The following is a 53,977-nucleotide window of genomic DNA, read 5'->3' on the forward strand; positions in this document are numbered from 1 at the left end:
TTCGCAACGGCCGCTTCGCTCGCCGCAGCATTGCCAAAACCTGCACCCGGCTTGACGAGATTGCCGACGATGAGACCGATGACCAGCGCGAAGGTCGAGACGACCTCGAAATAGACCAGCGCCTTGACGCCGATGCGGCCGACCTTCTTGGCATCCTGAATATGAGCGATGCCGGAGACCACGGTGCAGAAGATGATCGGCGCGATCACCATCTTGATCAGCTTGATGAAGCCGTCACCGAGCGCCTTGATCCATTCGTTGGTTGCGAACTGTGGCCACAGCCAGCCGACAATGGCACCGAGCACGATCGCGATCAGCACCTGGACGTAGAGAACCTTGTACCACGGCTTGGCGACGGGCGGCGCGACCGGCGCCCCCGCCATCGTTGTCGTCGTCATCGTTTCACTCCCCCTCAAAACACTGGGCCAGCCAAGATCAACTTGGCCGGCCCTGTCAATTGGAACCGCTCGCTGTTGCGCGTTTTACCGGCGGCGATTGATCAGCCTGCGCGCCGCCGGCATCAACGCCGCGCCAAGCGCGTTCTTGACCAGCGAGGCCGCAACGAACGGCACGATGCCGACCTGCCAGGCCTTCGCAACGCCCAGCCCCAGGCCGAACGCCAGCCAGCCGAACCCGGCGGCCAGAATGACGATATGGCCGACAGCCATCGCTGCGAACAGCAGCATGACACTGCGATCCCAGTCGCGCTCGGAGAGCCAGCCGGTCACGAAGGCGGCCGCAATGAAACCGAACAGATAGCCCGCAGTCGGGCCAACCAGCGGTGCAATTCCACCCACCGGCCCGGCGAATACCGGCGCGCCAAGCGCGCCTTCGGCGAGGTAGGCGATCATGGTTGCGCTGCCAAGACGCCAGCCATAGGCGGCGCCGATCATCAGCACCACCAGGGTCTGCAACGTCATGGGCACATAAGGCAGCGGCAGGCTGACCTTGGCTGACAGCGCCATCAATGCGGTGCCGAGCGCAATTAGCACGACGGCGCGCACTGCGCCGACGGATTCGCCCGGCCGGGTCGGCCACATCAATGCGGCGAGAGAAGAATGTGGCGCAGCAGCGGTCGAGACAGATCGGTCAGACAAGTTGGACTCCGGTGGTGGTCGAAAACTGGCGGCTATTTAAGCCAGTGAGCGATCCGGTCAACTGCCTCGCGCATCTCCCCGGGCGAGCGTGCATAAGAAAAGCGAATGAACGAGCGGCCGTGAACGGGATCGAAATCGAGCCCAGGCGTGGCCGCGACGCGCGCCTGTTCCAGCATCTGCTTGGCGAACTCGAAACTGTCGGAGGTGAAGTCCGAGACGTCGGCATAGAGATAAAATGCACCATCGGCCGGCAGAAACTTGGCTAGGCCGGCTTTCGGCAATCCCTCGATCAAAATGCGCCGGTTTTCCTGATAGCCGTGCTTGATCGCCTCCATCTCGGCCGCGCCGTCGAAGGCGGCCTCTGCCGCGATCTGCGACAGCGACGGCACCGAAATCGACAGGTTCTGCTGCAGCCGCTCGATCGGCCGCACCAGAATTTCAGGCACGACCATCCAGCCGACGCGCCAGCCCGTCATGCAAAAATACTTCGAGAACGAGTTGATCACGAGTGCGTGCTCGGAGAGCGCGGCCGCGGTGACCGCCGGAAACGCATAATCAAGCCCGTGATAAATCTCGTCCGAGATGAAGCGGATGCCGGCATCTTCGGCGGCCTCCATCAAGCCGGCGAGCGCTTCGCGGGACATCATCGTCCCCGTCGGATTGGCGGGGCTCCCGACCAGCACGCCCTTCAGCGGCGCCTTGCGATGCGCCGCAAGCAACGCCTCGCCGGTGAGCGCATGGCGCGTCTCGTTCGTGGTCTCGATCAGCACCGGCTCGCAACCGAGCGCGGTGAGGATATGGCGATAAGGCGGATAGCCCGGCACCGTCACGGCGACGCGGTCGCCGGGCTCGAACATCGACAGGAAGGCCAGGATGAACCCGCCGGAGGAGCCGGTGGTCACGACGATCCTGTCAGGGCTGACGTCACAGCCATAGGCATCGCGATAATGGCGTGCGATGCGCTCGCGCAGACTGGGAATACCGAGTGCGGAGGTATAATCGATCCGCCCGGCCTCAAGCGCCGCGTGGGCGGCCGCAATCGCGGTGCTGGGCGCCCCGGCCGCGGGCTGGCCGACCTCCATATGGATGACATGGCCGCCGGCGGCCTCGATTCGGGCCGCCGCGGCCATGACGTCCATCACCATGAACGGGGGAACATCGCTGCGGCGGGAGGGCTCGAGCCACTGGCCCAACCGGTTCCTCAATGTCGCATCGTGCATCGATTTCTGCTATTTCGCTGGCGGGCCGGTGCGTCCGGCCCGGGAACGGGGCGCTTGCGCCCCAGACTGGCCGCATTGTACGGCTCATAAGGGTAACGCTCATAAGGGCATATCGCGTATCCGGTCCGCCGCCAATCGCCAAAACCAATCACGAAACTGCTCTCCAGACCGTTTGATGTTTCTCCAGATCGCATTGCGCAAGAAGGCCTCCGCCCTCACCGCCCTCGTCACGGCTGCGGCGATCGCGCTGCTGCCGCTCCCGGCGGCGCGGGCGCAGCAGAAGGGGCCGCCGGTCCTGCGCGACACCGAGACCGAGCAGCTGCTGCGCGAATACACGCGCCCGATCCTGCGCGTCGCCGGACTGGAGAAGCAGAACATCCAGATGGTGATCCTCAACGACGGCTCGTTCAACGCGTTCGTCGCGGATGGCCGCCGCATCTTCGTCAATTACGGTGCGATGCTCCAGTCGGAGACGCCGAACCAGATCATCGGCGTGCTCGCGCACGAGACCGGGCATCTGGCCGGCGGCCATCTGTCAAAGCTGCGCGAGCAGCTCGCCGCCGCCCAGACCCAGATGATCATTGCGATGCTGCTCGGCGCCGGCGCGATCGCCGCGGGCAGCACCCAGCGCAGCAGTGCAGGCAACAACGGGCTTGCCAATGCCGGCGCCGCAGCGATCTCCGCTCCGCAGGAGGTGATCCGCCGGACGCTGCTGTCCTACCAGCGGCAGCAGGAGGAGAACGCCGACCGCGCCGGCGTGAAATTCCTGACCGCAACCCAGCAATCGCCGAAGGGCATGTACGAGACCTTCAAGCGCTTCACCGGTGAGAGCCTGTTCGCCGCGCGCGGCGCCGATCCCTATCTCCAGTCGCATCCGATGCCGGCCGAGCGCGTTGCCGCGCTCCAGGAATTCGCCAGCTCCAGCCCCTACTGGAACAAGAAGGACGATCCCGCACTCCAGCTCCGCCACGACATGGTTCGCGCCAAGATCTCCGCGTTCATGGAGCGCCCGGAGACTGTGTACCGCCGCTATCCTCAGACCAACGACAGCATGCCGGCGCGCTATGCCCGCGCCATCAGTACCTATCTGCACGGCGATCTGCGCAGCGCGCTGACCCAGATCGACGCGCTGATCCAGGTCCAGCCCAACAATCCGTACTTCTACGAGGTGCGCGGCCAGGCCCTGTTGGAGAGCGGCAAGCCGGCCGAAGCGGTCGCTCCGCTGCGCAAGGCCGCACAGCTTTCCAACAACGCGCCCCTCATCGAGATGTTACTTGGGCAGGCTCTGGTTGGAACCGATAATAAGGCCTACACCGACGACGCCGTTCGGATTCTCCGCGCCGCGGTGGCGCGAGAACCCGAGGCGGTGCTCGGTTATACCCAGCTCGCGATGGCCTATGGCCGGAAGGGCGACTATGCCGAAGCGGATCTCGCCTCGGCACAAGCCGCTTACCTGCGCGGCGACAACAAGACCGCCCGCGAGCTCGCCACGCGCGCGAAAACCCGTTTCGCCGTCGGCACGCCCGGATGGGTCAAGGCCGACGACATCGTGGCGGCGAAGCCGCCGCGCAACTGACGCAACTCGAACGACGCCCGATACCACGACGTCACGACACCGAGCTTAAGTCCGCCGGGACGTATTCCGAAACCTGCTTTGGATAAGAGGATTTACCTATGCCTTCGCTGCGCCTGCTTGCTCCCGCGTTGTTTGCGCTCGCCCTGTTCGGCGCAGCCGTGCCCGCGTCGGCCGACAGTTTCTCCGACACCCAGCGCACCGACATCGAGAAGATCATCAAGAACTATCTCATCAGCCATCCCGAGGTGCTCGAGGAGGCCATGGCCGAGCTCAGCAAGCGGCAAGCCGCGGCCGAGACGCAGAAGCACGAGGCCAGCATCGCGCAGAATGCGGACGCGATCTTCAACTCGCCGCGCCAGGTCGTGCTCGGCAACAAGGACGGCGACGTCACCTTCGTCGAGTTCTTCGATTACAATTGCGGCTACTGCAAGCGCGCGATGGACGACATGCTCACCATCATGAAGGGCGATCCGAAGCTGAAGGTGGTGCTGAAGGAATTTCCGGTGCTGAGCCAGGGCTCGGTGGAGGCTGCGCAGGTCGCGGTCGCCGTGCGCATGCAGGATCCCTCCGGCAAAAAATATCTCGACTTCCACCAGAAGCTGCTCGGCGGCCGCGGCGCGGCCGACAAGGCGCGTGCGCTTCAAGCCGCCAAGGAAGCGGGCCTCGACACCGCAAAGATCGAGAAGGACATCGCCAGCCCCGAGGTGCGCGCCACCATCGAGGAGAACTTCAAGCTCGCCGAAGCGATGGGCATGAACGGCACGCCGAGCTATGTCATCGGCAAGCAGATCGTGATCGGCGCCATCGGCGTCGAAGGCCTCAAGGAAAAGATCGGCATTGCCCGCTGCGGCAAGGCAACCTGCTGATCGTACGTTTTACGATCCTGAAAACCCGAAAAGGCCGGCTGACAAGCCGGCCTTTTTCTTGCGCCGAACGTTGGCGACTTCGTGCAAAGTCGTTCATCTGGCGTTCAACAAACAAATGCCGCGGAACAGGCGAAGTTCCGGAACAACTCAAATCTCCTTTCGTTGTCGGCGCGGGCAATGACGCAAAGAAACACGTGAGGAGAATTCGATGTTGAACCGCTTTATGATTTCTGTCGCCGCAGTCGCCCTGGTCGCGGGCGCCGGTCTGGCGAACGCACAAGACAAGGGCCGTGACAGCGGCGCTGGCTCGCAGCAGATGCAGCATTCGCAGCCTTCCGGCGGCGGCGCCGAGCGGGGCGCGACCGGCCGCGATTCCATGAGCCATGACAAGGGCACCGTCGGCCAGGCCGGTGGCGCTGGCACCATGAAGTCCGATCGGGCTTCCGAAGACAAATCCGGTGCGATGAAGGACGAGCGCTCCCCGGGCGGCGCGATGAACAAGAACGCGGCCGAGGACAAGGCCGGCGCCACCAAGGGTCAGCGCACTGACGAACGCGCGCAGGACAAGTCCCAGCAAGACAAGTCGAAGAGCATGAGCTCGGATTCGACGAAGTCTGACCCCGCCAAGTCTGCCAAGGACATGAAGGCCGAGGACAACAAGGCCGGCGGCGCCGCCAAGACCAACAATGCGGCTACCACCGACAAGTCCCAGACCACGACCGGCACCGCCTCCGCGACGGCTTCCGCGCCGCCGGCCGAAAAGCGGACCGAAATCTCGACGGCGATCAAGTCGACCAAGATCGAAGAGACGACGAACGTCAACTTCAACATCTCGGTCGGCACCGCGATCCCGGCCTCCGTCCGAGTCCATCCGCTTCCGCCCCGGATCGTGGAGATCTACCCGGAGTGGCGTGGCTATGAGGTGATCTTCGTCCGCGGTCAGTACGTGATCGTCCGTCCGCAGACGCGCGAGATCGTCTACATCATCGAAGGCTAAGCTGCTTAGCTGAAGCCCAAATGGGCCCTTGCCGAGAGATCGGCAGGGGCCTTTGGCCTATGCTATGCCCTCCCCTGCGAGCCTCCCTCCGGCAGCCACGATTAGAACTGGTTAACAAGCAATTTCCGTAGCTTCCGCACAGGTTTTTGCACCGGGGATGAGCTACCTGAAGCCCCTTGGGAGGCCCTTCAAGGCTTCCCCTAGGCCGCTTTGTTACCTATAACCCCGCCACGCCGAGCACCTCTTCCCCGGGATTGGAATGGCAGAACCTGCAACCGATACGATCCTCGTCCTCAACGGGCCGAACCTCAACATGTTGGGGACGCGCGAGCCCGAGAAGTACGGCCACGCCACGCTGGCCGACGTCGAGGCACTGTGCCGGGAGACCGCGGCAACGTTCGGCCTCAAGGCCGATTGCCGGCAGTCCAACCGCGAGGGCGAGTTGATCGACTTCATCCACGAGGCGCATGCGCGCAGGATGAAGGGCATCATCGTCAATGCAGGCGGCTATTCGCACACCTCGATCGCGCTGCACGACGCGCTGCTCGCGGTGCAGATCCCGACGGTCGAAGTGCATGTGACCAACATCCACGCCCGCGAGAGCTTTCGTCACCACTCCTACACCGCACGCGCGGCCTTCGCCTCGCTCTGCGGTTTCGGCATCGAGGGCTACCGCCTCGCCATCCAGGGCCTTGCCGCCAAGCTTGCCATCAAGCCCAAAGCCTGAAGCCCCCTCATCAAACAGAACATTCGGATCAAAGAACATGGCGCGCCAGCCAGACGACAAAGCAGCCGCAAAGTTTTCCAGCGAGGACTCCGCGCTCGTCCGCGAGCTCGCTCTGCTGCTCGATGAGACCAGCCTCACCGAGATCGAGATCGAACGTGCGGGCCTGCGCCTGCGCGTCGCCCGCAATGTCAGCGTTGCTGCGACCATGCCGATGCAGATGGCAGCCGCTCCCGCCGCCCTGCCGGTCGCCGCCGCCGCGCCTGCCGCCGCCGGTCCCGACCTGTCGAAGCATCCCGGCGCCGTCAGCTCCCCGATGGTCGGCACCGCCTATTGGGCACCGGAGCCCGGCGCCAAGCCATTCATCGAGGTCGGCAGCAAGGTCTCGGTCGGACAGACGCTGCTGATCATCGAAGCCATGAAGACCATGAACCAGATCCCCTCGCCGCGCGCCGGCACGGTGACGCAGATCCTGGTCGAGGACGGCCAGCCGGTCGAGTACGGCGAGCCGCTGGTGATCATTGAGTAGGCGAATGGGGAGTAGCGAATAGCGAATGGTGTCACCGTTCTCTGCTCGCTATTCGCCACTCGCCATTCGCACCTTCCTGTTTGCCTGCTGAGGCACCATGTTCGACAAGATCCTCATAGCCAATCGCGGCGAGATCGCCCTTCGCATCCTCAGGGCCTGCAAGGAGCTCGGCATCGCGACCGTCGCCGTGCACTCCACCGCCGACGCCGATGCCATGCATGTGCGCCTGTCGGACGAGAGCGTCTGCATCGGACCGCCGGCATCCAAGGACAGCTATCTCAACGTGCCCGCGCTGCTCGCGGCCTGCGAGATCACCGGTGCCGATGCCGTGCATCCCGGTTATGGCTTCCTGTCCGAGAATGCCCGCTTCGCGGAGATCCTGGCCGAGCACAATCTTCATTTCATCGGTCCCAAGGCCGAGCACATCCGCCTGATGGGCGACAAGATCGAGGCGAAGAAGACCGCCAAGAAGCTCGGCATCCCCGTGGTGCCCGGCTCCGACGGTGCGGTCGGTCCCGATGACGACGCGCTGGCGATCGCCAGGAAGATCGGCTTTCCGGTACTGGTGAAGGCGGCGGCCGGCGGCGGTGGCCGCGGCATGAAGGTCGCGCAGAGCGAGGCCGACCTGCAGGTGGCGCTGTCGACGGCGGCCAACGAGGCCAAATCCGCCTTCGGCGATGCCTCGGTCTATCTGGAAAAATACCTCCAGAAGCCGCGTCACATCGAGATCCAGATTCTCGGCGACGGCCGCGGCGGCGCGATCCATCTCGGCGAGCGCGACTGCTCGCTGCAACGCCGCCACCAGAAGGTCTGGGAAGAGGGCCCCTCGCCTGTCCTTGCCGCCGCCGCGCGCGCCAAGATCGGCGAGACCTGCGCCAAGGCGATGCGCGAGATGAAATATCTCGGCGTCGGCACCATCGAGTTCCTGTTCGAGGACGGCGAGTTCTACTTTATCGAGATGAACACCCGCATCCAGGTCGAGCATCCCGTCACCGAGAGCATCACCGACATCGACCTCGTGCTGGAGCAGATCCGCATCGCCGCCGGCGGCGATTTGCCGGCAAGGCAGGAAGAGGTCCAGGTCATCGGCCACGCGATCGAGTGCCGCATCAACGCCGAGAATCCCCTGACCTTCCGCCCCTCGCCCGGCCGCATACTGCAATACCATCCGCCCGGCGGACTCGGCGTCCGCATCGATTCCGCGGTCTACCAAGGCTACACGATCCCGCCCTATTACGACTCCCTCGTCGGCAAGCTGATCGTGCACGGCAAGACCCGCGCCGAATGCCTGATGCGGCTACGCCGGGCACTGGACGAGATGGTCGTGGAAGGCATCGAGACCACGCTGCCGCTGTTCCGCGCACTGGTGCGTGAAGACGACATCATCAACGGCGATTATCACATCCACTGGCTGGAACAGTATTTAGCCGGCAAGACGGAACCCGCCCCGCGATAAATCCACTTTCGTCATGGAACCCTTTGGCCCCCATTGCGTTCTCGACGCGGGGACAGTTCCAAGGGGGCGTTTTGACTTCCGCTGAACGTGACAGAGCGAGGCCGTCGTGACGGCCGAGGCCCAACGACGGCGCGCATTTTGGCAGATCCTGCTGATCTCGGCGGGTCTCTTGATTCTGACTGTGATCAGCGCCGGCTCGGTCTACCTCGTCAACAAGACGCGGGACGACAGCAAATGGGTGCTTCACACCATCGAGGCGGAGAGCCAAATCAACGCCCTGCTGCTCGAAATCCGCCGCGCCGAGAGCAGCGCCCGCGGCTATCTCCTGACGCAGGGACCGGATTTCCAGTCGGACCACGAGAAGGCCGTCGCAGCGATCATTCCGGCACTCGATAAGCTCACGCGCCAGATCGGCGACAATCCGGCGCAACGCGACAGCATCGAGAAGCTGAGTGCGGCGATTGCGACCCGGCTCGACCAGTTTTCGCGCGAGATGAAGTTCGTGAAGGAGGGCCAACCGGACAGGGCCACGGCGCTGATCCGCGAGGCCGCGGCCGGCAACACCACGACGACGATCACCAACTTGGCCAACGCGATGATCCGCGAGGAGGAGCGGCTGTTCCGGGTCCGAACGGCAAACTCCGACCGGAGTCAGACCCTGGCCGCATCGATGACCGGCATCGGCTCCGGCCTCGTCGTGCTGCTGGCTCTGATCTCGACCTGGCTGGTGCGGCGCTCGGCCCGCGCCCGTGACGAGGCCGAAGCGCGCATGCGCGATGCCAACGTCAATCTGGAGTCCGTCGTCGACGAGCGCACCGCGGACCTGCGCGAAGCCAACGCAGAGATCCAGCGCTTTGCTTATATCGTCAGCCACGATCTGCGCTCGCCGCTGGTCAACATCATGGGCTTCACCAGCGAGCTCGAAGAGCTCAGCGGCGATGTCTTCCGCCGCCTCGGCAGCCTCACCCAAGTCCCCGCCGGCGGGCCGCCGCTGGCGCCTGGCGCGCCCGGCGAGATCGTGCTCGAAGGCGCCGACAAGCAGCTCTCGGAGGATTTTTCCGAAGCGCTCGGCTTCATCAAGACGTCGATCGCCAAGATGGACCGGCTGATTTCGGCCATCCTCAACCTCACCCGCGAGGGCCGACGCGAATTCCAGCCGGTGAAGATCGACACCAGCGAGCTGATCGAGGCCATCGTGTCGACGCTGGCGCACCAGGCCGCCGAGGCGCAAGCCCAGATCCACCTCGAGCCCCTGCCTGACATCGTCAGCGACCGGCTCGCACTCGAGCAGATCTTCTCCAATCTGATCGACAATGCGATCAAGTACCTGAAGCGCGGGGCGCCCGGCGAGATCAGAATTCGCGGGCGGACCAAGCTCGGCTACGCTATCTTCGAGATCAGCGACAATGGCCGCGGGATCGATCCGAAGGATCATCAGCGGATATTCGACCTGTTCCGCCGCGCGGGAACCCAGGACAAGCCCGGCCAGGGCATTGGTCTTGCGCATGTGCGTGCACTTGTGCGTCGCCTCGGCGGCACCATGTCGGTATCATCGGAACTTGACGCGGGCAGCACCTTCACGATCACGCTGCCGATCGCCTGGAATGTGAGCAACCGGAACGCAGATCGATGACCCAGCCTGTCACCATCATCATGATCGAGGACGATGAGGGCCACGCCCGCCTGATCGAGCGCAACATCCGCCGCTCGGGAGTCAACAACGAGATCGTCTCGTTCCCCAACGGCACGGACGCGATGCAGCATTTGTTCGGTGCCGACGGCAGTGGGCTCGTGCAGAAGGGCAACGCGCTGCTGATCCTGCTCGACCTCAACCTGCCCGACATGACCGGGATCGACATCCTGAGGCAGATCAAGGAAAACAAATATCTGAAGGCTTCGCCCGTGGTGGTGCTGACCACCACCGACGATTCCCAGGAAATCAAGCGTTGCTACGAGCTCGGCTGCAACGTCTACATCACCAAGCCCGTCAACTACGAGAATTTCGCCAATGCCATCCGGCAGCTTGGCCTGTTCTTCTCGGTCATCCAGGTCCCTCCCGCCGCCCCATGAACCAGCGCACGCCAACACTGCTCTACATCGACGACGACAGTGCGCTGGCGCGCCTGGTCGATCGCGGCCTGACGCGGCGCGGCTACAGGGTCGTCCATGCCGCGAGCGGCGAGGAAGGCCTGGAGCGCATCCGCCGCGCCGCGGTCGAGGGCGGCATCGACGTGGTGGCGCTCGACCAGTACATGCCCGGCCTCGACGGGCTGGAGACGCTGGAGCAGATCATGGCGATCCCGGGTGCGCCGCCGGTGGTGTTCGTCACGGCCTCGCAGGATTCCAGCATCGCCGTCACCGCGCTGAAGGCCGGCGCGGCCGATTATCTGGTCAAGGACGTCACGGGCGATTTCATCCCCCTGCTCCACGTGGCAACCGAGGGCGCGCTACGCCAGGCCGAATTGCAGAAGGCACGCGAGGAAGCCGAGGCCGAGATCCATGCCTCGCGCGACCGCTACGCCGCCCTTGCCGCCGAACGCGAGCTGCTGCTGCGCGAAGTCAACCACCGCGTCGGCAACTCGCTCCAGATCATCGCCTCGCTGCTGCACCTCCAGGCAAGCTCCGCCGCGCAGGACGAGGTCAAGGCGGCACTGACCAACGCGATGGGCCGCGTCGCCGCGGTCGCGCAGGTGCACCGCCGCCTCTACACCTCGCAGGATCTGAAGAGCGTGGTCCTGAATCAATATCTGGACTCGCTGCTCGAGGATCTCCGCCGCTCGGCCGAAGGCAACCGGATGTCGCGCCTGACGCTCAAGGCCGAGCCGATCGAGATCGATCCCGACCGCGCGGTCGCCGTCGGCATCATCGTCAACGAGCTGGTGATGAACGCGGTGAAATACGCCTATCCCGACGGCGCCGGCCCGATCCATGTCGAGCTGCACGCGCAGAGCGACGATGTCCTGCTGTCGATCACCGACGACGGCGTCGGCGACAACGTCAAGGCCGATCCGCGCTCCACCGGCATGGGCCAGCGCATCGTCGCGGCCATGGCCTCCAAGCTCGACGCCACGGTCGAGCGCGATCCCGCCCATTCCGGAACCCGGATCGTGCTGAAATTCGCTCGCATGCCCGCAGCCCCCGGCAGGCCCAGCACCGCGGCCGCGAGCTGATCTCGCACGCTGCTGCGCACCCCCATCGCAACCGCGTCGCGATCCTGCTATGATTGCGAACCATGACTTCGCGCGACTCCGCCCCGTCTGAAATCACACCGGCCGTGCTGCTGCGCGCCTATGCCTGCGGCATCTTTCCGATGGCCGAGAGCGCCGAAGATCCGACCCTGTTCTGGGTCGAGCCGGAGCTGCGCGGCGTCATCCCCTTCGATGGATTTCGTGTCGCCTCGCGGCTCGCGCGCACCGTGCGCTCGGATGTGTTTCGCGTAACCGTCAACACCGCGTTCAAGGCGACGATCGCCGGCTGCGCCGCGCCGCAGGCCGGACGCGAGGACACCTGGATCAACAAGCGCATCCGTGACCTCTATGGCGGCCTGTACGAGCTCGGCCATTGCCACAGCGTCGAGGCCTGGCAGGGTGAGGACCTCGTCGGCGGGCTGTACGGCGTCAGCCTCGGACGGGCCTTCTTCGGCGAGAGCATGTTCCACACCGCGCGCGATGCCTCGAAGGTCGCTCTGGTGCATCTGCTCGCGCGGCTCATCCATGGCGGCTTCGAGCTGCTCGACACCCAATATGTCACCGAACATCTGAAGAGCTTTGGCGCGGCCGAGATCTCGCGGCGGCGCTACACCGCGCTGCTCGACAAGGCGCTCGCGGGCGAGCCCGGCGATTTCCTGAAGCTCTCTGCGGGTGAGGCGATCCCGGGCGCACGCGCGCTCGAGATCATCGCCGCGCGGCAATAATCGATAGCAGGCTTGGCGGCCGAAACTCCGGGGGATTTGGCCTAGCGGCCAAACCCCGGGATACCGAACAGACCTGGCCGCTGCTCCGGCGGCGGAGGCGGCGGCGGTGCCGGTTGCTGCTGCTGGATCGGCGGCAAAGGCTGCGGCGGACGCTGCTGCACCTGCTTCGGCGCGGCCTTCTTCTGCGCGGGCGGCGGCGGAGGTGCGGGCTTGGTCGCGGGATCCGGCGCTGCGGTCGCAATGGTCTGCTGCGGCTCTTTGCAGTCGGTGAGCCAGATGTCGTAGATCGGGTGCTCGACGCCGTGCAAGCCCGGGCTTGCCGCGTACATCCAACCCGAGAAGATCCGCTTCACCTCGCCTTGCAAGGTGATCTCGTCGACCTCGACGAAGGCGTCGGTGTTGGTGGCCTCGGTCGCCGGCCGCGTGTAGCAGGCGTTGGTCTTGACCCTGAGCGCGCCGAACTGGACGGTCTCGCCGATCTCCTCGTCGAAATTGATGATGCGTCCGGTGATCTTGTCGAGCCCGGAGAAGGTCGCCTTCTTGTTCACGATCTTCTGGGCCGGCGGCTCGGTGACAACCTCGTCGCCCGGCTGCAGGCTTGCCGGGGTCTGCGGCACGGCGCCACCCGGCCCGCCCTTCTGCTGCGGCTGGCGACCCGGCGCACCCGGCTGGCCGGCGCCCGGCGGCGCGACCGCCACAGGCGGCGGCTGGTTTGGCGGGGCGACGGTGGAGCCCGGCGGCGGCGCCAGAGGCTGGGTCTCAACCGGCCCCGGCATCACATTGCCCTGCCGTCCCGGCGGCGGAGGCATCGGGCGCGACGGCAGCACGCGGCCCTGCGGCGGCAGCTCCGGCACCTCTTCGTCGTCATCGGGTATCTGCTGCGGCTGGGGCTGGCCGCGCGGAATGTTGCCGGGCGGCCGCAGCGGCGGCGGATCGGAAAAGATCGTGCCGATCTGCGCCTGAGCCGGCGTCGCAACCGTCAGTGCGGTGGCGGCCAAAAGCGCCGCAAGACCTGTCAGGGTAATGGTTCGAAACATCTCGCGCGGCTTCAACAGCGAATCGGGCTTGTTGGACATTCTACAGGGGATACCGCCGCTCGCAGGCACTCCGGTTAACACGGGGAATACGGCGGGGGAAGGGCGGCATCCCTGCCCTGCCCGCCGCCCGCTGGCCAGGGCGGCTGGCGGGTGGGATAGTCGAAAGCCCCTCCCAGGGGCGCGAGGCGGGCATCGCCCCGAAAATGACATCCAACGATAACCGGAAACCCCGAGGTGTGCCCTTCCATGCCCGTCGTGCTCGATCCCGATGCCGCCGCCGTCTACGGGGCTTTCCAGGAGGCCGGCCGCCCCGCCTACGAGACCCTGACGGCGCCGGAAGCGCGCGCCTATTATGCTCAGGCCCGCTTTGCCACCAACCCCGAGCCGCCGGAGCTCGCGCGCGTCACATCGCTATCGATCCCGGCACCGCACGGGGTGATCCCCGCCCGCCTCTACGTTCCCAAGGAGCCGCGCCGGCACGACGCCCTGTCGCCGGCGCTGGTGTTCTTCCATGGCGGCGGCTGGGTGATCGGCGATCTCGACTCCCACGACGTCGTCTGCCGCCAGTTGGCCGACGCCGGCGCGCTGATCGTGATCTCGGTCGACTACCGCCTCGCGCCCGAGCACAAATTTCCCGCGGCCATTGAGGATGCCATCGCCGCGACCCAATGGATCGGCGCGAACGCGCGCGAGCTCGGCATCGACGCCTCGCGCCTGTCGATCGGCGGCGACAGCGCCGGCGGCAATCTCGCCGCGGTCGTGGCGCTGGCCGCGCGTGACGCTGGCGGTCCCGCGATCGCGGGCCAGGTGTTGATCTATCCGGCCACCGATTTCGCCATGACGCACGGCTCCCACAGCGAGCCCGAGACCAGCGTGCTGCTGACGCATTCGGTGATCCGCTGGTTTCGCGACCACTACCTCAATGGCGCCGCCGACATCCATGACTGGCGCGCTTCACCGGCACGTGCGCAAAACCTTGCCGGCCTGCCGCCGGCCTATGTGCTGACCGCCGGCGCCGATCCGCTGCGCGACGAAGGCGACGAATATGCCGAGCGCCTCAAGCAGGCCGGCGTATTAGTCACCACCAAGCATTATCCCGGCCAATTCCATGGCTTCTTCACGATGGGCAAGCTGTTGCAGCAGGCCAATGTTGCCGTCAGCGAGATCGGCGCATGGCTGAAGGGATTGGGGTGACAGTCCCGTAGCCCGGATGGAGCGCAGCGCAACCCGGGTCCGCTCTCCCTGTCGAAATACCTGTCCCGGATATCGCTTCGCTCATCCGGGCTAAACGCCAACGCTCACGCTATGCTTTCTCCTCTCCGAACCATCGCCACCTTCCCGCTGCGCGTCCTGACTTGGCTCGGCAGCCAGGGCACGCGCGGAGTCGCCGCTGTCGTATTCATCGCGGCCGCGGTGCCACCGCTCGGCGCGCTGCTGCGTCCCTATCTCACCGAGGCGATCCTCTGCCTGCTCTGCATCTCTTTCATGCGGGTCGATCTGGCCGCCCTCTACAGCCATCTGCGCCGACCGGCGCTGGTTGCAACCGCCACGGCCTGGACCACGATCGGCGTGCCGCTGATCGTCGGATTGATCGCGCACGCAACCGGACTCACGGCTCGCGCCCCCGGGCTTTCGCTCGCACTGATGCTCCAGAGCATGGCCTCGCCGATGATGGCCTCTCCGGCACTGGCCGCGCTGATGGGTCTCGATGCCACGCTCGTGCTGATCACGCTGGTGACCTCGACCGCGCTGGTGCCCTTCACGGCCTCGCTATTCGCCGGCCTCTTCCTCGGCGACATGCTCAGCGTCACGCCGTTGACGCTGGGCCTGAAATTGCTCGGCATCCTCGCAGCATCGCTGCTGGCCGCGACGCTCATCCGATGGATGTTCGGCGCGGCGGCGATCCAGCGTCACAAGACGCCGATCGACGGTCTCAACATCATCATCCTCTTCATCTTCGCGGCCGCGATCATGGGCGATGTCGTCAGCGACCTGCTCGCACAGCCGCTCTTCACCGTCAGCCTCGCAGCTCTCTCGTTCGCGATCTATTTCACCCTGCTCGCGATCACCACGCTGCTATTCCGCCGCATCGGCTATGAACGCGCGCTTGCACTCGGGCTGATGGTGTCACAGCGCAATCTCGGCCTGATGCTGGCGGCTACGGCCGGCGCATTGCCGCCCACCACCTGGCTCTATTTCGCGATGACGCAGTTTCCGATTCACCTTGCGCCTTACATGCTGATGCCGATCGCGCGGCGCCTGACGGTACGCGCGAACACCTCCAGCTCTGCTGCGACAAGCATCCCCTAACCCGCCCTCGCCGCGCGCCGCAGCGCCTGCGGCGGCTGGCCGAAGGCGCGGATGAAGGCGCGCCGCATGCGCTCGGGATCGCCGAAGCCGGTCGCCTCCGCGACCAGCTCGATCGCCTCGCGCGAGGACTGCACGCGCTCGCGCGCGACTTCGAGCCGCAACCGCTCGATCGCTTTCGACGGCGTCGCGCCGGTCTCGGCGGCGAAGGCGCGGGCAAAATGCCGTGCGCTCATGCCGGCGCGATCGGCGAGGTCCTCCACCGTCAGCGGTGCGTCGAGATTTTCGCGCGCCCAGGACAACAGCGCGCCGAAGCGGCCGTTCGGCGTCTTCAGCTCCAGCAGCGATGAAAACTGTGACTGGCCGCCGCTGCGGCGATGGTAGAGCACGAGCTGTCGCGCGGCCTGCTGCGCGATCTCCTCGCCATGGTCCTCGGTGACCATCGCGAGCGCCAGATCGATGCCCGCGGTGATGCCGGCCGACGTCCAGACATTGCCGTCGCGGGTGAATATCTGGTCCGGCTCGAACTTCACCTTCGGATAGCGCGCGACGAAATCGCGCGTCCGTCCCCAATGCGTGGTGGCACGGCGGCCGTCCAGCAGTCCCGCCTCGGCAAGCACATAGGCGCCCGAGCAGACGCTCGCCACGCGCACGCCGCGCCGCGCCAGCCGCTGCACGAAGGCGCGCGTGACGTCGCACCGCGCGGCATCCGCAACGCCCGCGCCGCCCGCGATCACCAGCGTCGTGATCGCATTCGCCGACTTGAAATCACGCGCCATCATCTCGACGCCCGACGAGCTGCGCACCAGTCCCGCGCTCGCGGCCAGCACGCGCAGCGCAAGCGTCCTGCCAGTGCAGCGCGCCGCGACCTCGAACACCGAGATCGGGCCGGCCGCATCGAGCAGCTGGAAATCCGGGAAGATCAGGATGCCGATCATAGCCTGTGTCCGGAATAGAGGGAATTACGCCATTTCAGACACAACCGCACCATGCCAATCTTCGCGCGTCAAGCTCATCCTTGGAGGACCTGCCGATGTCGTCACCGCTCCAGATCGGTCTTCTGGTATTTCCGCGCGTCACCCAGCTCGACTTCACCGGTCCCTTGCAGGTGTTCTCCATGGTGCCCGGCGCGAAGCTGCACCTGATCTGGAAGCGGATCGAGCCGGTGCCGAGCGATTCCGCGCTCATCGTGACGCCGACCACGACATTCGCCGACTGCCCGCAACTCGACGTGATCTGCGTACCCGGCGGCCGCGGCACTGACGACCTGCTCAATGACGAGGAGGTGCTCGACTTCCTGCGCCGGCAGGCCGAGGGCGCCAAATACGTCACCTCGGTCTGCACGGGTTCGCTGGCGCTCGGCGCCGCCGGCCTTTTGAAGGGCTACCGCGCCGCCACCCATTGGAGCGCGATGGAGATGCTCGGTCAGTTCGGCGCGACGCCGACCAAGGCGCGCGTCTGCGTCGATCGCAATCGCATCACGGGCGGCGGCGTCACCGCGGGAATCGATTTCGCGCTGACGCTGGTGTCGACGCTGATCGACCGCACCACGGCGGAGGCGATCCAGCTCGGGATCGAATATAATCCGGCGCCCCCGTTCACTTCCGGCTCGCCCGATACCGCGCCCGCCGAAGTGCTCGCTTCCGTCAAGCAGCGCATTGAGCCTTTGCAGGCCTACCGCCTCGATGCCGTCGAACGCGCGGCGGCGCGTCTGATGTAGGCATTCCACCCTTCGGTGGTGGAACTGAGATTTTGGGGGGCGAGTTAAGCCCGCACGAAACTCACAGCATCCGGAGCGCAATCATGGAGCATCTCCACTACCCCAACGAAAGCACTGAGTATCGTGCCGCACGAAATGCATTGCTGGATGAGGAGATTGCCCTCCGGGCTCAGATTGAGGTCGTTTCTGCCAGGCGTCGCGCGCTGCCATTCGGTGGCGAGGTGCCCCAGGATTACGTCTTCGAACGCATCGGCAAAACGAGCATGCCGGAACAGGTCAGGATGTCGGAGCTGTTCGGCCCGCATGACACGCTGATCCTGTACAGCTTCATGTATGGGCCGGAGCGCGAGCTGCCCTGCCCCGGCTGCACCCATTTGCTTGACGGGCTCGACGGCGCCGCACGGCATGTCGGCGAGCGTGCCGCGCTTCACATTGTTGCAAAATCGCCGATCGCGCGGCTCGCCGCCTGGGCCCACGAACGCGGTTGGGAACATCTGTCGCTGCTGTCCACCGCCGGCAACAGCTTTGACGCGGATTACTTCGGCGACACCTCGAAATTCTCCAAGGGTATGCGCGCGCAGCACCACGTTCCCGAGGGGCAGAACTGGGACGAAACGATCTTCAACGTCTTCAAGAGAGCGAACGGCAAGATCAGGCACTTCTGGGGCTCGGAGATGAGCTTCGCGCCGCCCGCGCCGAAGCAGCATCATCGCGCCGGTGATCTGGTCGATCCGCTCTGGGGCCTGCTCGACATGACGCCCGAAGGCCGCGGCGACTTCTTCCCGAAGGTGCGCTACGACTGAGGCGCACAAACCGGCCGACGAAGTGCCTCAAAGAAAAAGGCCGCTCGGTTTCCCGAGCGGCCTTTCCTGTCTTACGGCGGCTGCACATTCACATCGGGCGATTTCGGACCTTCCAGACCGGGGGCCTATCTCCCGATCGAGTCCTTGTCGGCGGCCGCTGCATTTCGGGACAGTCGCGAACTGTTGCCCGAACCGAACGCGATGGTTTCCCATCTCCGTAAGATGGGAACATTGAGCCGCATGGCTTGCGTGGCCGCAATGTCCGCGCAGACGCCGTCCCCGCTGTTCCCGTTGTCCACAGCAGGGTGAGGCGGATGCGCGTGCATCCAACCGAATGATCGAGATTCGATGGAGGACGGAGAGCCTAGCCAGGCGTCCAGGGCTGATAGTCGCCGGTCGCCTTCGGACGCTTGCCGCTGGCCAGCGTCGAGCCCGAGGGCCGATAGGCCTTTGCCGTGCCGGTGAGATTCGGCTGGTGCGGCTTTTCCCATTCGCGCGGCTGATAGTTGGCCTCGGTCGGCGGCACATCGACGACGTGATGAATCCAGCCGTGCCAGGACGGCGGGATCCGGCTGGCTTCCGCATAGCCGTTATAGACCACCCAGCGTCGCTCGAAGCCGAGCGTCGGATCGACCGCCCCGCCGCGGGTGCGATAGTAGAGATTGCCCTGCTCGTCCTGGCCGACCAGCTCTCCGTACCGCTTGGTCCAGAGTTGGGTGCCAAAAGTCTGGCCGTTCCACCAGGTGAAGAACTTGAGGAAGAATTGTTTCATGCGGCAAGGGCCCTGCTTCGTCGGGTCCTGATGCCATCCGGGCGGCGAAATGTCCAGTTCGGCGGGGCGGCGGTGCCCTCGGCAAATGCGCCGTCCTTGCCAAGAATGCTGCCGCAAATCGGACGCGATCCGTTCATGCCGGGTACAGCCATTGAGAGCGAGGCTCCGTTCACGCGCAAACCGGCGTGATCCCAGGAACCCCAGCCCTTTCATAGGGTTTGCTTCCGGGAAAGGAGTTTTATCATGAAAAGTCTGAAAGTTTTGAGTGCCGCCGCAGCGCTGGCGCTCGTTCTACCCATGACCTCACCGAGCTTTGCACAGGGGCCCGGCGGCGGTGGCCGTGGCGGCGGTGGTGGCGGCCACGTCGGCGGTGGTGGTGGTGGTGGTGCTCACTTCGGCGGTGGCGGTGGCGGCGGCGCTCACTTCGGTGGTGGCGGCGGCGCGCGCATGGGTGGCGGCGGCTTCGGTGGCGGAGCACGGGCTGGCGGCGGCCCCGCGTTGCAGGGAGGTGGCGGTAACTTCGCGGCCGGCCCAGCGGTACGTCCGAGCGGCGGCACGTCCTTCACCGGTGGCGTCAGCCGTAACTTTGCAGCCGCCAACAGCGGCACTTGGCAAGGCCGCGGCGGCACCTGGCAAGGCCGCGGCGGCAACTGGAGCGGCGGAGGCTGGCATCATCACCATCGTCGCGGCGGCTTCTGGCCGGGCTTCGCGGCCGGTGCTGCGATCGGCGGGCTCGGCTCCTATGCCTATTACGGCGGCGGCTATTACGATGACCCCTACTACTATGGCGACAGCTACTATGATGAGCCGTCCGTGGCGGTGGTCCCCGATGGCGGCGGCGACTCCTCGGCCTATTGCGCGCAGCGCTACAAATCATATGACCCGGCTTCGGGCACCTATCTCGGTTATGACGGCCAGCGGCATCCCTGCCCGTAAGGCGGCCTGAACGATCGATGCAACAAATCGCATGGGCGGCGCCGGCCATCACCGGCGCCGCCCATGTCTGTTCTGCGAGCCGCTGCAGTTTCGCCAGTCGTCTTGCCGATCGCGTTCGGCCTCGCGATCCCCTCGACTTTGCTTCAACCTTTCATCGAAGCTGCTCGCACTTCGCGTGCCGCGTGCGCCCTCGCACGACCATGACGCATAGATGACGCGTGGCCCGAAATAAGTCACGGAACACGCGCCGCAGCCTATGCACCGCACCGTGCATATCTACCCTGATCCAATCCAAAATTGACCCGAGGCACGATTCGCGGATATCACCAATCACAGTGGGGACTTCGATTACTGGGAAGTGTCATGCCGCGTATTCTCGTGGTTGATGACGATCCGATGGTCGGCGCGACCATCGAGGTCCTCCTCCAACGTCAGGGCTTCGACGTCACGCTGGCCGACGGCGGCGAAACAGGACTGGCTGCGCTGGAAGCGCAGGCCTTTGAGGTGATGCTCGTTGATATCTTCATGCCGCATATGCGCGGCTTCGAATCCATCCGCATCTTTCATGAGCGCGCGCCGGCTACTCCGCTGATCGCGATGTCCGGCTATGCCTTCGCCTCATCCGCCTCGCCCTCTCCCGATTTCCTTCGCATGGCGCTGGAGCTCGGCGCAACGCGCTGCCTGCGCAAGCCTTTCACGCCGGACGCGCTGCTGACCATGATCCGGGAATGCCTCGCCGGTCCGGGCGAGAGCGCACAGCCGAAGGACAAGAAAGAATCCCCTTGATCCCAACGCAGCGCGTCATTCTCGGTGCCGGACTTGCCATCCTCCTGATCATCACCGCGGCCTCGATCGCCCTCGACGTCAAGTCGCGGTCCGATGCGACGTGGGTCAATCACACCGTCCAGGTGCAGAAGCGGATCTCCGATCTGCGCGTGCTACTGCGCCGCGCCGAGAGCGCCGCGCGCGGCTATGAACTCTATCGCAACCAGACGCTCGCCGACGAGTTTCAGGGTGTGCGGGTCCAGATCGCGCCAGCGCTGGCCGAGCTGAAGCGCGGCGTGCGCGACAATCCCGATCAGGTCACGCTGCTGGAGGGCACCGAACCGCTGGCGCTGCGCCGGGTCGAGATCGCCGCCGAAGCGATGCGCCTGCGCGCGGCGAACGACCAGGCCGGCATTACCGCGCTCAACAGCAAGGCCGAGGGCCGCGGTCTGATGGACACGGTGATGGGCAATCTCGACCATCTGAGCGCGGATGAAGAACGCTTGCTCACCGCGCGCTCCCAGGATTCACGCCGTACCGGCATCGTGCTGCTCGGCATCGACGTCGCCGGCGCCGTGCTGATCCTGCTGCTGGTCGCGCTGGTCATGCGTAAGAGCCAGCGCGCCACGGTGGAGCTGCAGAGCACGCTCGAGCAGACACAAGCCGCCAAGCACGCGCTCGAAGCGGCGGTGGCCGAGCGCACCGAGCATCTGGTGACGGCGCATGACGAGCTGCGCCTGTCGGTCAACGTGTTGCAAAGCACGTTTCACAGCATGGCGGAGGCGGTGCTGGTCATCGACGCCGAGGGCAACGTCCTGCTATCCAATCCGGCCGCGGAGCGCATGCTGCTGCATCGCGCCGGCATGAATCTGCGCAATCTGCGCGCGCTGTCGGATGTGTTTCACGGCGACGGCGTCACGCCGATGAAGGCCGACGAGCTGCCCTCGGTGCGCGTGCTGCGCGGCGAGCAGTTCGAGGACCTGGAGATGATCGTCCGCCCGCACAGCGGCAATCCTCCCCGCCATCTCATGATCAGCGGCCGGCCGATGCTGGACGGGCAAGGCGACATCACGGGCGCGGTGCTGGTCTATCACGACGCCACCATGTCGCGCGAGACCGAGCGGCAGCTGTACCAGTCGCAGAAGCTGGACGCGATCGGCAAGCTGACCGGCGGCGTCGCGCACGACTTCAACAACATGCTGACCGTGATCTCCGGCAACACCGAGACGCTGGTGGCGAGCCTGAAGCAGCAGCCCGAGCTCCAGCGCGCGGCGCGGCTGATCGATGATGCCGCCGAGCGTTGCGCCGAGCTGATCCAGCATCTGCTCGCGTTTGCGCGCAGGCAGCCGCTGCAGCCGCGCAACGTCGAGATCAACGCCGCGATCGCGGACATCGCGAAACTCCTGCGTCCCACCCTCGGCGAGCAGATCCAGATCGAGACCGTGCTGGAACAGGGGCCGATGACCGCGCATATCGATCCATCCCGGCTCACCAACGCCGTACTCAACATGGCGATCAACGCGCGCGATGCCATGCCAAACGGCGGCAAGCTGCTGCTGGAGACCCACCGCGTCGTGCTGGATGAGGCCTATGCGCAGGCCCATGCGGACGTGGTGGCCGGCCCCTACGTCATGCTCGCCGTCAGCGACACCGGCACCGGCATGTCGCCCGACATCCAGCAGAAGGCGTTCGAGCCCTTCTTCACCACCAAGGAAGTCGGCAAGGGATCAGGCCTCGGCCTTTCCATGGTCTACGGTTTCGTCAAGCAGTCCGGCGGCCACATCAAGATCTACAGCGAGGAAAGCCACGGCACCACGATCAAACTCTATCTGCCACCGGGCGAAGGCGCGGCGGACGTCGCAACCGCCGCCGCGCCGCAGGTCGAAGGCGGCGCCGAGGTCATCTTCGTCGTCGAGGACGACAACCTCGTGCGCAACTTCGTCACCGCGCAGCTCGAGAGCCTCGGCTACAAGACGATTGCCGCGCCCGACGGCCGGACGGCGCTGGAATTGATCGCGGCCGGCCAGCCGTTCGATCTCCTGTTCACCGACGTCGTCATCCCCGGCGGCATGAGCGGGCGCGACCTCGCCGACGAGGTGGCCAAGCTGCGGCCGGGTGTCAAGGTGCTCTACACCTCCGGCTACACCGACAACGCCATCGTCCATCACGGCAAGCTCGATGACGGCGTGATGCTGCTGACGAAGCCCTATCGGAGAAACCAGCTCGCCGAGATGATCCGGAAGGCGCTGAATGGCGGGACGATGACGGCGAGCTAGGGCGTGTACTCATAAATCCGCGATGTCCGCTTATCCCCCAACAGCGGCGCGGTAGCGGACATAGCAGGAGGTCCGAGAAGGGCCCGGAGAGGACCTTCCGGGTACCTCTTCGATCGTCTCATCGCCGCGCGCACGCAATCGCGTCGGGACTTCAAGTTAGAGGCGCCCACGGCGACCCGCAATCGGTTGGCCAAGTCGCACCACTTTCGTCGTGCCGCTGGGATCATTCGCTGGTTTCGGCGAGCGGCGGCGCAGAAAGAAGGATACACCGCAAAGTGTCTGCTTCCTCCACACGACGCGACAGAAGAACACCCCGGAATGGCCGTCGAAGGACAGCACAAATTCGTGGGCAAATATGTGGTACGGCGTGGAGATGCAGGCACCCAGGGCGCTGATGTCGCGCACCACGCATGGATGCGTTCCGCTCATTTCGCCAAATGACAGCCGAGCCGCCCGGTTGATCGGTATCCGCTTCATTACACGACGTTCGATCATGGCGAGTGTCTCCGAACCAGGACGCCCGGTCGAACGACCGCAGCGATCTCGATGGCACCCTTTGAGAGATCGGTTTTCCGCTCCCGCCGACGCGCGGAAAATAACAATGGTCTGTGTACGTTGATCTGCGCGGCGTGTGCTAACCAGCAGGATTATTGTCTCATTAAAATTGGATCGGATTAAATGGTTAATCCGAGCACTCGATTCGGGATCTGGAAGCTGAAAAAGCCTTCTCAAAGACGCTTTTTTACGCCCTTTGTGCGGTGCTTCACAACTGTTTCATGAGGCTGGGCTACAATTAAATTGGGAGCTTGGGTCTTTTTACATTTTTCCGACGACGATAATTTAGGAGTCGCAGTAGGGGGTGCTGATGTGTAGTCCTGGTCTGGTGCGCGACCGCATCGTGGTCCTGCGCGAACGCGTCGGGTTGCTGAGCTCTCAGCTGGCAGAGCTTCAGAGGCTTCGTGGCCGGGCAGAAGAGGTCGAGAAACGGAGGGCCGAAAGACGTCCAAAACTTTCGGGTATCGCTGTGATGCGTCGCCGATTGCAGCGATAGTGACAATTGCGGAGTGTTCGACCGCGGCGTGATCAGAGGTGCATGCAACCTCCAGCTTCCGTCGAACATCGCTTCGGGGCGCAAAAACAGACCTCGATTGGTTTTTTGGTCTCCTGAGGGTCAAACTGAGTAGAGCTCGGACTGACCAAATCTGGTCCGGTATGCTCTGCTGAGCAGACGCCGGCACGCCGCGCCGCCACTTCGCAATCGGGCCAACAGGTGACATCAGTGATCTGAGCCAAGCGTGTCCGACCTGAGCCTCTCCATCCTTAAGGATGCTGCTGGAGCCTGCGCCAATTGCAACGCGGCTTCAATGCCGCCATCCAAAATTGCCTGCGCTTCGGCCGCGTCGGGCACCGCCCGCGCAAACTGTAGCGTACCCACCATGAGGCCGAAGATGGCCCTTGCTCGGCGGTGCTTCGGTTCAGGATCTGCGCCGGGTAGCAGCGCGGCCAAAGTCGCAACGTAGCTTCCCAGCGCTTTCTCGTAGTCTTGCCTGGTGTTCAGGGGCTGGCGCGCGATTTCCGGAAGCAACGCCGCGGAGGGGCACCCTTGCGCGGGGGCTTCGAGGTGCGCGCGGTTCAGGTACCGCTGGATCGCGCCTTCAAGATCAAGGCCGTTGAGCTGACCTTCATCGAGGCAATGCTGCTGGTCATCAAGCGCGCACGCCAGCGCTGCGCGAACAAGCGCATCCTTGGACTCAAAGTGCGGAGAGAATGCCCCTTTGGTCAGACCGACCTCGCCCATAATCGCGGCAATCCCGGTTGCAGAGATGCCGTCCCGGCGCATGCATTTGGATGCCGCATTGATGATGTGCCGTCGTGTCGCCAACTTATGACCTTTCTCGAAGCGCATCTCATCTCACTCCACTAATGTCTCCGAGACGACAGAGCCCCGCGTCAGATCGCGGTCGGCTCAGCAGCCAAAACGCCTTCGATCTTGCGGGCAAGGGCTAAAAGCATGCGGTCGCTTCCTACAGGAGCGTCCAACTCAAGGCCAATCGGCAGCCCAGCGCGAGATAGGCCAACGGGAAGACTGATACCCGGCAGCCCCACGCTGCTCGCTGACAGCGTATGATTCGCCAAGGCGAGATAGCTGACGTCCTGGCCCGCGATATGGACGGTCTCCTGCTCGTCGATCAAAGGCGCCGTACATGGCGTGGTCGGCTGCAGAATGACCAGCGCCCCACGAGCGACGAACGCCGCATTGAGCCGGTGCTGGATTTCAGGCCGACTCACGTTGAGCGCCGTCTGATACGCCTCTGCCGAGATGGCACCTGCACCGCTCGGCAGCACAACGTGGCCCCACGCCTGCCGAAGTTGAGGCTTGAGGCCCTCGTAAATCGCCTCAAATGTTGTCGGAATGTCATGATGGCGGAGGAATTCCGAGATTGCGCCCCTTGTCTCATGAGCGAAGATGCCCCATGTCGCGGTCTGGATGAGGGCATTGAAATCATCGCCAAGGTTTAGCTCGACGACCTCCGCGCCAGCGTGCTGCAGCCGCCGAACCGCCTCGCGGAACCGGCTTTCAACTTCCGAGTCCACGAGATCCAAGAACTGCCGTGGCGCAAAGGCCAATCGAACTCCCTTGAGATGATAGTCGCTGTCTGAGAACTCTGCTGGCTCTTCGCCAGTCACGACTTGGTCCAGCAGGACGCAGTCCTCGACGCTTCTGGCAAATGCACCTGTCGTGTCGAGCGTGTGGGAGATCGGAGCAACGCCTTTGCGCGGCCATCGCCCGGTGGTCGGCTTGAATCCCACGACACCACAGAACGATGCAGGCACCCGGATCGACCCAACGGTGTCACCGCCCAACGAGGCGGGAACGATGCCGGCAGCCACAGATGCCGCAGAGCCGCTCGAGGAGCCGCCCGACACGCGCTCTCGTACGTGCGGATTCTTCACCTGGCCGTAACGTGCGTTATGGCCGGTCAAGCCGTAGGACATCTCTACGAGGTTGTTCTTCCCGAACACCAGGGCGCCCGCACGCTTTATGGCACCGACAACGTCCGCATCTTCGCGCGGCACGAAGTGAGCGAGGCCATCGAGACCGAGGCTCGTAGGCATCCCTTTCGTCAGATAACTGTCTTTCACGCCGAGCGGCACGCCAAGTAGCGGAGCCGCCGATCCGGCGACACGGGCTTTGTCCGCGTCCCTCGCGGCCTCCAAGACGGCCGCCTCGTCGATGGCTATGAAGGCATTAAGCTCGGTCAGCGTTCGCGCACGCCGTAGAAGCGCCGCGGTGTATGCCTCCGATGTGATTTCGCCACCGCGAATAGCTGCTGCAGCGGCCGCGAGTCCCAGCGAGGAGCGATCCATGAATTCTTCTTGAGCCATCGGGCCCGAAACGGCGGTGATGTCGTTCATGAAGACCTCGCAAAGAACGGTTTGCCGCATTCCGCTGCCGCCCTGTAGCAGCTCAGCGCAATGCCATTACGGTCATAATATTAAATTACGATCGTAATTCAATGGAGATGACGAGCTTCTCTGCACACATGAACGTGAGGTGCCGACACGCGCTGTATTGAGCCGGCGATTGTTAGAAGGGTACGCCCGCTCGGGTCACAAGCAGTAATGCTCTGGCCGATCAGAATATCTCCGCTCGTACCGTAGATGAGGTCGAGGGCATTGGCTCAGATTGTGAGTTCCGGTTGTCCTCTTGAGACCCCGTAGCTCGCCCGGATCCGCGCCCGAGGTGTTCAGACACCGCGCTATGCAACGAGTAAGGCCGTTTTGATCTCGATCGGGCCGGTCTCAAGCAAAAATCAAGCGCATCTCAAGGACAAATCGTCTCACCAGCCCAATCTCTGAGCATGCTCTCGGCGACAAATGTTGGAGCCGGTGTCGCGACAGTCCGCTTGCGGAGCGCGATACCGAGCGCAGTCACCAGATGCACAGCTAGGATCATGGTCTGCGGCCGGAATTGACGGCGCAGCTTCGACAGGTGCTCGCATGAAAAGACGAGAGTTCATCTTGTTGATTGGTGGAGCATTGGCCTGGCCTGCGATCGCACGGGCGCAGGGCGGAGCCAAGCTGCATCGGATCTTCTGGGTCTCCACCGAGTCCCAACCAGATCCCTTCCTGGACGGCTTTCGCGAGGGAATGCGCGCACTGGGATACGTCGAGGGCAAGACCGTAACCTTCGAGACGCATTATGCCCCCGGAGATCCGCAGGCACTGCGCAAGATCGTCTCCGAATTGCAGCGAGGGGATATCGACCTTGTGGTCTCGAGCGGTCCGGCGACACGCGTCATGACTGCGGTCACCGACGTCCCCGTGCTGTTTGCATTGAGCGGTGACCCCGTCGCTTTGGGTGTGGTGAAGAGCCTTGCTCACCCCGGCACCAATTTCACCGGCAGCACATTCCTGTCGCTCGAGCTGGCAGGAAAGCGCGTTGAGCTGCTCAAGGACATTTATCCAAAGCTGCGAAAACTGGCGGTCTTCTCGAACACGGATCATCCGGGAGAGCCATTGGAATGGCGTGCGACTTTGGAGTCGTGCCGGAAGTTCGGCATTGAGGCAGCCTACGTTCCGTTCTGTGGCGCCCGCGAAATCGAGAATGGGTTGATGGCTGCCGGCAAGGTGGACGCGGATGCTCTCCTCGTGTTTCCCGATGTTGTGACGCTGGTGCATCGTGCGAAGATTGCGGAGTTTGCAATCGCGCACCGGCTGCCTTCGATGTTTGGCTGGTCTGAATATTGTGACGCTGGAGGTCTCTTGAGTTACGGCGCAAACCAGCGCACGACCTATTATCGGCTTGCCACTTATGCCGATCGCATCCTGCGCGGTGAAAATCCGTCAGACCTTCCGGTGATGCGCCCCGAGAAGTTTGAACTGGCAGTCAATCTGAAGACAGCCAGGCTTCTGGGTATCGACCTGGATGTGTCGTCGATCCTGTTTCGCGCCAGCAAGGTGATCTCCTGAGAGTAGTTATGACGGACGGTGCTGCGCAGTCCTCTTCGTGTACGATGCCCCCGCGTCGCTCGCTGTTCTGCAAGTACTTCGCGACGTTGTTTGTCGCCGCGGTCGTGCCTCTGATACTCGGCGCGGCCGTCGAGGCTTCTTTCGGTTACCGAGACCAGCGCCGCCAGATCAGCGCGGTGCTGCAGGCCGATGCTCGCGCGGCGTCCGACAGGATCGAGGCGTTCACCGATGGCATCCGAGATCAGCTGGGTTGGATGGTACAGCTTCCCTGGTCTGCCGGAGACGATGCGCAACATAAGATCGATGCCTTGCGCCTCCTCCAGCAGGTGCCCGCAATCGTTTCGGTTTCGCTTCTGGATGAGACCGGTACCGAACGGGTCTTTGTTTCCAGGCTGCATCTGAACAGGACCGGGCGCGGCATTGATATGTCTACGGATCCCGCTGTTCTGGGCGCACGCGCCAACAAGGTTTGGTACGGACCGGTTCAGTACCAGCGAGATTCAGAGCCCTACATGAGGATCGCGGTTGCCGGGAGCCTGCCGGCCGCGGGGGTTGCGATCGCCGAGGTCAATCTGAAGCTGATCTGGGATGTTATCGCAGCCATTAGAATTGGCGAGACCGGCTACGCCATTGTCGTCGATGATTCCGGTCATCTGATCGCACATCCCGATATCAGTCAGGTCCTGCGCGGCCGCGCCAGCTCGGGCAGTTTCGGCCGGATCAAGCATCTCGCCGGCGCGGCGAGCGGAGCGGCGGTGATAACCGGGGACCAAGGCAACCCGGTAGTGGCGCTATCCGTTCAGGCCGCCGATGTGGGATGGACGGTGATCGCGATGCAGCCGGCCTCGGAAGCCTTTGCATCAATTCGCGCGGCGTTGTGGCGCTCGTCAATTCTCATTGCCTTTGGTGTTCTCATCGCCCTGGCGCTCGCCTATTGGCGCGCGCACAGAATGTCCGGCCCGATCAAGCAACTGGAAGAGGGCGTGGAGCGGATCAGAACCGGACAATTCGAGCATCGCATCAAGATCTTCAGCGGTGACGAGTTGCAGCAACTGGCGTTGCGCTTCAATGAAATGGCTTCGGAACTGGCGATCTCGCAGCAGAAATCTGCGCGGATCGAACGGCTGAAGCAGTTCCTGCCATCACAGGTCGCCGAATTGGTCGAGCATTCTCATGAACTGCTCGAAGGGCAGCGGCGCGAAGTGGCTGTCATTTTTGGCGACTTACGCGGCTTCACGGCGTTCTCCACGCGCAATGAACCCGATGTCATCATGGCCGTCATGCGGGAGTATTACGAGGCCGTCGGCGCCGTGACGACTCGTCACGAGGCAACGCTCATCGGCTTTGATGGCGACGGAGTCATGCTCCTGGTCAATGCCCCGGTTGCATGCGAACAGCCGGCAACCCAAGCGGTCCGGCTCGCGATCGACCTGCAAATGACGGTGCAGTCCCTTGCCGGCAAATGGTGCGACGCCGGCCACGCGATCGGCTTTGGTGTGGGCGTTGCCATGGGACCGGCAACGGTAGGAACGGTTGGTTATAACGGTCGGCTAGACTACACGGCGATGGGCGCCGTGGTGAATTTGGCGTCGCGGCTCTGCAATCTCGCGAAGGACGCGCAGATTTTGGCTGATCCCACTATCGCTGGAAGGGTAAGGGATAGCGTTCCGTTGGCATCGCTCGGACAGCGGACCATCAAAGGCTACGACCAGGCCCTCGAAGTCTTTGCTGTCGCACCTGCTGACCTGCCGTTGAAAGCGCCGGGCTCGGGACAACGCCGGCGAGAGAAAGAGCCTCAGGACTACTGATACCCCGGCGTCCGGACGGCTAACGCGTCGCCAGCACCACCGCCGCCAACGTGAAGATCAACGCCGCGATCTGCCCTGCCCCCAGCGGCTCGCCAAGCGCGAGCGCGGAGGCGACGACGCCGATGACGGGCACCGCCATGGTCCCGATCGCCGCCACCGAGGCCGGCAGGCGGGCGAGTGCTGCGAACCAGCTGACATAGGCGATGCAGAACTGCACCACGGTCGAATAGACCAGCAGCCACCAGCCGACCGGCGTCACCTGGGAGAGATGCGTGGTCTCGACCAGGAGGCCGAAGATCGAGATCGGCAGGCAGCCGATCCCGATCTGCCAGGCCGCGGCCGTGATCGGCGGCAGATGGATCGGGTACTTCTTCGAGAACACCGTGCCCACCGCGAAGCCGAGCGCGCCGCAGAGCGCCATGATGATGCCCGGCAGCTTCTCGACGCTGGCGGCGATGCCGTTGCCGCCCATGATCGAGGCAAGCCCGACAAAGGCCATCACCAGCCCCAGCGTGCGCGGCACGGTCGGGCGCTCGCCGAGCACCGGCCAGGCGATGATGGAGGCCCAGACCGGCATTGTATAGGCGATCAGCGCTGCCTCGCTCGCGGGCAGCCAGAGCAGCGCCAGGCCCATCAGCACCATCCAGCCGGTGACGTTGAGCACGGCGGCGGTCAGGAGGCGCGGCCAGATCGCGGGGTCCACCTTGAGGCTCTGCCGGCGGATGATCGCCAGCGCCGCCAGCAGCACCGCCCCGAGCACGCCGGTCACCCCGCGCAGCGTCAGCGGCGGCAGCTCGGAGAGCAGGAATTTCGTCACCGGCCAGTTGAAGCCCCAGCCGATCGAGGTGATGGCAAGGAACATCAGGCCGGCCGGGGCGATGCGCGGCCGCGCATCCCGGCGAGTCGAATCAAGCATGTGGGTGGTCCGGCGAAATCGAGCCTCAGCTTGGCCCGGATTCGCCCCTGTCGCCACCGCCTCGGCGGGCATGCCTGCCCTCACCTTCCGTAGGGCTACGTGAGTCCCGCTGACGCAATCCCATTGCTCAAAAATATACCTGCCCTGTGAACAGCGGGATGAAGCATCCGCAGCACCACGGGATGCAAATTTTTTCGGTTGGGAATCTCTGAGGACTCACTGATACTTGCCTCCACAACAGGCGCGGGCTTGCCCCTGTTATCCCCCGCAATCCACCATATTTAGTATTTGATTCAGGAACTCGCACTAGTTCTTGACGGGCGCAACGGAGAGTCCTAGCTTTCGGTCCGTTCGGCGCGAGTGAGTTTGCGTCCCGCCGGCACTCCCCCAAAGGGTCTCGCAAATCTCAACTCCGCCAAGCCAGCCAAAGGCAGCGGATGAGGGCTTGTCTGCCCGCGATAAGCGGACTTTTCGGGCGCCAGAACGGGCCGGCAACAGGCTCGGATGGCATCGGTAGAAGTGACGTTGTGGGGCGTTGAACGCATGTCGGTCTCATCCCCTTGGGGGCGGATGTGTCTGGACATGCCGGCGGATGATCGATGCACGCATCGAACCATCGCGTCGGGAAAAAACAGGGCCGGGTCCACCGGCTGAACTGCGATGCCCCAGGGCCGAACGGCCGCAAGGCATCGCGAAACGAAATGTCGACCCGGCACGCCTGAACGGAGGCGGGTCCGGTCAAAGAATAGGACGGGGCAAGACGATGCGGATTGAGCGGCGCCACACCACGGTAGGACAGTCACCTTACGCGGGAATCGATTTCCGCCAGACCACGTCGGAGATCAGGAATCCCGACGGCTCGGTCGTGTTTAAACTTGATGGCGTCGAGGTCCCGACCGCGTGGTCGCAGGTCGCCTCCGACGTGCTCGCCCAGAAGTATTTCCGCAAAGCCGGCGTTGCTGCGCGCCTGAAGAAGGTCGAGGAGGAATCCGTCCCCTCCTTCCTGTGGCGCTCCGTGCCCGACGCCGAGGCGCTTAGCCAGCTGCCCGAGAAAGAGCGCTATGTCAGCGAGCTCAGCGCAAAACAGGTGTTCGACCGCCTCGCCGGCTGCTGGACCTATTGGGGCTGGAAGGGCAAGTATTTCTCGACCGACGAGGACGCGCAGGCCTTCTACGACGAGCTCCGCTACATGCTCGCCATGCAGATGGTCGCGCCGAACTCGCCGCAATGGTTCAACACCGGTCTTCATTGGGCCTATGGCATCGACGGCCCCGGCCAGGGCCATTATTACGTCGACCCCTTCACCGGCAAGCTGACCCGCTCGAAATCGTCCTACGAGCATCCGCAGCCGCACGCCTGCTTCATCCAGGGCGTCGGTGACGACCTCGTCAACGAGGGCGGCATCATGGACCTCTGGGTCCGCGAAGCCCGCCTGTTCAAATACGGCTCCGGCACCGGCTCCAACTTCTCGCGTCTGCGCGGTGAAGGCGAAAAGCTCTCCGGCGGCGGCCGCTCATCCGGCCTGATGAGCTTCCTCAAGATCGGCGACCGCGCCGCGGGCGCGATCAAGTCGGGCGGCACCACCCGCCGCGCCGCCAAGATGGTCGTAGTCGACGTCGATCACCCCGACATCGAGACCTATATCGACTGGAAGGTGAAGGAGGAGCAGAAGGTCGCGGCCCTCGTCACGGGATCCAAGATCAACCAGAAGCACCTCAAGCTGGTGCTGAAGGCCTGCGTCAACTGCGAAGGCTCGGGCGACGACTGCTTCGACCCCGAGAAGAACCCTGCCCTCCGCCGCGAGATCAAGCTGGCGCGCCGCAGCCTCGTGCCTGACAATTACATCAAGCGCGTCATCCAGTTTGCCAAGCAAGGCTACAAGGACATCCAGTTCGACACCTACGACACCGACTGGGACAGCGAAGCCTATCTCACGGTTTCGGGCCAGAACTCCAACAACTCGGTCTCGCTGAAGGACGACTTCCTGCGCGCCGTGGAAACCGATGGCGACTGGAATCTGAACGCCCGCACCTCCAAGAAGGTGACGAAGACGCTGAAGGCGCGCGACCTCTGGGAAAAAATCGGCTACGCCGCCTGGGCGTCGGCCGACCCGGGCCTGCACTTCAACACCACCATGAACGACTGGCATACCTGCAAGGCGTCCGGCGACATCCGCGCGTCCAATCCGTGCTCGGAATACATGTTCCTGGACGACACGGCCTGCAACCTGGCGTCCGCGAACCTGCTGACGTTCTACAACACCGAGACCAAGCAGTTCGACGTTAGGGGTTACGAGCACCTCTGCCAGCTCTGGACCATCGTGCTCGAAATCTCCGTGATGATGGCGCAGTTCCCGTCGAAGGCGATCGCCGAGCTCTCCTACGAGTTCCGCACGCTCGGCCTCGGCTACGCCAATATCGGCGGCCTCCTGATGACCATGGGCCTGTCCTACGACAGCAAGGAAGGCCGCGCGCTCTGCGCCGCGCTGACCGCTGTGATGACCGGCATCACCTACAAGACCTCCGCGGAGATGGCGGCCGAGCTCGGCACCTTCCCCGGCTACAAGAAGAACGCCGCGCACATGCTGCGCGTCATCCGCAACCACCGCCGCGCCGCGCACGGTGAGTCCTCCGGCTACGAGGCGCTCAGCGTCAACCCGGTGCCGATGGATCTCGTCTCCTGCCCGCAAGCCGACATCGTCACCCATGCCAAGGCGGCCTGGGATGCGGCCCTCGAACTCGGCGAGCAGCACGGCTATCGCAATGCCCAGACCACGGTGATCGCGCCGACCGGCACGATCGGCCTCGTGATGGATTGCGACACCACCGGCATCGAGCCCGACTTCGCTCTGGTGAAGTTCAAGAAGCTCGCCGGCGGCGGCTACTTCAAGATCATCAACCGCGCGGTCCCCGCGGCGCTGCGCGCGCTAGGCTATCGCGAAGCTGATATCGCGGAGATCGAGGCCTACGCAGTCGGCCACGGCTCGCTCTCCAACGCGCCCGGCATCAACGCCTCGACCCTCAAGGCAAAAGGCTTCACCGATGAAGCCATCGCCAAGGTCGAAAAGGCCCTGCCGACCGCCTTCGACATCAAGTTCGCCTTCAACAAGTGGACCTTTGGCGAAGACTTCATCCGCGACCAGCTCGGCATCGGTGCCGAGGCGATCGCGGCCCCCGGCTTCGACCTGCTCCAGGCCGTTGGCTTCACCAAGCGCGAGATCGAGGCGGCCAACGTCCACATCTGTGGCGCGATGACGGTGGAAGGTGCCCCGCACCTCAAGGCCGAGCACTATGCGGTGTTCGACTGCGCCAATCCCTGCGGCAAGATCGGCAAGCGCTATCTGTCGGTCGAGAGCCACATCCGCATGATGGCGGCGGCGCAGCCCTTCATCTCGGGTGCGATCTCCAAGACCATCAACATGCCGAACGACGCCACGGTGGAGGACTGCAAGTCCGCCTACATGCTGTCGTGGAAGCTGGCTCTGAAGGCCAACGCGCTCTATCGCGACGGCTCCAAGCTCTCCCAGCCGCTCAACTCGCAGCTCATCAGCGACGATGAGGACGAGGACGATGCGGTCGAAAGCCTCTACGAGAAGCCGATGGCGGCGCGCGCCGCCCAGGTCTCGGAGAAGATCGTCGAGAAGCTGGTCGAGCGCATCATCGTGATGCGCGAGCGCGAGAAGATGCCGGATCGCCGCAAGGGCTACACCCAGAAGGCAGTCGTCGGCGGCCACAAGGTGTACTTGCGCACCGGCGAGTATGACGACGGCCGTCTCGGCGAGATATTCATCGACATGCACAAGGAAGGCGCGGCGCTCCGCTCCTTCATCAACAACTTCGCCATCGCGGTGTCGCTCGGCCTGCAATACGGCGTGCCGCTGGACGAATATGTCGACGCCTTCACCTTCACCCGCTTCGAGCCGGCGGGCCCCGTGCAGGGCAACGACAGCATCAAGTACGCGACCTCGATCCTCGACTACGTCTTCCGCGAGCTCGCGGTGAGCTACATGTCGCGCTTCGACCTCGCCCATGTCGATCCCAACGAGACCGGCTTCGACGCACTCGGCAAGGGCGTCGAGGAAGGCAAGGAGCCCGAGGACGGCGGCCACCACGCGACTAGGCTGGTCTCGCGCGGCCTCACCCGCTCCCGCACCGACAACCTCGTCGTGATGCGCGGCGGCTCCGCCGCCATCGCGCCGGGCAATGACGGCGCCCCCACCGGCGGCAGCAAGGTCACGGCGCTCGCCGCGCACGGCACGTCGGCCCGCGTCGGCGACGCCCTCGAAGGCGCCGTCGCCCTGAAGCAGGAAGCCGCCCACGACCTCTCCCCCACGGAGAAGCTCGAGGCGCTGCAATGGAGCAAGGCCGGCAGCACCGCCCAGACCCTCGTCCCCACCAAGGCCGAGCGTCGCGCGGAAGCCAAGGCCAAGGGCTACGAAGGCGAGATGTGCTCAGAGTGCGGCAACTTCACGCTGGTGCGGAATGGGACTTGTATGAAGTGCGATACGTGTGGAAGCACGACGGGGTGTTCGTAACCATCAAGAACCCGACTGAACTAGCGATGACTTGGGAAGGCCGCTCTTTGAGCGGCCTTTTCCATAACACAGGGACATCCTAGCGAAGCAATGGCCTCTCTTTTCGAGTACTTCGTAAAAGACTTCTCCCACGATCTCTCGATTGAGAAGAAGTGGAGACTTCAAAACACATTTAATGGGTCAGAGATTGAGGTCAATGCACGCGTCTTTCTGAACTTTGACGCGAACGCCAAGTATTTAGCGTTCTACGTGCCTGAACTGAGCGGTGCAATTTTCCCCGAAGCTATTTTAATGAACAGCATCGAAGAGCTTCTGGCCCTCCCGATCACGGATATAGGAGTAAGCACTGGATTCGGTGATCCGCCAAATGGCTGGATAGAGGGAAAGCACCTAAATTTTGCCGGACGCGTTTTCTTCTATTGTGAACGAGATCCTCCGGATAACGCAAAGATGCGCCTCATCAGCGAAGCTGCTGAAAATGGTGTCCGCGTGGTATTTCGCAGTGAGGCCTATCTGAGGAGACGCAACGAATTGGAAAAACCTAAGGCTTTCATCTCTCACGACTCTAGAGACAAGGCGATGATTGCGGGACCACTTGCAATTCAAATGCAAAAGTTCATGTGTCCAGTTTGGTATGATGAATTCTCTCTCAAGGTGGGCGATAGCCTGCGCGGGGGAATCGAAGCCGGCCTGAAGGAATGCTCGAAGTGCATTCTCATTCTCACGCCGAATTTTTTGACCAACAGTGGCTGGAGCAAACGCGAATATGATTCGATCTTCACGCGCGAGCTAGTCGAGAAGCAACAAGTTATTCTACCAGTTTGGTCTGACGTGAATGCACCCGATGTTTACGAGTACTCTCCAATTCTGGCCGATCGTGTCGCCGTTAGCTGGTCCCTCGGAGTCGAGGAGGTTGCTCGACGTCTGGTTAGAGCCCTGGATGCGTAGCGGGTAGGATGAGCCCTTGCGAAACCCAGAATTACGGTGACTGTGCACTAAACTAGCTCGTAGGATGGGTTGAGCGCAGCGATACCCATCAATCCATAGCCCGTAGGATGGGTAGAGCACTTGCGAAACCCATCGTCTGTCCGCGCGTATGGCGATGGGTTCGCTTCGCTCTACCCATCCTACGAGTTGTCTCCGCATCGCAGATCGGTTCCGGCTTCGATGCTCACCAATACCCTGCCGGCCGAAATTGCCTTTGCGATCGAGCCCTTCCCTCCTAAACTCCCGACCTCACCGGCATGGGTTCCGACGGGCCCGGTAAAAGCGGAGTCGAGTTATGCCCAAACCGGAAAGCTTCCCGATCGAGAAGATCTTCGTTCCCACGAAGCAGAAGAAGGCCATCAAGCCCGAGACCGTCGCGGAGGTCGCGGAAAGTATTATGGAGATCGGACAACAGGAGCCCATTTCCGTTCGGCTCGACGGAGACCGCCTCGTTCTGGTCGAGGGACTGCATCGGCTCGAAGCCTGCAAGGCGCTCGGCGAGACGACCATTCTCGGCGTCCTGGTCCCGGCCGAGCTTGCTCAACCCAAGCCGCTGTTGTCCGAGCGCCCCGAAGTCGAGGCAGAGCGCATCAAGATGGCGCGATTGAAACAGTTGCGGCTGGAGAGGGAAGCCGCGGAGGCATCGACGACTGCCTTGAAGGGCGCTGGTGCAACGGAGGCGCCGCGCACCCGTCTGGCGAAAGGCGTCCGCGACACTCCGAAGGCATCACCGGGCCGGACTGCGAAATCGGCGCCGAAATCATTGTCGGCCTGGATCACGCAGCAAAAGGGCAGCGGCGGCCGCTATTGATTGCCGGCAATTAGCTTATGGAGCGCGTAGCCCGGATGGAGCGCAGCGAAATCCGGGGCGGTATACCCTGTGGCAACATCCCGGATTGCGCTGCGCTCCATCCGGGCTACCAAATTACAGTGACAGTGCACTCAACTCTTTTGGCCTGATCTTTGGGGACTAAACTCCGAACTCACGCCTCCCCCAACCCAAGAATGAAGCTCTCAAGATCCGCCGCGAGTACATTCGTATTCGGGAACTCTGCGAACATTTCGCCACCGTCCGCCGGTTCACGCTCATGCTCCCAGTAGAACACCCGGCCATAGCTGTCCTGCTCCAGGCTGAGCAGGAACAGGTCGCCGCCGGGATCGGGCGCGAAGGGGCAGCTCAGGCGGGGGATTCGGTTCATGCTCCGATACATGTCGTAATTGTCGATGACGCCGTAGCTGTCGGTGGGATGGGTCGTGAACAGCAGGTCCAGGACGGTGCGGTCGTTGCGCCAGGGCAGCTCGACGCCGCAGGGCTCGAAGCCGCCACCGTCGGATTGCGCCAGCAGTGCCGTGTAGGGCGCGGGCAGCGGCGCGCCGATATGTTGTTCCAGCGCGCGGATGGCGTCGGAAGACGCCGGTGGGCGTCGGTTGTCCATGAGATCGAGATAGTTCATGGGCCTAGGCGTCCTGTCCCGTGGTCATGAAGTCGCCGCCACTGTGGCCGAGCGCTCTGTCTATGCTACGCGGTACCAGCTGCATGGTCTTCATGTCTTCATGTCTTCCTGTCTTCATGAAGGCGCCATGCATCATTGTCTCCGCGATTTACGCCCCCAGCGCCCATGCCAAGGAAAAGCAAGCTCCTCCTCCGCCTTCGCAGAACCCGGCGGAGCGTCCAGTGGGCGCGAAAGAAGTTTGCGCGCGCGCCGCGGACGGTCCGGGTCACGGGCGGCATCTTGATCCTTCTGGCAACCCTCGCTCTCCTCAACATCGCCTATCAAATCATCCGCAAGCCAACTGAACTCTTCGCCGTCGTCGGTCACGCCCTCGACAAGGAGCCGGCCGAGACCTGGGCGAGCTACGGTCCCCTCTTCCGCAAGCTTTCCACCGCGACGATCACGCCCGAATTACTGGCCGCGCTGGCGCAGGTCGAGAGTTCTGGCAATCCGGTAGCGCGCACCTATTGGCGCTGGCGATGGAGTTTCAATCTGCTGGCGATTTACAAGCCCGCATCGAGCGCCGTCGGCCTCTTCCAGATGACCGATCCGGCCTTCACGGAAGCCGCACGGTTCTGCGTCCGCGGCAACGCGGTTACGCAGACCGGATGCGGTTTCCCGAGCCTCTACATCCGCGCGATCCCGAGCCATGCCATCGAGCTGGCCTCGGTGTATCTGGACCGCCAGGTGGCGCTGGTTCTCACCCTCGCGGGCGATGTGAAGCCGAGCGCGCAGCAGAAGCAGGATCTGGCCGCCTTCATCCATCTCTGCGGCGCCGGTCCCGCGGCGGCCTATGCGCGGCGCAAATTTGTGATGATCGCGGGGACACGCTGCGGCGATCACCTCGTCGCGGGGTATGTCGGCAGGGTCAATGCGATGAAGCGGCAATTTGTGCGGCTGGCGGCGGAGGACGGCGATTAATGCCGTGATGCCGTAGGGTGGGCAAAGGCACTTGTGCCGTGCCCACCATGTCGCCCGGGTCCGCCATAATTTTTCCTTTGCACGCGCGTTGTGTTGGACAGCGGCGAGACCTATCCTTCCCAAGATCGGACTGCCTCCCATTGACGCCCGACCGGATGGAGAGCGCATCGGTGCCTGAAACGAACGACCCTAAACCTGATACCAGCAAGCCTGATGCCCCCAAGCCGGACCAGGCGCGCGCCGATAGCGGGTTCGCGCAGGCGTACGACCGGATCAAGAGCGCGGAGCAAGACCTGGCGCGGTTGGACCGACTGGTTTCCGGAATGGAACGCGATAGCGAGGGACAGCGGGCCTCACGTGCAAGCGCCGCGCCGACGGCAGCCGCCACTCCCGGAGACGAGGCGCCGAAGCCCGATGCCAGGGTTCCGAGCCCGTACGTTCCGAATACCGGGGGTCGCGATCGAGGCTTGAAGAAAGATCCGGCCATGATGCGCGCCTTGGTCATTCTCGTGCTGGCGATCGCCCTGCTCGGTGCCGCCGTCGCTTCGCAATATCGCGATGAGGCCGGCTCGATCAGCAAGTCGATCATGGCACGATGGGCGCCGCCGGCCGCGAGCAGCCCCCCGCAAGCGTCCGCGGTGGAAGGCCCAGCGCAGCCGCCGGCCCTGCTACTGGCTGCCGCGGGTGATCCGAGCCCGGTGCCCGCGCCGCCGGTCCTCAAGGAAACGGAAAGCGCCCCAAAGCCTGACGCTCCAAGGACTGACGCTCCAAGGACTGACGCTCCAAGGCTTGACGCTCCAAGGCCTGGCGCCACAGCGCCCGACCCGTCATCGCCCGATCTGGCGCAATCGCTCAAGGCCATCACCAGCGAGCTTGTGAGCATCAACGGCAAGCTCGAGCAACTGAAAAGCCGCAACGAGCAGACCCTGCGCGAGCAGGCCGACACCATTCAACAGCTCAAGACCGCGCAAGAGAAGGATGCGGCGGACAATGCGCGCCTCGCCGCGCAGGTCCAGGCGCTGCAAACGCAACTGAGCGCGTCATCGGCGTCATCCGCCCCTGCAGCCGCCAAGCCCGTCGTGCGCAGTGTGGTGAGCAACGATTCGGCTGCGCGTGCCCGGCCGCACATCCCAGCGGCGGAACCCCGGCGGCCCAGACCGCCGCCGCGAGGCCCGTGGATGCCGCCGCCCTACGACCCATATTACGGCGATCCGGATTGGTGAGCGAGCTGCCGTAGGGTGGGCAAAGCGAAGCGTGCCCACGTCTTGGCTGATCGAGGAGAAGACGTGGGCACGGCGCAAGTGCGCCTTTGCCCACCCTACGAAGCTACTACGCTCTACGTTCGCCTCACCGTATCTCGTTCATCGTCACCTGGGCCGCGATCCCCGTCAGCTCGGGATCTTGCGCCGCAAGCTCCTCATCGGACGGGCCAACCGAGACTTCAGCCATTCTGCGTTTGACCTGTTCGCAGGTCTTGCGCACGTCTTCCGTGAACAGCGCGCATTCTTCGATGCGCTTGAAGATCTTCCGTCCTTCTTCACGATACCCCGCCGCGGTTTCTCGCATGAAGGCGATCGCATCATGAACCTGGGCCGTCAGCGCCTCGCATTTTTGCGCCGCGTCGATCAACTCGGTGCCCATGGCCTCGATCTCTTTTGCCGCGGACTCATAGTCGCGAACGACCGCCTCTGCACTGAGCGCACCGACGCGCGAGACGCCCGCGGTGTGCTCGACGTAATCAGGCAGATTAACTGAAGTAATGAAGCTTCCCGAGCGGATCGACGTGATGTCGGCTTCGAGTTGGACCAAGTTCACGCCGTCCCGCCTGTGCAATTGTTCGACACTTGCCATGACCATTCCTCCCAATACGCGCGCCCAGCACCTCAAACAGCATTGGGTTTATTACGGGGATAAATGTCATTCTACCTCGATGTATCCTTGACAGTCTTCATTTTGCCATTTTTTCCCAATCGTCACCTCTGCACGCAGAGATGACGAGCCACCAAACTTCAACTTGTCCGCGTTCGCGAATTGCTGACGAGCCTGGCCCGGTTCGAGCGTGGCGGAATCGAGGGCTGCCGCACGCGCAGAACCTTTCATCGGCGGCGTCTCACGCCAACCGCGAGTCTTCAGCCCTGCGTCCGCGCCGACCGATCACATGCTCAGAATGTGATCGTGCCTCACCACCAATACGGCCAGCGCCATCCCTCATAGCGCACATAGGACGGCACCAGCGGCGGGCCGTAGGGATCGACGCGGTCGTCCTCGGGGCGATAGCGATAGCGCGGAACGACATTGTAATCCCACGGCGTCGGCCTCAGCACGGGCGCCGTGACGACGAGCCGCTCTTGCGGCGCGCGAACGACGACGGCTTTCCGCGTCCGCGCTTCCGCACCTGATGTTGCAAGGCTGCTCAGCACCAGGGCGGTGCCGAGTGCGCAGGCGGCGGTCATTTTTGTCATGCGTTGGTCTCCTTCGCGCAAAGAGTGCAAAAGGACGCGGGGCAAGGCAAGCGAATTTCGCGCGACGAGGCGCGCGCTCGGGCTACGGGGAAGGCTTGCGAAAGCCTATCCCGCATCAACGCCCTCCGGCACCGGCCCCGCGACGAGCCCGTCGAGACTGACCATCAGCAAATCGGCGATGTGCATCAGCTGGTACAGCGGGATGTCCGCCTCGCCCTGCTCCACCAGTGCCACGAAGGCGGGCGTGACACCCAGGCGCTCGGCGAGCTGGGCCTCGGTATAGCCGCGGGTCTCGCGTGCGGCTCTGACGCGCGCGCCGATGCCGAGGCGGTGCCGGGCCTGCTCGTCCGCGGTCATCATCGCGGCCTGCTCGTCCGCGCTCGCATAGCCGTCCGCGAACGCGCCGCCGATCAGCCGCTCCTTGCGCCAGGCGAGCCGGCAGCCCTTGCGCAGGCCGCTCGAGAAGATCAGCGAAAATTGCTCCGGCACCCATGCAGAGCTGTTCAGAGCCACGCGCGCGCCGGTGCCGGAGACATCGCGGATCGTACAGGGCACGCTGACAATGCTGCCGGTGCCGTTGTCGAACTCGATCATGCCGGTGCGCAACGTGTGATGCCTGACTGCGGCGCGATGATCGCTCATGACAGCTCCCGTAAGCTTGCGGCGGCGTCGAGCCGCGGATCGACGCCGCCGTGATCGGAGCAAGCTACCGCAGAATTTTTCCGCTATCCCTAAACTTGGTGCGGTCCGGCCGGGACCCGCTGCTATGGTAAAGGATGCGTCACCTAGTTCTTCAATGCGCCCACGGCGTCGAGCAGCAGCATGTCGCGGTGGGACTCGCAGAAGCGCGACAGCTTGTTCCCATTCCGCTCCAGCTGCTGTGTATCGAGCACCGGATTGTTGCGCCGCCCCGCATAGAAGCCGCTCAGCCAGATGTTAACGCTACGAGTGTGGGTGATGCGCTGGGTGATGTATTGATCGCACGTGATCTTCGACACGTCGACCATCACCTGGGCCTCGGCCTGCGAGGCCATCAGCGTTGCGGCAAGCAGCGCGGCTGCAGCCGCTCTGAACGGGACCATCACATTTTCCTGACGCGCCAAGGTCCAATGATCGCGCTGAGGGCCGTTGATCCAGATCAACGGCTGCCGACCTGTCGCGCAGCCCTCGCAGCATCGGCTGAAAAATCAGCCGCCGCGTTCATCGTTCAACAGCGCGAGCGCCCGCGGGATTTGGTCGCGGTCGGTAACCAGCACGTATTCCTGTCGCGCCAGGCTGGCGCCACTCGCAACCACGACCGCTTGCTTCGGGCAAAGGCCGAAGCATCCGGTCGAAATCAGCTTGGCCGGCTTGGTGCCGTCGCGCTTCTTCGCCTTCAGTTCGGATTTCAGTGCGCGCCTGACGTCGCGGCCCTCATTGCTGCGCTCAAGGCACTTCCGGCACACCAGGACCGGGGCCGCGCGGCGCGGTCGCACGATCATCGGACTTGCAGATTTCGGGGACTTTTCGGGCATGGAGAACCTATAGGAGCGTTCCGTTCATATAGGGATGGAACCGCGATCTCGCCGCCGTGCGGCGGCACGTCGGTCAAGCGCCTTCGCGCCGCTACTCCCGCGCGCGGCGCAACGCCTCCTGCAGCTTCATGCGCTGCTTGTCCCAGCGCGCCTCCTCCGCCGCGGCGCGCTCATCCAGCGCGGCCCGCTCGGCGTCGATCTCCTCCGCCTTCGCGTCGTGCTGCCGCCTCGCCTTGTCCAGCGCCGCTTCCGCGATGGCGACCGCCTTGTCGCGGCGGGCGCGCGCCTTGGCGCGGGCGGCCTCCTCCTTGCGGCGCTCGGCATCGCGCCGCCGCTCCTCCTTCTCGAATGCCGCAGCGGCCTTGCGGGCGGCCTGATCGTCGATCTTGCCGGATGATTTGTTGGCGGCCTTGGCCGGACGCTTCGTCGATCGCGTCTTGCTCCTGGCCTTGCGTCTGGGCCTGGCGTGGTCATCGACGAGATCGGTGGGCAGCTCGGCGCTTTCGGTGAACGGCCCGTCCGATCCCACGGGGCGCCTGAGCACGACACCTGGCTTGGCCATGGTCGCCGCGACGATATCGGGATCGTCAGTCTCCTTCGCCGCGCCCTGATGAAACAGATTGGAGCTGGCGCCCCAGGCCTCGAGCGCCGCCTTCATCGAAGGCGCGGCGATGGCCTGGTCGTAGAAGCCGAGCGAGGTCTGGTAGGTCTTCAGCTTTCGTTTCGGTTTTGCTGGCATGTGGTCCCGCAATCTCGACTGCCGGCGCAGCCTAGCCCGGATGGAGCGCAGCGCAATCCGGGTCTTGTCTCGGAAGGGTGAAATCCCGGATGACGCTTGCGCTCCATCCGGCTGCGCACTCCTCGCGGACGAGCGGCACCATCGCATCATGCCACTGTTTTGCCCGACGCATCAGAACATTATTCGGCACAACCGAAAACACGAGCCTTATCAAGGCCGCCTCTACTGTGCATGGGGTTGTTTTCGAGATTCGATGTGTCGGAGGCGTTGAGGCAGCTCAAGTCGCAAGGGCGACATTGCCTCATGGATCAAGCCGGTCGCCAGGATCGCGGCAAACGCATAGGCTCGCGCCCGTCAACGACTCACGGAGGCATCACCATGAACGGCAATCGCCATTACGGCGTCCGCGTCGAGGGCGCGAAATACGGCGTCGGCTTCGGCTCGGCGCTCGCCATCGCGATCTCCTACACCAACAACCATTCGATACTGTGGGCGATCATCCACGGCATCCTGGGCTGGTTCTACGTGATCTTCGCCGCGCTGTTTCGGTGATATCGCACCGGCGGGCGATGGCGATTGCAGGCCGGTGGCAGCTTTCCCTTGCTTTCCTCGATCCCGCCCCTACGGTCGCGCCGCGAACGAAGCGTGAGACGAGAGAAGGGTTCAACGAGACTTGCCATGACCGACACGATGAAATGCCCCGCCTGCAGCTCTGAGCACGCCTATCAGGACCGCGATCTCTGGGTCTGCCCGGAATGCGGCCATGAATGGAGCGGTGCGGCGGAGGCGGCGGCGGACACCGCGCAGGACGCGGGCGTGCGCGATGCCAACGGCAATGTGCTCGCTGACGGCGACAGCGTCATCGTGATCAAGGATCTCAAGATCAAGGGCTCCTCCTCGGTGGTGAAGGGCGGCACCAAGGTGCGTAACATCCGCCTGCAGGACGCCAGCGACGGCCACAACATCGCCTGCAAGATCGACGGCATCGGCGCGATGAACCTGAAGTCGGAGTTCGTGAAGAAGGCGTAGCTCGCGCTTAGCTTTGCCGCTGCGCCAGATAGAACCCGCACAGCACCGTCACCAGCCCCGCGGCCTGCAGCATCGTCGGCGGCTCACCGAGCAGCAGCCAGCCGGTGAGCAGCGTCAGCGCCGGCACGCAGGCCGGAAACACCGCGGCGCGGGCAACGCCGAGGCGCTGGACCGAGACGGCGTAGAGATAGAGCGCGGCGGGGCCCGCGAGCACGCCCTGCGCCAGCGCCTGGATCGCATTCTCGGTCACGCCGATCGCCGCAACATGGGCGAGGCCGACGGTTGCGATGTAGACCGGCAGCAGCAGCAGCGACAGCACGTTGATGACCAGCGCGGCCGACACGGCCGAGACGCGCCAGTGGCGCAGAGCTGCGCCGAAGCCGGCGAACATCAATCCGGTGAGCACGAAGATCAAATCGCCGAGCACGCCGTCGGCCCCGATATGGCCGATCGATTCCGCGCCGATCACACCGAGCCCGCCGACGATGACGACGGCGCCGGCAAGGCGCGAGGCGGAGATGTGCTCCTTCAGCACCACCGCCGCGAGCAGCAGGCCGCCGAGCGTCGCGCAGGAGGGCTGGATCACGCTGCCATGGCCGAGCGGCACGAACAGGAAGCCGGTGTAGGAGATCAGCGACATCACGGGGCCGCCGAGCACCATCAGCACAAGGCCCCTGCTCCAGCCGATACCGCAGAGATCGGAAATGCCGGCCCGGAACACCAGCGGCAGGAACGCGATCCCCGACCAGACATAGCGATGCACCAGGAGATCGACCGGCGTGAAGCCGAGCTTGAGGCCATGCCGCGTTGCGGCAAAGCCGAGCGCCCAGAACAGCGCCGCGGCAAGGCCGCAAGTTACGCCGACCAGTGCCGGCGCCGCATCCTTGTTCTGAGATAGAGCGTCGGCGCCGCTCGTCCGCTGATCCATGGACCAAGCCTTATGTCAGCGTGTAAATCGGCTCAACCCACGCGGCTGCAGGGCTGGCACGCAGCGACGATTGTGGGGCCCACGCATCACGCCTCCTGTTCGAAGACCATCCGCCATCCCTTGCGCGTATCCATGTATTCCCGCACCTGCCGGATCCGGTCGCCCGCCACCGTGAACACGAAGCAATAGTCGTTCTCGTAGGGCTTGCCGCCGGCCAATGTGGCGCGCATCCGTTCCTCCACGATCACGACGTCGCCGTCGGCGTAGACGCCGCGGAACGCGATATCGATGTTCGAGAACATCTTGTGCATCTCCTGCGCGATGAAACGCGCGATCTGGTGCGGTCCCACCATGTGGTCGGTGTGATCGAGCGCGACGGCGGTGGCATTGCCCTTCGGCGCGATCCATTCGGCATCGTCGGTGAACAATGCGGCGATGCGCTCGGCATCGCGCGACGAAAAGATCTTCCACGCGTTCAGGACGATCTCTTTCGGGCTGGACATGATGCGCTCCCTCATTTCATTGAGGGTCGCCTTCTAGGCCGCGATGCGCCTTGCAGCTCGCCACAATCGGACTCGGTCATCCCGCAGCCCTTCCGCCGCTGCCGTCATGCGTTATGATCCGGCCATGCTGAGCTTCGATGTCTGCAACGCCGCGCGCCTGCGCCGCGATCCCCGTTATGACGGCCGCTTCTTCACGGCGGTGAAGACCACGGGCATCTATTGCCGCCCGGTCTGTCCGGCCAAGCATCCGCTGACGCGCAACGTCGCCTATTATCCGACGGCAGCGGCGGCCGAAGCCGCCGGCTTCCGGCCCTGCCTGCGCTGCCGGCCCGAGACTGCGCCGTTCTGCCCGGCCTGGAACGGCACGCGCTCCACGGTGGCGCGGGCCGTCAAGCTGATCGATGACGGCGCGCTCGACGAAGGCTCGGTGGTCGATCTGGCGATGCGGCTCGGCATCTCGTCGCGTCATCTGGCGCGCCTGTTCGAGCGCCACGTCGGCGCCACGCCGCAGCAGCTCGCCAGGACGCTACGCGTCCAGCGCGCCAAGCGCCTGCTCGACGCCGGCGACGACAGCATGACCGATATCGCATTCCAGGCCGGCTTCGGCAGCGTGCGCAGATTCAACGCCGCCTTCGCCGAACTCTACGGCCGCTCGCCGTCAAGCCTGCGCGCGCGGAGAGCTTAGCGCGCCGCTGGAAGTCGCTCAGAAAAATCCGGGGCTGAGATCGAGGCCGTAGGTCAGGCTCAGCACGAACACGAACAAAGCGGCGGCGGCGAACAAAGCTGTCTGCTTGAGAATGAACGCACGCGGCGACGTGGTGGCGGCAACGACTTTCTGTGCAACGGGCATAATGGCCTCCATTATGATTTCAAAATTGGCCGCAACAATGCGGCGGCCGCATCAAGCAACGCGACGTGCAAAGCAACTGTTAAAAGGATCAAGCCCGTTATGAACGGGCATACATCACCGGCACATTCACGCGAACTTGTTCGCGGCCGGATTCTCAATCAGCGCATCGGTGTCAATTCATCGTGCCGAGACATTTGCACGATGCGCGAGCAGCGTCGATTTCGATCACGTGGTGCAGATGGGTCCCGCCTCTCCGCGGAACCCATCTGCCGTTCACGATGTCAGCTTAGTGGGCCACGCCAACGGTCGCGGTCTTCACCTTGCGAGGGCTGAGCACCTTCGTCTGGTGGACCGAGGCCAGCGTGGTCGGCGCAGCGGTCTGCTGCTCGACATGCGCGGCGCCGAGGACGCGAACCTGCAAGGGCGAGACCGGAAATCCATTGGTCTCGTAAGTCGGCAGTTCGGCGGCGAAAGCCGCGGTGCTGCCTGCGATCGTCAGGATGGCGGCGGCGATCGACAGAGTCTTCTTGTTCATTGGTGATGCTCCTGAGTGGAAGAGTCGGAGCATATTTAGGCGCGTTTTGCTGCGTTGCGACATGCTTTGTTGCATTGCAACAGCGCGTGCTGTGCATGGCGATATGTTTAATGCGTACAACGCGTTGGCCGAATCACCGCCGGCCGCGACATGACGGTTTTATGGACGGTGCTCAGCCACCGAGCACATTGCCCCAGCCATCGAAGAGATAGGCCTTCCAGGCCACGGTTCCGTCCTCGCCCGGGCGACTGGCCTGGCGGTAATCGTCGGCCTGGTCAGCGGTCCAGGTGATGATCGTGTCCGTGATGCGATCGTGCAGAATGGCGGGCTCGGTGGGATCGAAGGCGTCCATGGGACGAAGCGAGGAATGCGTCATGGCCGACCAAACGCGCCAGCCGCAACAAAGTTGCGGCAACGCATCAGCAAGACGCCCTCATCAAGCGGATGATGCCCGCCCCGCACTCCGTCATCGATGCCGTGGTGCGACGCCCTATTTCAACGCGGTCGCCAGCGCTTGCAGCTTTGCGACGAGATTGGTGCCGAGCGCATAGATGATCTCGATGATCGCGAGCGCGATGCCGGCTGCGATCAGGCCGTATTCGATCGCGGTGGCGCCGGATTCATCGGCGACGAATTCAGCCCATTTGCATTTCAACTTCACAATCGTGTCCTTCCCAACTCTGCCGGAACGGCCGGCAGGCGAGAAATGCACGAGCACAATCCAAGATTGAGTGAATTCGATCGCTTCAAGTTGACGACAATGAACGCCGCATTTGCTGGTGATTCCGTTGAAAACCGCAGTGGGGAACCCGCGTTGCAGCTTGGCAACACCTCCGCGAAAAGCCCGATTTCGCCGAATTACGCCATTGCGTCGCCACACGGTCCTCCGAACAATCGAGGCGCTGCGTGCCTTTCCGTGCAAGACTGTTTTTGCATCATGACTGTTCCGACAAAGCGTGTCCGAACAGAACCGTTTGGAGGCAGGGATCATGAACGATCGGCGGTCTCTTCTGGTGGCGGTCGCGTGCCCCTCGGCCGTTCTCGCCGGCTGGCTGGCGCTTTCCCTCTCCACCTATGCCCCTGCCCTCATTGAGAACAGCGGCGCCAATGCGGCTGCCGTGTCGCGCGCGAAGGATCTCAGCCGGCTCGACCTCGCCGACGTCCCGCACGCTGCGACGATCGAGGACGGCATCGCCTTGACCGCCGACATCGCGGCTGCCGTCGCTGCGGCACCGGCCCCGACGATCACTGAAGCGGTGCCCGAGCCTCCCGCCATCAAGCTCGCTTCGGCAGATCCGGTGCTGATCCTTCCGACGGAGACGCCGCCCGCGCCGCAGATATCGCCCGAACCAGAGCCCGTCATCAGCGAGGCTGCTCCAGTTGCAGCGCCGGCACCCGTCAAGCTCGCATCCGCCGATCCCACCGAGATCGTGACGACCGACGCGCTGTCCCCCGCGGCGATCGCGAGCGGCCCCGTCACGCCTGCGAGCAAGGCATCGCCGCCGGCCGACACCGTCGCCGTGCTCGACGAATGCTTCGTCATGGATGCCTGCATCGACCGCTACCTCTGGGCGCTCTATCAGCGCACCGCAAAAGAGGACTCGATCAAGGTCCAGGAGCGCCGCGCCGTCACTGTCAAGCGCAAGGGCAAGACGGTCACTGTGATGCGCAGCTTCACCAAGCTGGTCGACCAGGATTTCACCTGGAAGGATCCGAAGGCGGCCGAGCACGCCGGCATGTCGATGATGGACTACGTCATCGGCGGCATGGACAAGAGCTTCAAGCGGAAACTGTTCCGCACGCTGCTCGCCGCGGAAGCCGCCGGCCTCTCGCCCGGCATCACCAGCGCGTTCCGTGACGATTATCGCCAGTCGATCGCGAGCGGCCTGAAGGCCGCCTCCGACCGCTCCTATCACGGCGGCAGCACGCGCGGCGGCTACGGCCATGGCATGGCGGCGGATATTGTCAGCACCCAGGGCAATAACCGCGCGCAGCGCTGGGTCTCGACGGAAATTCTGTGGAAGTGGGTCGACGCCAACGGCAAGGCCTACGGCATCGGCCGGCCCTATCTCGGCCGCGATCCGCCGCATGTCGGCCCGGTCGACGGCGCTGAATACATCTCAAAGCGTGGCACGAGCGAGCGCAAGGAAGTCGCCAGCGCCAAATCGAAGAAGACGCGGACTGTTGCGAGCGCCAAGCCGTCAAAGGCCCAAAAGGCACAAGCCGCGCGCGAGCAGAAGAGCCCGGCCAAGCCGCAGAAGTCGGCGCAATCGACGGGCAAGCGCGCGACCTGAGACGGTTACGGCGCGCGTCCCGGCGTCGGCAGTGGAACGAGCCGCATCTCAGCCGTGCCAGCCTCCTGCGTGCGCACCAGCACCGCAAAGATGGTCTCGACCGCCAGCCGCACCGCGGCCTCCGTCGCCTCGCCCTTGGCCAGATGCGCGGCGATCAGGCCCGTGAGGAGATCACCGGTGCCGTAGGGGCGGATCGGCAGGCGCAGCGTCGCAAAGCGCGACAATTGCCCGTCGGCGCACAGGATCGTCTCCACCTGCCCTTCGAGCGTATCGGTGAGCGTGCAGCCGGTGGCGACGATCTCGATGCGGCCGATCCCCGCCAACGCTGTACACGCCGCGCGCAGGCCCTGCGCATCCGCGATCGTAAGGCCTGAGAGCAGCTCGAGCTCGAACTGGTTCGGCGTCGCCAGATTTGCGGCCGGCAGCAGTCGGTGCCGGACGACGTCCAAAATGCCGTCGGCGACATAGACGCGGCCATCATCGCCGATCACGGGATCGCAGAGATAGACGAGCTTGGAATTCCGCGTGAGCGCCCGCTCGACGAAATCGGCGATGACGGCGGCGTTGCCCGGCGAGCCGAGATAGCCCGTCACCAGCACGGCCGCTTCGTCAACTAGCCCGCGCTCCTCCACACCCGTCAGAAGATCGGCAACGAGCTCGGTCTCCAGCACCCGCCCGTGCAGGCTCGGATAGCGCGGATGGTTGGACAGCACGGTCGTCGGCACCGCCGCAACGTTCACGCCCTCCGCCTGGATGGCATAGGCGGCCGCGCTGTTGCCGACATGGCCGTGGACCACCTGGCTTTGAATGGAGATGACGAGCATGAAAGAGGTCCGTAGGGACAAACGACGGGCGATGCAAGTGTAGCCCGTCTCCGCCCCGCGAGCACGCGCCGCCCGCACTTCAGCGTCGCGCCAGCTCGCCGAGGTAAGCGCAGAACATGTCGGCCAGCCCGTCGGCATGACGCGCGATCTCGGCCTCGCTGCGCGGCGTCTCCGAAAACCGCTTGCCGACCTCGCTCAGCGTCGTCTTGATGAGCTCGCCGGCGAGCGCACGGGTCGCCTCCGAGGCTTTCGGCAGCGCTTCCCGCATGAACGCCGCGATGATCCCCTCACCGGCGGCTCGCGCGTCCTGCGCCTCGGGCGCGTCGCGATAGAGCGGCGCCGCATCGCTGAGCGCGCCGCGGATCGCAGCCTCCTCGCACTCGGACAGAATGAAGGCGTGGACCAGCGCGCGCAGCCGCACCGGCGGCGGCTTCGCCCGGTCTTCGAGGATATCGCGCAAGAGATCACTCGTGCGCCGCCACTCGTCGCTCTGGAGACGGAACAGGATCGCGGCCTTGTTCGGAAAATATTGGTAGAGCGAGCCGACGCTCACCCCGGCCCGCTCCGCCACCCGCGCCGTGGTGAAACGCTGCGCGCCCTCCTTCGCCAGGACCTGAACAGCGGCATCGAGAATGGCCGCGACAAGCTCGCTGGAGCGGGCCTGTTGCGGCTGTTTTCGTGAGGAAATTGAACGGCTTCGACGCTCGGCCATGGCTCACTCAGGCAATGCGAATAGGAAATGCGACTAATTAGTCGTATTTCACTCGGCACGCAAGCACGCGTTTCTTCGCCAACTCTGGAGACCTCGAATGACCACCCCGACCATCACATCGCTTGCGCCGCTGCTAGACCGCCTGTTCGACGCGGCCGAGGCAGCAAACGGCGCAACGCGCGCCGCCGTCGCAGATTTGTCCGACGCAGACCGGGCGCGCTTGATGCGCAGCAAGACCGAGTATCGCGACCTCTACGGACGCCTGAAGGACGCACCGCTCGCGGTCTCGCGCGAGACAGGCCAACTGCTCTACATGCTGGCACGCAGTTCCCGCGCCAGGGTGATCGTCGAGTTCGGCACGTCGTTCGGCATCTCGACGCTGCACCTTGCCGCAGGCCTGCGCGACAATGGCGGCGGCCACCTCATCACCAGCGAGTTCGAGCCGTCCAAGGCGGCGCGGGCAAGGGAAAACCTCATCGCCGGCGGCTTGATCGATCTGGTCGAAATCCGTGAAGGCGACGCGCTGAAGACGCTCAGCGCCGATCTGCCCGATGCGATCGACCTCGTGCTGCTCGACGGCGCCAAGGCGCTCTATCCGGAGATCCTTGATCTGCTGGAAGGCCATCTCGGACCGGGTGCGATCATCGTCGCCGACAATGCCGACGACAGCCCGGACTATCTGGCGCGGGTGCGCGCGCCCGGCAGCGGCTACATGTCCACGCCCTTCGCCGAAGACGTCGAACTCTCCGTGCGGATCAGCTGACACCGGTCGAAACGCCACGAAATTTTGGAGCCGCCGCGCTGTTCACCACGCGGCGGCTCCATGCTGCGTCACGGGTGTCGCAGCCTCGTCACTCACACGTGATACCTCGTCCTGGCCAAAGCCGCGCCCGGCGTGCTAAACATACCTACCGCGCGGTATCTTTCTTATCGCCCCCGCGCCGGAGTTGATCATGACCTCCGCCTTCAATGCCTACGCAGCGCTCGCCCTCGCCATCATTCTCGAGGTCACGGCGTCCGCCTTCCTGCAGCAATCCGCGCAGTTCACCCGGCCGTGGCCGACGCTGGCGATGGTGCTGTTCTATGTCGCCTCGTTCTATGCGCTGTCGGTGGCGATCCGCGTCATCCCCTTGAGCATCGCCTATGCGATCTGGGGCGGGGTCGGCATCATCCTGACGGCGACCGTCTCCTTCGTGCTGTTCCGCCAGATGCTGGACGCCGCGGCCTTCGTCGGCATCGCGTTGATCGTATCCGGGGTCGTGGTCATCAACCTGTTCTCGCAGGCCAGTGTGCATTGATGGCGGAAAGCCGCTACACCCGCGCCAAGCAGCCGGTGCAGGTCCGGCGCGCCCTGCTCGACTGTGCCGCGGCGATCGCCATGGACCACGGCGTCGCCGGCGTCACGGTGCAGGCGGTCGCAGTCGCAGCCGGCGTCACCAAGGGCGGGCTGTTTCACCATTTTGGCAGCAAGCAGGCGCTGATCGAGGGCCTGTTTGCCGACCTGCTCGCGCGCGTCGATGCCGAGATCGACGCCGCGATTGAAGCCGACCCGAAACCAAACGGCAGCTTCACGCGGGCCTATGTGAATGCCGTGTTCACCGGCAAGGCCTTCGGCTTCGCGACCCCATGGGCGGCGTTGAGCATGGTCGTCGTCACCGATCCGCCGCTGCGCCGGCTCTGGAACGACTGGATCAAGGCGCGCCTTAAGCGTCATCGCACGACCGACGACGCGCCCGATCTGCAAATCGTGCGCCTCGCCGCCGACGGCGCATGGCTCTCCTATGTCACGACGGGACAGACGCGGATGAGCGCCGAGCTACGCGCCGTGCACGCACGGCTGCTCGCGCAGACCTATCGGCGCAGATAGCAGCCCCGCACGTCCTACTGGCTCTGCACGGGCTTGGGCGGACGCGATGCGGATCGCGCGGGCTTCTTGGCGGGCTTGGTAGCAGCGCGCGGCGGCGGAGTATCGACTGACTCAAGATACGCCGCGAGCGCCTTGGCCGAGTCCGAGCTGGTCGCGTAATGATCCCTGAGAAACCAGGACAGCGTCAGGCTGAAGCGACCCTTGGCAAGGCCGCGCGGACTGCGATGGCAGGTCGCACAGCCCTCAGCGAAGAGCTTTGCGGGCGGCTTGCCGGCGTCGAGATTTTGCGCGGCGGCGACCGTCACCGTCAGAACAGCGGCGGCTGCAACGGTCATCACGGACACGATCCGGTCGCGCCCCGATCGAAACAGCGATCTCAAATGCCGTCCTCTCGCCCGCCCTTCGGTCACGCCGCCGACAGCTGATCGAAGTCCGGCGGTTCGTAGGCCTTGCCGTCCTGGTCGGTGATGACGACCCGCCACCCCTCGCTCGCCCACACCTTCGCCTTCGCCACGATGAGCAGCCGGCTCTCTCGGGCGAAACTGTACTTCTCGTTGTCGCGTTCTGCGATCATTTTGTAGGCCAATTCGCATCCCCTTGCGTCGCCCTGCACCCGGCCTCCTCGTGGCAGCGGGCTTTGGCGGCAATTCGCCGGGAGCGTGGCAATTTGGTGCCATCCGCAGGCATGGCGCCGATGATCGGCCGGCGACCGGTGTCGAGCCGTGCCCCGCTGGGATGCGATTCCAACCCATCGCAGGTTTCCCCCTGCGACGACGGCGCCGTCTACCAGCCGTGCTGGACCATGGCGTGCCCGATCGACCGCCGGGGGCGGCCCGTCACGGCAGCAACGGAACCGATCGTCCCATGGCCGAGCCCCCGCTAGTGCACGCGGATGATGTGGGGTCGGCCGAGATCGATCAGCCCCTGCACCGCGGAGAGGCGGTCGTCGAGCGCTGCGATGGTAAGCAGCAGGTTGTTGCGACGCTCGTCGAGCATGCCCATCTCGGCGCCGGTGAGCTTTGTGCTCGTCCGTTCCTTGTGGATCCCTTCGAGGGATTCGCGGAGCCCGGCAATCAGGCCGGTCAGCTGTTTG

Annotated in this window: 60 protein-coding genes (2 of these 60 cut by a window edge); 31 read left to right on the forward strand and 29 right to left on the reverse strand. The window is 64.2% G+C overall.

The window, feature by feature from the left end; translation table 11 throughout:
* The 3 genes from GA0061098_RS14200 to GA0061098_RS14210 all read right to left on the reverse strand — a co-directional run.
* Nucleotides 1-398 carry the beginning of a dicarboxylate/amino acid:cation symporter gene (locus tag GA0061098_RS14200; RefSeq protein ID WP_091956870.1) on the reverse strand. It extends 937 nt beyond the left edge of the window, so the window shows 398 of its 1,335 coding nt (coding positions 1-398); it begins with the start codon at nucleotides 396-398; its stop codon lies off the left edge, out of view.
* An 84-nt stretch (nucleotides 399-482) separates the two neighbouring features.
* Nucleotides 483-1,040 (reverse strand): biotin transporter BioY, encoded by a 558-nt coding sequence (locus tag GA0061098_RS14205; RefSeq protein WP_091956871.1) that lies wholly within the window; start codon nucleotides 1,038-1,040, stop codon nucleotides 483-485.
* Nucleotides 1,041-1,129: 89 nt separating this feature from the next.
* Nucleotides 1,130-2,317 (reverse strand): pyridoxal phosphate-dependent aminotransferase, encoded by a 1,188-nt coding sequence (locus GA0061098_RS14210; protein ID WP_091956872.1) that lies wholly within the window; start codon nucleotides 2,315-2,317, stop codon nucleotides 1,130-1,132.
* Nucleotides 2,318-2,492: 175 nt separating this feature from the next.
* Here GA0061098_RS14210 and GA0061098_RS14215 point away from each other — a divergent pair, with 175 nt between their 5' ends.
* The 10 genes from GA0061098_RS14215 (at nucleotide 2,493) to aat (ending at nucleotide 12,378) form a co-directional block, all read left to right on the forward strand.
* Complete coding sequence (locus GA0061098_RS14215; protein ID WP_091956985.1) at nucleotides 2,493-3,893, forward strand: M48 family metalloprotease; 1,401 nt, start codon at nucleotides 2,493-2,495, stop codon at nucleotides 3,891-3,893.
* Nucleotides 3,894-3,991: 98 nt separating this feature from the next.
* Nucleotides 3,992-4,759 carry a DsbA family protein gene (locus GA0061098_RS14220; protein ID WP_091956873.1) on the forward strand — a complete coding sequence of 256 codons (768 nt, stop codon included), beginning with the start codon at nucleotides 3,992-3,994 and terminating at the stop codon, nucleotides 4,757-4,759.
* Nucleotides 4,760-4,967: 208 nt separating this feature from the next.
* Nucleotides 4,968-5,756, forward strand: a complete 789-nt coding sequence (locus GA0061098_RS14225) for a DUF1236 domain-containing protein (protein ID WP_091956874.1) — start codon at nucleotides 4,968-4,970, stop codon at nucleotides 5,754-5,756.
* 259 nt (nucleotides 5,757-6,015) lie between these two features.
* Complete coding sequence (gene aroQ / locus GA0061098_RS14230) at nucleotides 6,016-6,483, forward strand: type II 3-dehydroquinate dehydratase (RefSeq protein WP_091956875.1); 468 nt, start codon at nucleotides 6,016-6,018, stop codon at nucleotides 6,481-6,483.
* Between the two features lie 37 nt (nucleotides 6,484-6,520).
* On the forward strand, nucleotides 6,521-7,009 hold the full coding sequence (accB, locus tag GA0061098_RS14235) for an acetyl-CoA carboxylase biotin carboxyl carrier protein (protein WP_091956876.1): 489 nt from the start codon (nucleotides 6,521-6,523) through the stop codon (nucleotides 7,007-7,009).
* Between the two features lie 97 nt (nucleotides 7,010-7,106).
* Entirely contained in the window at nucleotides 7,107-8,465 is a 1,359-nt protein-coding gene (accC, locus tag GA0061098_RS14240) for an acetyl-CoA carboxylase biotin carboxylase subunit (RefSeq protein WP_091956877.1), read from the forward strand.
* Nucleotides 8,466-8,571: 106 nt separating this feature from the next.
* The gene (locus GA0061098_RS14245; protein ID WP_091956878.1) at nucleotides 8,572-10,098 is read left to right on the forward strand and encodes a sensor histidine kinase; all 1,527 of its coding nucleotides are present in this window, start codon (nucleotides 8,572-8,574) and stop codon (nucleotides 10,096-10,098) included.
* Nucleotides 10,095-10,535, forward strand: coding sequence for a response regulator (locus GA0061098_RS14250; protein WP_018323001.1), 441 nt, complete (start codon nucleotides 10,095-10,097; stop codon nucleotides 10,533-10,535). The genes GA0061098_RS14245 and GA0061098_RS14250 overlap by 4 nt, the downstream gene beginning before the upstream one ends.
* On the forward strand, nucleotides 10,532-11,635 hold the full coding sequence (locus GA0061098_RS14255) for a sensor histidine kinase (RefSeq protein ID WP_091956879.1): 1,104 nt from the start codon (nucleotides 10,532-10,534) through the stop codon (nucleotides 11,633-11,635). Before GA0061098_RS14250 ends, GA0061098_RS14255 begins: the two co-directional genes overlap by 4 nt.
* Nucleotides 11,636-11,697: 62 nt before the next feature.
* Nucleotides 11,698-12,378 (forward strand): leucyl/phenylalanyl-tRNA--protein transferase, encoded by a 681-nt coding sequence (aat, locus tag GA0061098_RS14260; protein ID WP_091956880.1) that lies wholly within the window; start codon nucleotides 11,698-11,700, stop codon nucleotides 12,376-12,378.
* Nucleotides 12,379-12,419: 41 nt separating this feature from the next.
* On the opposite strand, the gene GA0061098_RS14265 is transcribed toward aat, so the two are convergent.
* Nucleotides 12,420-13,454 (reverse strand): DUF2155 domain-containing protein, encoded by a 1,035-nt coding sequence (locus GA0061098_RS14265; RefSeq protein WP_165637355.1) that lies wholly within the window; start codon nucleotides 13,452-13,454, stop codon nucleotides 12,420-12,422.
* A gap of 207 nt (nucleotides 13,455-13,661) precedes the next feature.
* Between GA0061098_RS14265 and GA0061098_RS14270 the strand changes: the two genes are divergently transcribed.
* Nucleotides 13,662-14,609 carry an alpha/beta hydrolase gene (locus tag GA0061098_RS14270; protein ID WP_091956882.1) on the forward strand — a complete coding sequence of 316 codons (948 nt, stop codon included), beginning with the start codon at nucleotides 13,662-13,664 and terminating at the stop codon, nucleotides 14,607-14,609.
* A 111-nt stretch (nucleotides 14,610-14,720) separates the two neighbouring features.
* Complete coding sequence (locus tag GA0061098_RS14275; RefSeq protein ID WP_091956883.1) at nucleotides 14,721-15,725, forward strand: Na+-dependent transporter; 1,005 nt, start codon at nucleotides 14,721-14,723, stop codon at nucleotides 15,723-15,725.
* Here the strand turns inward: GA0061098_RS14275 and GA0061098_RS14280 are convergent.
* Nucleotides 15,722-16,660, reverse strand: a complete 939-nt coding sequence (locus GA0061098_RS14280) for a GlxA family transcriptional regulator (RefSeq protein ID WP_091956884.1) — start codon at nucleotides 16,658-16,660, stop codon at nucleotides 15,722-15,724. The genes GA0061098_RS14275 and GA0061098_RS14280 overlap by 4 nt on opposite strands.
* 95 nt (nucleotides 16,661-16,755) lie before the next feature.
* On the opposite strand from GA0061098_RS14280, the gene GA0061098_RS14285 reads away from it, so the two are divergent.
* Both GA0061098_RS14285 and GA0061098_RS14290 read left to right on the forward strand, forming a co-directional pair.
* Nucleotides 16,756-17,442: a DJ-1/PfpI family protein gene (locus GA0061098_RS14285; RefSeq protein WP_091956986.1), complete on the forward strand. Its 687-nt coding sequence runs from the start codon at nucleotides 16,756-16,758 to the stop codon at nucleotides 17,440-17,442.
* Nucleotides 17,443-17,525: 83 nt separating this feature from the next.
* A complete protein-coding gene (locus tag GA0061098_RS14290) occupies nucleotides 17,526-18,245 on the forward strand; it encodes a DUF899 family protein (protein WP_091956885.1) in 720 nt (239 codons plus the stop codon).
* 364 nt (nucleotides 18,246-18,609) lie between these two features.
* Here GA0061098_RS14290 and GA0061098_RS14295 read toward each other — a convergent pair whose 3' ends face one another.
* On the reverse strand, nucleotides 18,610-19,017 hold the full coding sequence (locus GA0061098_RS14295) for an NADH:ubiquinone oxidoreductase subunit NDUFA12 (RefSeq protein WP_028144863.1): 408 nt from the start codon (nucleotides 19,015-19,017) through the stop codon (nucleotides 18,610-18,612).
* Nucleotides 19,018-19,260: 243 nt separating this feature from the next.
* Here GA0061098_RS14295 and GA0061098_RS14300 point away from each other — a divergent pair, with 243 nt between their 5' ends.
* The 3 genes from GA0061098_RS14300 to GA0061098_RS14310 all read left to right on the forward strand — a co-directional run bounded on the left by GA0061098_RS14300 (nucleotide 19,261) and on the right by GA0061098_RS14310 (nucleotide 22,994).
* Nucleotides 19,261-19,953, forward strand: coding sequence for a BA14K family protein (locus tag GA0061098_RS14300; RefSeq protein WP_091956886.1), 693 nt, complete (start codon nucleotides 19,261-19,263; stop codon nucleotides 19,951-19,953).
* 363 nt (nucleotides 19,954-20,316) lie between these two features.
* Nucleotides 20,317-20,739 (forward strand): response regulator, encoded by a 423-nt coding sequence (locus GA0061098_RS14305; RefSeq protein WP_091956887.1) that lies wholly within the window; start codon nucleotides 20,317-20,319, stop codon nucleotides 20,737-20,739.
* Entirely contained in the window at nucleotides 20,736-22,994 is a 2,259-nt protein-coding gene (locus tag GA0061098_RS14310; RefSeq protein ID WP_091956888.1) for a CHASE3 domain-containing protein, read from the forward strand. The genes GA0061098_RS14305 and GA0061098_RS14310 overlap by 4 nt, the downstream gene beginning before the upstream one ends.
* A gap of 156 nt (nucleotides 22,995-23,150) precedes the next feature.
* Here the strand turns inward: GA0061098_RS14310 and GA0061098_RS14315 are convergent, their stop codons facing one another.
* The 3 genes from GA0061098_RS14315 to GA0061098_RS14325 form a co-directional block, all read right to left on the reverse strand.
* The gene (locus GA0061098_RS14315) at nucleotides 23,151-23,489 is read right to left on the reverse strand and encodes a PilZ domain-containing protein (RefSeq protein ID WP_091956889.1); all 339 of its coding nucleotides are present in this window, start codon (nucleotides 23,487-23,489) and stop codon (nucleotides 23,151-23,153) included.
* 781 nt (nucleotides 23,490-24,270) lie between these two features.
* Nucleotides 24,271-24,900, reverse strand: coding sequence for a TetR/AcrR family transcriptional regulator (locus GA0061098_RS14320; protein WP_091956890.1), 630 nt, complete (start codon nucleotides 24,898-24,900; stop codon nucleotides 24,271-24,273).
* Between the two features lie 44 nt (nucleotides 24,901-24,944).
* On the reverse strand, nucleotides 24,945-26,411 hold the full coding sequence (locus tag GA0061098_RS14325; protein ID WP_091956987.1) for an amidase family protein: 1,467 nt from the start codon (nucleotides 26,409-26,411) through the stop codon (nucleotides 24,945-24,947).
* A 585-nt stretch (nucleotides 26,412-26,996) separates the two neighbouring features.
* Here GA0061098_RS14325 and GA0061098_RS14330 point away from each other — a divergent pair.
* Nucleotides 26,997-27,968, forward strand: a complete 972-nt coding sequence (locus tag GA0061098_RS14330) for an ABC transporter substrate-binding protein (RefSeq protein ID WP_091956891.1) — start codon at nucleotides 26,997-26,999, stop codon at nucleotides 27,966-27,968.
* A gap of 8 nt (nucleotides 27,969-27,976) precedes the next feature.
* Nucleotides 27,977-29,776 carry a cache domain-containing protein gene (locus GA0061098_RS14335; RefSeq protein WP_091956892.1) on the forward strand — a complete coding sequence of 600 codons (1,800 nt, stop codon included), beginning with the start codon at nucleotides 27,977-27,979 and terminating at the stop codon, nucleotides 29,774-29,776.
* A gap of 19 nt (nucleotides 29,777-29,795) precedes the next feature.
* On the opposite strand, the gene GA0061098_RS14340 is transcribed toward GA0061098_RS14335, so the two are convergent.
* Nucleotides 29,796-30,692 (reverse strand): DMT family transporter, encoded by an 897-nt coding sequence (locus GA0061098_RS14340; protein WP_091956893.1) that lies wholly within the window; start codon nucleotides 30,690-30,692, stop codon nucleotides 29,796-29,798.
* A 763-nt stretch (nucleotides 30,693-31,455) separates the two neighbouring features.
* On the opposite strand from GA0061098_RS14340, the gene GA0061098_RS14345 reads away from it, so the two are divergent.
* From GA0061098_RS14345 to GA0061098_RS14355, 3 genes are all read left to right on the forward strand, one after another.
* Nucleotides 31,456-35,226, forward strand: coding sequence for a vitamin B12-dependent ribonucleotide reductase (locus GA0061098_RS14345; RefSeq protein ID WP_091956894.1), 3,771 nt, complete (start codon nucleotides 31,456-31,458; stop codon nucleotides 35,224-35,226).
* Nucleotides 35,227-35,316: 90 nt separating this feature from the next.
* Nucleotides 35,317-36,174, forward strand: coding sequence for a toll/interleukin-1 receptor domain-containing protein (locus GA0061098_RS14350; RefSeq protein WP_091956895.1), 858 nt, complete (start codon nucleotides 35,317-35,319; stop codon nucleotides 36,172-36,174).
* A 334-nt stretch (nucleotides 36,175-36,508) separates the two neighbouring features.
* Nucleotides 36,509-37,024 (forward strand): ParB N-terminal domain-containing protein, encoded by a 516-nt coding sequence (locus tag GA0061098_RS14355; protein WP_091956896.1) that lies wholly within the window; start codon nucleotides 36,509-36,511, stop codon nucleotides 37,022-37,024.
* A gap of 172 nt (nucleotides 37,025-37,196) precedes the next feature.
* Here the strand turns inward: GA0061098_RS14355 and GA0061098_RS14360 are convergent, their stop codons facing one another.
* Nucleotides 37,197-37,667: an SMI1/KNR4 family protein gene (locus GA0061098_RS14360; protein ID WP_091956897.1), complete on the reverse strand. Its 471-nt coding sequence runs from the start codon at nucleotides 37,665-37,667 to the stop codon at nucleotides 37,197-37,199.
* A 165-nt stretch (nucleotides 37,668-37,832) separates the two neighbouring features.
* Between GA0061098_RS14360 and GA0061098_RS14365 the strand changes: the two genes are divergently transcribed.
* Both GA0061098_RS14365 and GA0061098_RS14370 read left to right on the forward strand, forming a co-directional pair.
* Nucleotides 37,833-38,627: a transglycosylase SLT domain-containing protein gene (locus GA0061098_RS14365; RefSeq protein ID WP_091956898.1), complete on the forward strand. Its 795-nt coding sequence runs from the start codon at nucleotides 37,833-37,835 to the stop codon at nucleotides 38,625-38,627.
* Nucleotides 38,628-38,782: 155 nt separating this feature from the next.
* The gene (locus GA0061098_RS14370) at nucleotides 38,783-39,850 is read left to right on the forward strand and encodes a hypothetical protein (RefSeq protein WP_091956899.1); all 1,068 of its coding nucleotides are present in this window, start codon (nucleotides 38,783-38,785) and stop codon (nucleotides 39,848-39,850) included.
* 124 nt (nucleotides 39,851-39,974) lie between these two features.
* Here the strand turns inward: GA0061098_RS14370 and GA0061098_RS14375 are convergent, their stop codons facing one another.
* The 7 genes from GA0061098_RS14375 to GA0061098_RS14400 all read right to left on the reverse strand — a co-directional run bounded on the left by GA0061098_RS14375 (nucleotide 39,975) and on the right by GA0061098_RS14400 (nucleotide 43,342).
* Nucleotides 39,975-40,478 (reverse strand): hypothetical protein, encoded by a 504-nt coding sequence (locus GA0061098_RS14375; protein ID WP_165637357.1) that lies wholly within the window; start codon nucleotides 40,476-40,478, stop codon nucleotides 39,975-39,977.
* Between the two features lie 66 nt (nucleotides 40,479-40,544).
* Nucleotides 40,545-40,727: a hypothetical protein gene (locus tag GA0061098_RS43750; protein ID WP_129590859.1), complete on the reverse strand. Its 183-nt coding sequence runs from the start codon at nucleotides 40,725-40,727 to the stop codon at nucleotides 40,545-40,547.
* 80 nt (nucleotides 40,728-40,807) lie between these two features.
* On the reverse strand, nucleotides 40,808-41,089 hold the full coding sequence (locus GA0061098_RS14380) for a hypothetical protein (RefSeq protein WP_091956901.1): 282 nt from the start codon (nucleotides 41,087-41,089) through the stop codon (nucleotides 40,808-40,810).
* 105 nt (nucleotides 41,090-41,194) lie between these two features.
* A complete protein-coding gene (locus tag GA0061098_RS14385; protein ID WP_091956902.1) occupies nucleotides 41,195-41,731 on the reverse strand; it encodes a helix-turn-helix domain-containing protein in 537 nt (178 codons plus the stop codon).
* 143 nt (nucleotides 41,732-41,874) lie between these two features.
* Entirely contained in the window at nucleotides 41,875-42,231 is a 357-nt protein-coding gene (locus GA0061098_RS14390; RefSeq protein WP_245323316.1) for an HdeA/HdeB family chaperone, read from the reverse strand.
* A 45-nt stretch (nucleotides 42,232-42,276) separates the two neighbouring features.
* The gene (locus tag GA0061098_RS14395) at nucleotides 42,277-42,570 is read right to left on the reverse strand and encodes a (2Fe-2S) ferredoxin domain-containing protein (RefSeq protein ID WP_245323317.1); all 294 of its coding nucleotides are present in this window, start codon (nucleotides 42,568-42,570) and stop codon (nucleotides 42,277-42,279) included.
* A 124-nt stretch (nucleotides 42,571-42,694) separates the two neighbouring features.
* The gene (locus tag GA0061098_RS14400) at nucleotides 42,695-43,342 is read right to left on the reverse strand and encodes a cell envelope biogenesis protein TolA (RefSeq protein ID WP_091956904.1); all 648 of its coding nucleotides are present in this window, start codon (nucleotides 43,340-43,342) and stop codon (nucleotides 42,695-42,697) included.
* A 378-nt stretch (nucleotides 43,343-43,720) separates the two neighbouring features.
* On the opposite strand from GA0061098_RS14400, the gene GA0061098_RS44960 reads away from it, so the two are divergent.
* Together GA0061098_RS44960 and GA0061098_RS14410 are read left to right on the forward strand one after the other, a co-directional pair.
* Entirely contained in the window at nucleotides 43,721-43,894 is a 174-nt protein-coding gene (locus GA0061098_RS44960) for a hypothetical protein (protein WP_165637358.1), read from the forward strand.
* Between the two features lie 126 nt (nucleotides 43,895-44,020).
* Entirely contained in the window at nucleotides 44,021-44,371 is a 351-nt protein-coding gene (locus tag GA0061098_RS14410) for a zinc ribbon domain-containing protein YjdM (RefSeq protein ID WP_018322971.1), read from the forward strand.
* Nucleotides 44,372-44,378: 7 nt separating this feature from the next.
* Here GA0061098_RS14410 and GA0061098_RS14415 read toward each other — a convergent pair whose 3' ends face one another.
* Nucleotides 44,379-45,299 (reverse strand): DMT family transporter, encoded by a 921-nt coding sequence (locus GA0061098_RS14415; protein ID WP_091956906.1) that lies wholly within the window; start codon nucleotides 45,297-45,299, stop codon nucleotides 44,379-44,381.
* Nucleotides 45,300-45,385: 86 nt separating this feature from the next.
* Complete coding sequence (locus GA0061098_RS14420) at nucleotides 45,386-45,802, reverse strand: nuclear transport factor 2 family protein (protein ID WP_091956989.1); 417 nt, start codon at nucleotides 45,800-45,802, stop codon at nucleotides 45,386-45,388.
* A gap of 124 nt (nucleotides 45,803-45,926) precedes the next feature.
* Between GA0061098_RS14420 and GA0061098_RS14425 the strand changes: the two genes are divergently transcribed.
* Nucleotides 45,927-46,487, forward strand: a complete 561-nt coding sequence (locus GA0061098_RS14425) for a bifunctional transcriptional activator/DNA repair enzyme AdaA (RefSeq protein ID WP_091956990.1) — start codon at nucleotides 45,927-45,929, stop codon at nucleotides 46,485-46,487.
* Nucleotides 46,488-46,505: 18 nt separating this feature from the next.
* On the opposite strand, the gene GA0061098_RS44965 is transcribed toward GA0061098_RS14425, so the two are convergent.
* The 4 genes from GA0061098_RS44965 to GA0061098_RS14440 form a co-directional block, all read right to left on the reverse strand.
* A complete protein-coding gene (locus GA0061098_RS44965) occupies nucleotides 46,506-46,664 on the reverse strand; it encodes a hypothetical protein (protein ID WP_165637328.1) in 159 nt (52 codons plus the stop codon).
* A 274-nt stretch (nucleotides 46,665-46,938) separates the two neighbouring features.
* Nucleotides 46,939-47,187 carry a hypothetical protein gene (locus GA0061098_RS14430; protein ID WP_091956907.1) on the reverse strand — a complete coding sequence of 83 codons (249 nt, stop codon included), beginning with the start codon at nucleotides 47,185-47,187 and terminating at the stop codon, nucleotides 46,939-46,941.
* 172 nt (nucleotides 47,188-47,359) lie between these two features.
* Complete coding sequence (locus GA0061098_RS14435) at nucleotides 47,360-47,563, reverse strand: hypothetical protein (protein WP_091956908.1); 204 nt, start codon at nucleotides 47,561-47,563, stop codon at nucleotides 47,360-47,362.
* A 114-nt stretch (nucleotides 47,564-47,677) separates the two neighbouring features.
* A complete protein-coding gene (locus GA0061098_RS14440) occupies nucleotides 47,678-47,842 on the reverse strand; it encodes a Flp family type IVb pilin (protein WP_028144887.1) in 165 nt (54 codons plus the stop codon).
* A gap of 334 nt (nucleotides 47,843-48,176) precedes the next feature.
* Here GA0061098_RS14440 and GA0061098_RS14445 point away from each other — a divergent pair, with 334 nt between their 5' ends.
* Nucleotides 48,177-49,481, forward strand: a complete 1,305-nt coding sequence (locus tag GA0061098_RS14445; RefSeq protein WP_091956909.1) for a M15 family metallopeptidase domain-containing protein — start codon at nucleotides 48,177-48,179, stop codon at nucleotides 49,479-49,481.
* Between the two features lie 5 nt (nucleotides 49,482-49,486).
* Here the strand turns inward: GA0061098_RS14445 and pdxY are convergent, their stop codons facing one another.
* Nucleotides 49,487-50,305: a pyridoxal kinase gene (gene pdxY / locus GA0061098_RS14450; protein ID WP_091956910.1), complete on the reverse strand. Its 819-nt coding sequence runs from the start codon at nucleotides 50,303-50,305 to the stop codon at nucleotides 49,487-49,489.
* A gap of 79 nt (nucleotides 50,306-50,384) precedes the next feature.
* Entirely contained in the window at nucleotides 50,385-51,017 is a 633-nt protein-coding gene (locus GA0061098_RS14455) for a TetR/AcrR family transcriptional regulator (protein WP_091956911.1), read from the reverse strand.
* Between the two features lie 97 nt (nucleotides 51,018-51,114).
* On the opposite strand from GA0061098_RS14455, the gene GA0061098_RS14460 reads away from it, so the two are divergent.
* The 3 genes from GA0061098_RS14460 to GA0061098_RS14470 all read left to right on the forward strand — a co-directional run bounded on the left by GA0061098_RS14460 (nucleotide 51,115) and on the right by GA0061098_RS14470 (nucleotide 52,884).
* A complete protein-coding gene (locus tag GA0061098_RS14460; RefSeq protein WP_091956912.1) occupies nucleotides 51,115-51,780 on the forward strand; it encodes an O-methyltransferase in 666 nt (221 codons plus the stop codon).
* Between the two features lie 190 nt (nucleotides 51,781-51,970).
* Entirely contained in the window at nucleotides 51,971-52,315 is a 345-nt protein-coding gene (locus tag GA0061098_RS14465; RefSeq protein WP_091956991.1) for a DMT family transporter, read from the forward strand.
* Nucleotides 52,315-52,884, forward strand: a complete 570-nt coding sequence (locus GA0061098_RS14470) for a TetR/AcrR family transcriptional regulator (RefSeq protein WP_091956913.1) — start codon at nucleotides 52,315-52,317, stop codon at nucleotides 52,882-52,884. Before GA0061098_RS14465 ends, GA0061098_RS14470 begins: the two co-directional genes overlap by 1 nt.
* Before the next feature lie 14 nt (nucleotides 52,885-52,898).
* Here GA0061098_RS14470 and GA0061098_RS14475 read toward each other — a convergent pair whose 3' ends face one another.
* The 3 genes from GA0061098_RS14475 to GA0061098_RS14485 all read right to left on the reverse strand — a co-directional run.
* Nucleotides 52,899-53,219, reverse strand: a complete 321-nt coding sequence (locus GA0061098_RS14475; RefSeq protein WP_028144894.1) for a hypothetical protein — start codon at nucleotides 53,217-53,219, stop codon at nucleotides 52,899-52,901.
* 71 nt (nucleotides 53,220-53,290) lie between these two features.
* Nucleotides 53,291-53,497, reverse strand: a complete 207-nt coding sequence (locus tag GA0061098_RS44970; RefSeq protein WP_165637359.1) for a hypothetical protein — start codon at nucleotides 53,495-53,497, stop codon at nucleotides 53,291-53,293.
* A gap of 266 nt (nucleotides 53,498-53,763) precedes the next feature.
* Nucleotides 53,764-53,977 carry the 3' portion of a hypothetical protein gene (locus tag GA0061098_RS14485; protein ID WP_244550826.1) on the reverse strand. Its footprint extends 14 nt past the window's final position, so the window shows 214 of its 228 coding nt (coding positions 15-228); its start codon lies off the right edge, out of view; it ends in the stop codon at nucleotides 53,764-53,766.

It is taken from the genome of Bradyrhizobium shewense, assembly GCF_900094605.1.
Lineage (GTDB): Bacteria > Pseudomonadota > Alphaproteobacteria > Rhizobiales > Xanthobacteraceae > Bradyrhizobium > Bradyrhizobium shewense.

Coding starts and splice junctions, on each gene's coding strand:
- GA0061098_RS14205 (WP_091956871.1), bottom strand. CDS start 1,040: ATGTGGCCGACCCGGCCGGGCGAATCCGTCGGCGCAGTGCGCGCCGTC.
- GA0061098_RS14210 (WP_091956872.1), bottom strand. CDS start 2,317: ATGCACGATGCGACATTGAGGAACCGGTTGGGCCAGTGGCTCGAGCCC.
- GA0061098_RS14215 (WP_091956985.1), top strand. CDS start 2,493: ATGTTTCTCCAGATCGCATTGCGCAAGAAGGCCTCCGCCCTCACCGCC.
- GA0061098_RS14220 (WP_091956873.1), top strand. CDS start 3,992: ATGCCTTCGCTGCGCCTGCTTGCTCCCGCGTTGTTTGCGCTCGCCCTG.
- GA0061098_RS14225 (WP_091956874.1), top strand. CDS start 4,968: ATGTTGAACCGCTTTATGATTTCTGTCGCCGCAGTCGCCCTGGTCGCG.
- aroQ (WP_091956875.1), top strand. CDS start 6,016: ATGGCAGAACCTGCAACCGATACGATCCTCGTCCTCAACGGGCCGAAC.
- accB (WP_091956876.1), top strand. CDS start 6,521: ATGGCGCGCCAGCCAGACGACAAAGCAGCCGCAAAGTTTTCCAGCGAG.
- accC (WP_091956877.1), top strand. CDS start 7,107: ATGTTCGACAAGATCCTCATAGCCAATCGCGGCGAGATCGCCCTTCGC.
- GA0061098_RS14250 (WP_018323001.1), top strand. CDS start 10,095: ATGACCCAGCCTGTCACCATCATCATGATCGAGGACGATGAGGGCCAC.
- GA0061098_RS14255 (WP_091956879.1), top strand. CDS start 10,532: ATGAACCAGCGCACGCCAACACTGCTCTACATCGACGACGACAGTGCG.
- aat (WP_091956880.1), top strand. CDS start 11,698: ATGACTTCGCGCGACTCCGCCCCGTCTGAAATCACACCGGCCGTGCTG.
- GA0061098_RS14265 (WP_165637355.1), bottom strand. CDS start 13,454: ATGTCCAACAAGCCCGATTCGCTGTTGAAGCCGCGCGAGATGTTTCGA.
- GA0061098_RS14270 (WP_091956882.1), top strand. CDS start 13,662: ATGCCCGTCGTGCTCGATCCCGATGCCGCCGCCGTCTACGGGGCTTTC.
- GA0061098_RS14275 (WP_091956883.1), top strand. CDS start 14,721: ATGCTTTCTCCTCTCCGAACCATCGCCACCTTCCCGCTGCGCGTCCTG.
- GA0061098_RS14280 (WP_091956884.1), bottom strand. CDS start 16,660: ATGATCGGCATCCTGATCTTCCCGGATTTCCAGCTGCTCGATGCGGCC.
- GA0061098_RS14285 (WP_091956986.1), top strand. CDS start 16,756: ATGTCGTCACCGCTCCAGATCGGTCTTCTGGTATTTCCGCGCGTCACC.
- GA0061098_RS14290 (WP_091956885.1), top strand. CDS start 17,526: ATGGAGCATCTCCACTACCCCAACGAAAGCACTGAGTATCGTGCCGCA.
- GA0061098_RS14295 (WP_028144863.1), bottom strand. CDS start 19,017: ATGAAACAATTCTTCCTCAAGTTCTTCACCTGGTGGAACGGCCAGACT.
- GA0061098_RS14300 (WP_091956886.1), top strand. CDS start 19,261: ATGAAAAGTCTGAAAGTTTTGAGTGCCGCCGCAGCGCTGGCGCTCGTT.
- GA0061098_RS14305 (WP_091956887.1), top strand. CDS start 20,317: ATGCCGCGTATTCTCGTGGTTGATGACGATCCGATGGTCGGCGCGACC.
- GA0061098_RS14315 (WP_091956889.1), bottom strand. CDS start 23,489: ATGATCGAACGTCGTGTAATGAAGCGGATACCGATCAACCGGGCGGCT.
- GA0061098_RS14320 (WP_091956890.1), bottom strand. CDS start 24,900: ATGCGCTTCGAGAAAGGTCATAAGTTGGCGACACGACGGCACATCATC.
- GA0061098_RS14325 (WP_091956987.1), bottom strand. CDS start 26,411: ATGAACGACATCACCGCCGTTTCGGGCCCGATGGCTCAAGAAGAATTC.
- GA0061098_RS14330 (WP_091956891.1), top strand. CDS start 26,997: ATGAAAAGACGAGAGTTCATCTTGTTGATTGGTGGAGCATTGGCCTGG.
- GA0061098_RS14335 (WP_091956892.1), top strand. CDS start 27,977: ATGACGGACGGTGCTGCGCAGTCCTCTTCGTGTACGATGCCCCCGCGT.
- GA0061098_RS14340 (WP_091956893.1), bottom strand. CDS start 30,692: ATGCTTGATTCGACTCGCCGGGATGCGCGGCCGCGCATCGCCCCGGCC.
- GA0061098_RS14345 (WP_091956894.1), top strand. CDS start 31,456: ATGCGGATTGAGCGGCGCCACACCACGGTAGGACAGTCACCTTACGCG.
- GA0061098_RS14350 (WP_091956895.1), top strand. CDS start 35,317: ATGGCCTCTCTTTTCGAGTACTTCGTAAAAGACTTCTCCCACGATCTC.
- GA0061098_RS14355 (WP_091956896.1), top strand. CDS start 36,509: ATGCCCAAACCGGAAAGCTTCCCGATCGAGAAGATCTTCGTTCCCACG.
- GA0061098_RS14360 (WP_091956897.1), bottom strand. CDS start 37,667: ATGAACTATCTCGATCTCATGGACAACCGACGCCCACCGGCGTCTTCC.
- GA0061098_RS14365 (WP_091956898.1), top strand. CDS start 37,833: ATGCCAAGGAAAAGCAAGCTCCTCCTCCGCCTTCGCAGAACCCGGCGG.
- GA0061098_RS14370 (WP_091956899.1), top strand. CDS start 38,783: ATGGAGAGCGCATCGGTGCCTGAAACGAACGACCCTAAACCTGATACC.
- GA0061098_RS14375 (WP_165637357.1), bottom strand. CDS start 40,478: ATGGCAAGTGTCGAACAATTGCACAGGCGGGACGGCGTGAACTTGGTC.
- GA0061098_RS43750 (WP_129590859.1), bottom strand. CDS start 40,727: ATGAAAGGTTCTGCGCGTGCGGCAGCCCTCGATTCCGCCACGCTCGAA.
- GA0061098_RS14380 (WP_091956901.1), bottom strand. CDS start 41,089: ATGACAAAAATGACCGCCGCCTGCGCACTCGGCACCGCCCTGGTGCTG.
- GA0061098_RS14385 (WP_091956902.1), bottom strand. CDS start 41,731: ATGAGCGATCATCGCGCCGCAGTCAGGCATCACACGTTGCGCACCGGC.
- GA0061098_RS14395 (WP_245323317.1), bottom strand. CDS start 42,570: ATGATCGTGCGACCGCGCCGCGCGGCCCCGGTCCTGGTGTGCCGGAAG.
- GA0061098_RS14400 (WP_091956904.1), bottom strand. CDS start 43,342: ATGCCAGCAAAACCGAAACGAAAGCTGAAGACCTACCAGACCTCGCTC.
- GA0061098_RS44960 (WP_165637358.1), top strand. CDS start 43,721: ATGAACGGCAATCGCCATTACGGCGTCCGCGTCGAGGGCGCGAAATAC.
- GA0061098_RS14410 (WP_018322971.1), top strand. CDS start 44,021: ATGACCGACACGATGAAATGCCCCGCCTGCAGCTCTGAGCACGCCTAT.
- GA0061098_RS14415 (WP_091956906.1), bottom strand. CDS start 45,299: ATGGATCAGCGGACGAGCGGCGCCGACGCTCTATCTCAGAACAAGGAT.
- GA0061098_RS14420 (WP_091956989.1), bottom strand. CDS start 45,802: ATGTCCAGCCCGAAAGAGATCGTCCTGAACGCGTGGAAGATCTTTTCG.
- GA0061098_RS14425 (WP_091956990.1), top strand. CDS start 45,927: ATGCTGAGCTTCGATGTCTGCAACGCCGCGCGCCTGCGCCGCGATCCC.
- GA0061098_RS44965 (WP_165637328.1), bottom strand. CDS start 46,664: ATGGAGGCCATTATGCCCGTTGCACAGAAAGTCGTTGCCGCCACCACG.
- GA0061098_RS14430 (WP_091956907.1), bottom strand. CDS start 47,187: ATGAACAAGAAGACTCTGTCGATCGCCGCCGCCATCCTGACGATCGCA.
- GA0061098_RS14435 (WP_091956908.1), bottom strand. CDS start 47,563: ATGACGCATTCCTCGCTTCGTCCCATGGACGCCTTCGATCCCACCGAG.
- GA0061098_RS14445 (WP_091956909.1), top strand. CDS start 48,177: ATGAACGATCGGCGGTCTCTTCTGGTGGCGGTCGCGTGCCCCTCGGCC.
- pdxY (WP_091956910.1), bottom strand. CDS start 50,305: ATGCTCGTCATCTCCATTCAAAGCCAGGTGGTCCACGGCCATGTCGGC.
- GA0061098_RS14455 (WP_091956911.1), bottom strand. CDS start 51,017: ATGGCCGAGCGTCGAAGCCGTTCAATTTCCTCACGAAAACAGCCGCAA.
- GA0061098_RS14460 (WP_091956912.1), top strand. CDS start 51,115: ATGACCACCCCGACCATCACATCGCTTGCGCCGCTGCTAGACCGCCTG.
- GA0061098_RS14465 (WP_091956991.1), top strand. CDS start 51,971: ATGACCTCCGCCTTCAATGCCTACGCAGCGCTCGCCCTCGCCATCATT.
- GA0061098_RS14470 (WP_091956913.1), top strand. CDS start 52,315: ATGGCGGAAAGCCGCTACACCCGCGCCAAGCAGCCGGTGCAGGTCCGG.
- GA0061098_RS14475 (WP_028144894.1), bottom strand. CDS start 53,219: ATGACCGTTGCAGCCGCCGCTGTTCTGACGGTGACGGTCGCCGCCGCG.